Origin of the sequence: Nocardia aurantiaca, from assembly GCF_009708175.1 — a bacterium.
Classification (GTDB): Bacteria; Actinomycetota; Actinomycetes; order Mycobacteriales; family Mycobacteriaceae; genus Nocardia; species Nocardia aurantiaca.
In genome coordinates, this window is record NZ_WMBB01000010.1 from 229,643 (window position 1) to 287,313 (window position 57,671).

42 protein-coding genes and 1 tRNA gene (2 of these 43 running past the window's edge) are annotated in these 57,671 nt (G+C 67.5%); 20 read left to right on the forward strand and 23 right to left on the reverse strand.

Annotated features, from left to right (window positions below):
- From GLP40_RS22365 to GLP40_RS22385, 5 genes are all read right to left on the reverse strand, one after another.
- Positions 1-2,145, reverse strand: partial view of an Rv1355c family protein gene (locus GLP40_RS22365; protein ID WP_154789922.1) — the 5' portion only. The gene continues 18 nt to the left of window position 1, outside the view; 2,145 of the gene's 2,163 nt are visible here — the first part of the coding sequence; it begins with the start codon at positions 2,143-2,145; its stop codon lies beyond the left edge, outside the window.
- Between the two features lie 2 nt (positions 2,146-2,147).
- The gene (locus tag GLP40_RS22370) at positions 2,148-2,897 is read right to left on the reverse strand and encodes a hypothetical protein (RefSeq protein ID WP_196054747.1); all 750 of its coding nucleotides are present in this window, start codon (positions 2,895-2,897) and stop codon (positions 2,148-2,150) included.
- A gap of 253 nt (positions 2,898-3,150) precedes the next feature.
- Positions 3,151-3,585: a GyrI-like domain-containing protein gene (locus GLP40_RS22375; RefSeq protein ID WP_154789924.1), complete on the reverse strand. Its 435-nt coding sequence runs from the start codon at positions 3,583-3,585 to the stop codon at positions 3,151-3,153.
- Positions 3,582-4,025 (reverse strand): GyrI-like domain-containing protein, encoded by a 444-nt coding sequence (locus GLP40_RS22380; RefSeq protein WP_154789925.1) that lies wholly within the window; start codon positions 4,023-4,025, stop codon positions 3,582-3,584. The genes GLP40_RS22375 and GLP40_RS22380 overlap by 4 nt, the downstream gene beginning before the upstream one ends.
- A 108-nt stretch (positions 4,026-4,133) precedes the next feature.
- Positions 4,134-4,808 carry a trimeric intracellular cation channel family protein gene (locus tag GLP40_RS22385; RefSeq protein ID WP_154789926.1) on the reverse strand — a complete coding sequence of 225 codons (675 nt, stop codon included), beginning with the start codon at positions 4,806-4,808 and terminating at the stop codon, positions 4,134-4,136.
- A 118-nt stretch (positions 4,809-4,926) separates the two neighbouring features.
- On the opposite strand from GLP40_RS22385, the gene GLP40_RS22390 reads away from it, so the two are divergent.
- From GLP40_RS22390 to GLP40_RS22405, 4 genes are all read left to right on the forward strand, one after another.
- Positions 4,927-5,649 (forward strand): uracil-DNA glycosylase, encoded by a 723-nt coding sequence (locus GLP40_RS22390; RefSeq protein WP_328290522.1) that lies wholly within the window; start codon positions 4,927-4,929, stop codon positions 5,647-5,649.
- Between the two features lie 198 nt (positions 5,650-5,847).
- Complete coding sequence (locus GLP40_RS22395; protein ID WP_328290541.1) at positions 5,848-6,453, forward strand: TetR/AcrR family transcriptional regulator; 606 nt, start codon at positions 5,848-5,850, stop codon at positions 6,451-6,453.
- 546 nt (positions 6,454-6,999) lie between these two features.
- Positions 7,000-7,075: transfer RNA gene (locus GLP40_RS22400), tRNA-Ala, on the forward strand.
- Between the two features lie 361 nt (positions 7,076-7,436).
- Positions 7,437-8,318, forward strand: coding sequence for an SDR family oxidoreductase (locus tag GLP40_RS22405; protein WP_268867145.1), 882 nt, complete (start codon positions 7,437-7,439; stop codon positions 8,316-8,318).
- 297 nt (positions 8,319-8,615) lie between these two features.
- Here the strand turns inward: GLP40_RS22405 and GLP40_RS22410 are convergent, their stop codons facing one another.
- The 6 genes from GLP40_RS22410 to GLP40_RS22435 form a co-directional block, all read right to left on the reverse strand.
- Positions 8,616-9,380, reverse strand: a complete 765-nt coding sequence (locus tag GLP40_RS22410) for a hypothetical protein (protein WP_154789928.1) — start codon at positions 9,378-9,380, stop codon at positions 8,616-8,618.
- Between the two features lie 16 nt (positions 9,381-9,396).
- Positions 9,397-9,990 (reverse strand): RBBP9/YdeN family alpha/beta hydrolase, encoded by a 594-nt coding sequence (locus tag GLP40_RS22415; protein WP_328290523.1) that lies wholly within the window; start codon positions 9,988-9,990, stop codon positions 9,397-9,399.
- A 44-nt stretch (positions 9,991-10,034) separates the two neighbouring features.
- Positions 10,035-10,859 (reverse strand): SDR family NAD(P)-dependent oxidoreductase, encoded by an 825-nt coding sequence (locus GLP40_RS22420; protein WP_154789929.1) that lies wholly within the window; start codon positions 10,857-10,859, stop codon positions 10,035-10,037.
- A gap of 96 nt (positions 10,860-10,955) precedes the next feature.
- A complete protein-coding gene (locus GLP40_RS22425) occupies positions 10,956-12,293 on the reverse strand; it encodes an MFS transporter (RefSeq protein WP_154789930.1) in 1,338 nt (445 codons plus the stop codon).
- A 118-nt stretch (positions 12,294-12,411) separates the two neighbouring features.
- On the reverse strand, positions 12,412-13,461 hold the full coding sequence (locus GLP40_RS22430; RefSeq protein ID WP_154789931.1) for a BKACE family enzyme: 1,050 nt from the start codon (positions 13,459-13,461) through the stop codon (positions 12,412-12,414).
- Between the two features lie 47 nt (positions 13,462-13,508).
- Positions 13,509-13,859, reverse strand: coding sequence for a carboxymuconolactone decarboxylase family protein (locus GLP40_RS22435; RefSeq protein WP_154790055.1), 351 nt, complete (start codon positions 13,857-13,859; stop codon positions 13,509-13,511).
- Between the two features lie 172 nt (positions 13,860-14,031).
- Here GLP40_RS22435 and GLP40_RS22440 point away from each other — a divergent pair, with 172 nt between their 5' ends.
- On the forward strand, positions 14,032-15,009 hold the full coding sequence (locus tag GLP40_RS22440) for an AraC family transcriptional regulator (RefSeq protein WP_230329811.1): 978 nt from the start codon (positions 14,032-14,034) through the stop codon (positions 15,007-15,009).
- Positions 15,010-15,075: 66 nt separating this feature from the next.
- Here GLP40_RS22440 and GLP40_RS22445 read toward each other — a convergent pair whose 3' ends face one another.
- Positions 15,076-16,359 (reverse strand): cytochrome P450, encoded by a 1,284-nt coding sequence (locus GLP40_RS22445; RefSeq protein WP_154789933.1) that lies wholly within the window; start codon positions 16,357-16,359, stop codon positions 15,076-15,078.
- Between the two features lie 184 nt (positions 16,360-16,543).
- Between GLP40_RS22445 and GLP40_RS22450 the strand changes: the two genes are divergently transcribed.
- The 4 genes from GLP40_RS22450 to GLP40_RS22465 all read left to right on the forward strand — a co-directional run bounded on the left by GLP40_RS22450 (position 16,544) and on the right by GLP40_RS22465 (position 37,417).
- A complete protein-coding gene (locus tag GLP40_RS22450; RefSeq protein ID WP_154789934.1) occupies positions 16,544-18,175 on the forward strand; it encodes a GMC oxidoreductase in 1,632 nt (543 codons plus the stop codon).
- A gap of 30 nt (positions 18,176-18,205) precedes the next feature.
- Positions 18,206-19,075 (forward strand): SDR family NAD(P)-dependent oxidoreductase, encoded by an 870-nt coding sequence (locus GLP40_RS22455; RefSeq protein ID WP_328290524.1) that lies wholly within the window; start codon positions 18,206-18,208, stop codon positions 19,073-19,075.
- 427 nt (positions 19,076-19,502) lie between these two features.
- Positions 19,503-36,734: a non-ribosomal peptide synthetase gene (locus tag GLP40_RS22460; protein ID WP_268867146.1), complete on the forward strand. Its 17,232-nt coding sequence runs from the start codon at positions 19,503-19,505 to the stop codon at positions 36,732-36,734.
- Positions 36,731-37,417, forward strand: coding sequence for a DUF6875 domain-containing protein (locus GLP40_RS22465; RefSeq protein WP_154789936.1), 687 nt, complete (start codon positions 36,731-36,733; stop codon positions 37,415-37,417). The genes GLP40_RS22460 and GLP40_RS22465 overlap by 4 nt, the downstream gene beginning before the upstream one ends.
- Before the next feature lie 352 nt (positions 37,418-37,769).
- Here the strand turns inward: GLP40_RS22465 and GLP40_RS22470 are convergent, their stop codons facing one another.
- A complete protein-coding gene (locus tag GLP40_RS22470) occupies positions 37,770-38,588 on the reverse strand; it encodes an SDR family oxidoreductase (protein ID WP_154789937.1) in 819 nt (272 codons plus the stop codon).
- Positions 38,589-38,740: 152 nt separating this feature from the next.
- Between GLP40_RS22470 and GLP40_RS22475 the strand changes: the two genes are divergently transcribed.
- Positions 38,741-38,878 carry a hypothetical protein gene (locus GLP40_RS22475; protein ID WP_154789938.1) on the forward strand — a complete coding sequence of 46 codons (138 nt, stop codon included), beginning with the start codon at positions 38,741-38,743 and terminating at the stop codon, positions 38,876-38,878.
- Between the two features lie 114 nt (positions 38,879-38,992).
- Positions 38,993-40,642 carry a cutinase family protein gene (locus GLP40_RS22480; RefSeq protein ID WP_154789939.1) on the forward strand — a complete coding sequence of 550 codons (1,650 nt, stop codon included), beginning with the start codon at positions 38,993-38,995 and terminating at the stop codon, positions 40,640-40,642.
- A gap of 10 nt (positions 40,643-40,652) precedes the next feature.
- Here the strand turns inward: GLP40_RS22480 and GLP40_RS22485 are convergent, their stop codons facing one another.
- On the reverse strand, positions 40,653-41,609 hold the full coding sequence (locus GLP40_RS22485) for an undecaprenyl-diphosphate phosphatase (RefSeq protein ID WP_328290542.1): 957 nt from the start codon (positions 41,607-41,609) through the stop codon (positions 40,653-40,655).
- A 91-nt stretch (positions 41,610-41,700) separates the two neighbouring features.
- Positions 41,701-41,892 carry a hypothetical protein gene (locus GLP40_RS22490; protein WP_154789941.1) on the reverse strand — a complete coding sequence of 64 codons (192 nt, stop codon included), beginning with the start codon at positions 41,890-41,892 and terminating at the stop codon, positions 41,701-41,703.
- A gap of 83 nt (positions 41,893-41,975) precedes the next feature.
- Here GLP40_RS22490 and GLP40_RS22495 point away from each other — a divergent pair, with 83 nt between their 5' ends.
- Positions 41,976-42,236, forward strand: coding sequence for a hypothetical protein (locus GLP40_RS22495; RefSeq protein ID WP_154789942.1), 261 nt, complete (start codon positions 41,976-41,978; stop codon positions 42,234-42,236).
- Positions 42,237-42,243: 7 nt separating this feature from the next.
- On the opposite strand, the gene GLP40_RS35110 is transcribed toward GLP40_RS22495, so the two are convergent.
- Positions 42,244-42,954: a GbsR/MarR family transcriptional regulator gene (locus GLP40_RS35110; RefSeq protein WP_154789943.1), complete on the reverse strand. Its 711-nt coding sequence runs from the start codon at positions 42,952-42,954 to the stop codon at positions 42,244-42,246.
- A gap of 338 nt (positions 42,955-43,292) precedes the next feature.
- Positions 43,293-44,375 (reverse strand): substrate-binding domain-containing protein, encoded by a 1,083-nt coding sequence (locus GLP40_RS22505; protein ID WP_154789944.1) that lies wholly within the window; start codon positions 44,373-44,375, stop codon positions 43,293-43,295.
- A 131-nt stretch (positions 44,376-44,506) separates the two neighbouring features.
- On the opposite strand from GLP40_RS22505, the gene GLP40_RS22510 reads away from it, so the two are divergent.
- Complete coding sequence (locus GLP40_RS22510; RefSeq protein ID WP_154789945.1) at positions 44,507-45,157, forward strand: TetR family transcriptional regulator; 651 nt, start codon at positions 44,507-44,509, stop codon at positions 45,155-45,157.
- 191 nt (positions 45,158-45,348) lie between these two features.
- On the opposite strand, the gene GLP40_RS34005 is transcribed toward GLP40_RS22510, so the two are convergent.
- The gene (locus tag GLP40_RS34005) at positions 45,349-46,200 is read right to left on the reverse strand and encodes a C40 family peptidase (protein ID WP_230329812.1); all 852 of its coding nucleotides are present in this window, start codon (positions 46,198-46,200) and stop codon (positions 45,349-45,351) included.
- Positions 46,201-46,499: 299 nt separating this feature from the next.
- Here GLP40_RS34005 and GLP40_RS22520 point away from each other — a divergent pair, with 299 nt between their 5' ends.
- Both GLP40_RS22520 and GLP40_RS22525 read left to right on the forward strand, forming a co-directional pair.
- The gene (locus GLP40_RS22520) at positions 46,500-47,246 is read left to right on the forward strand and encodes a ParA family protein (protein ID WP_154789946.1); all 747 of its coding nucleotides are present in this window, start codon (positions 46,500-46,502) and stop codon (positions 47,244-47,246) included.
- On the forward strand, positions 47,246-48,232 hold the full coding sequence (locus GLP40_RS22525) for a hypothetical protein (protein WP_154789947.1): 987 nt from the start codon (positions 47,246-47,248) through the stop codon (positions 48,230-48,232). Before GLP40_RS22520 ends, GLP40_RS22525 begins: the two co-directional genes overlap by 1 nt.
- Before the next feature lie 329 nt (positions 48,233-48,561).
- Here the strand turns inward: GLP40_RS22525 and sepX are convergent, their stop codons facing one another.
- The 4 genes from sepX to GLP40_RS22545 all read right to left on the reverse strand — a co-directional run bounded on the left by sepX (position 48,562) and on the right by GLP40_RS22545 (position 52,862).
- The gene (gene sepX, locus GLP40_RS34540) at positions 48,562-49,635 is read right to left on the reverse strand and encodes a divisome protein SepX/GlpR (protein ID WP_154789948.1); all 1,074 of its coding nucleotides are present in this window, start codon (positions 49,633-49,635) and stop codon (positions 48,562-48,564) included.
- A 272-nt stretch (positions 49,636-49,907) separates the two neighbouring features.
- Complete coding sequence (locus GLP40_RS22535; RefSeq protein WP_154789949.1) at positions 49,908-50,558, reverse strand: GNAT family N-acetyltransferase; 651 nt, start codon at positions 50,556-50,558, stop codon at positions 49,908-49,910.
- A gap of 9 nt (positions 50,559-50,567) precedes the next feature.
- A complete protein-coding gene (glp, locus tag GLP40_RS22540) occupies positions 50,568-51,827 on the reverse strand; it encodes a molybdotransferase-like divisome protein Glp (protein ID WP_154789950.1) in 1,260 nt (419 codons plus the stop codon).
- A 96-nt stretch (positions 51,828-51,923) separates the two neighbouring features.
- Entirely contained in the window at positions 51,924-52,862 is a 939-nt protein-coding gene (locus GLP40_RS22545) for a UTP--glucose-1-phosphate uridylyltransferase (protein ID WP_154789951.1), read from the reverse strand.
- A 199-nt stretch (positions 52,863-53,061) separates the two neighbouring features.
- Between GLP40_RS22545 and GLP40_RS22550 the strand changes: the two genes are divergently transcribed.
- From GLP40_RS22550 to mscL, 5 genes are all read left to right on the forward strand, one after another.
- Positions 53,062-54,714, forward strand: coding sequence for a purple acid phosphatase family protein (locus GLP40_RS22550; RefSeq protein WP_154789952.1), 1,653 nt, complete (start codon positions 53,062-53,064; stop codon positions 54,712-54,714).
- 23 nt (positions 54,715-54,737) lie between these two features.
- On the forward strand, positions 54,738-55,322 hold the full coding sequence (locus GLP40_RS22555) for a 5-formyltetrahydrofolate cyclo-ligase (RefSeq protein WP_328290525.1): 585 nt from the start codon (positions 54,738-54,740) through the stop codon (positions 55,320-55,322).
- Between the two features lie 69 nt (positions 55,323-55,391).
- Complete coding sequence (locus GLP40_RS22560) at positions 55,392-55,688, forward strand: FmdB family zinc ribbon protein (protein WP_154789953.1); 297 nt, start codon at positions 55,392-55,394, stop codon at positions 55,686-55,688.
- 152 nt (positions 55,689-55,840) lie between these two features.
- Complete coding sequence (locus GLP40_RS34545; protein WP_154789954.1) at positions 55,841-56,488, forward strand: SAF domain-containing protein; 648 nt, start codon at positions 55,841-55,843, stop codon at positions 56,486-56,488.
- Positions 56,489-56,567: 79 nt separating this feature from the next.
- Complete coding sequence (gene mscL / locus GLP40_RS22570) at positions 56,568-56,966, forward strand: large conductance mechanosensitive channel protein MscL (RefSeq protein ID WP_154789955.1); 399 nt, start codon at positions 56,568-56,570, stop codon at positions 56,964-56,966.
- A 103-nt stretch (positions 56,967-57,069) separates the two neighbouring features.
- Here the strand turns inward: mscL and GLP40_RS22575 are convergent, their stop codons facing one another.
- Positions 57,070-57,671, reverse strand: the 3' portion of a protein-coding gene (locus GLP40_RS22575) for an MspA family porin (protein WP_154789956.1). The gene runs 79 nt beyond the window's last position; only the last 602 of its 681 coding nucleotides appear in the window; its start codon lies off the right edge, out of view — the gene reads right to left on this strand; the stop codon is at positions 57,070-57,072.

The window sequence follows — 57,671 nt, forward strand, 5'->3', positions numbered from 1 at the left end:
AACCGCGGGGTCCGCACCCGGTATCGGAAGCCGCCTGCTTCGGACGATGGTAGCCGCCGCGTAGCTGAGGCGAAGGACAACCGCCATTGTCTCGTTCCGAGGCACTCCTAACAGGCCCAGGAAGCGGCCTTGAACTGACGCTAGTGTATCGGCGAACTCCGGGGAAACCCTATCCACTTCGTCGGGGCGTCGCGCGTACAGGAAGGCCGGCGAGACCGGCTGCACCGCGAGACCATACCGTTCGGCCTCGATCCACACCCGCTGCACCGCCTCCCCCGCTCGCGCGTAGGCGACCAGTTCCGCCGCATCGTCCGGCGGCGGCGCGTCGAATGTCACAGCCACCACCGCCGAGCTGGTTCGTACCCTTTCCCGGGTCGACTCGCCCAGCGCGAAACCGCCCGCCCAGGCTCGTACCAGCGCCATCACGTCGGCACGGCGGCCTATCTCGAGCTTGGCCAGCTCATCGGGGGCGAGGTCCAGGCTACGCAGATCCATCCCGGTCCGGGCATCGTCGCCGGGCCACCGCAGTTCGGCGAGCATCTCCCGGTGCATGCGGGGAGTCAGATAACGAACCCGGTCCGACTCGCCGAGCAGGAGGGCGAGAGCGTCGATATCGGCACGATCGGTCACTGATCGCAGCACCGCACCGGCGGCCGTGGCCGCTTCGGACAGAGCTGCCAGCACCGCCGGGGGCACCTGTGCACCATTGCCGAAGTTCCGATTGGTGTGCCGGGCGAGCAATGCCGGATAGTCGCGGGCCAGCGCCGGATCGGTGTCCCCGTCCAGACGCAGCACCGCCTCGAGCCGCCCCGGCCCGTCGACGCGCAGCTCGCTCGCACCGAGCATGCCCTGTGCGGCGGCCGCGGCCTTGGCGTTGTACAGCGCCGCCCCTACCGCCATCGCGCTACCGCGGTACGCGATGTCCACGATCGACGAACGTTCGGGTGCAAGGGAGATCGTGACGGTTTCGCCGCCGACGCCAAGGGTCCACGGCTGCGCATTGCCGACCGAGGGCGCCCGCTGCGCGCAGAACAGCACGGCCGCGATCCCGGATTCCGGGGCGGGCTCCTCGACCAGTGGCTGGGCCCAGGTCAGGTCGTCAACTGGATCCGGCTCGGTGAGTTCGTCGAGGCTGCGCTCCAAGTCCAATCGGGTGCGCCCGGACGGCAGCTTCGCGTTCAGGCCGATACGCCGCACCGCCGTCGCGACGCTGGCGCCGCCGTGCAGTACTTCCGAGCCCAGCTGCGGCCAGCTGTTGAGGCTTTCGCCCAGCTCCACCATGCTGGCTGCGGCCCGGCCGGAGAGGTTGCGGCCGTCCAGGATGCGGATGAGGTACGGCGCCTTCTCCCTGGGGGTCAGCCCACGCAGTTCAGCGGTACCGATATCGCCGATCAAGCCATGGAACGGCGGCCGGTCCGGCTCGAGGTCGAAGCGTTCCACATCGAGCAGGCCACGGTCGCTGGTCTGCATGAGCAGGGGCAGCCGATGCCGACGGGCGCCCTCGCGCACCGCGAGCTTGATGTCGAACGAGTCGCATTCCTCGACGACGATCGACAGATCAGCGAGGAACTCGTCGAGATTCTCGTCGGTCACGCCGGCATGGAAGACTTCCACCGGCAGGTACGGATCGAGCTCCGCGATCCGCCGCGCGGTGACCACCGCCTTGTTTCCACCGATGTCGAACAGGGTGCCGGGAATGCGATTCAGATTGACCAGTTCTATCGCATCGAAGTCCGCGAGCCGCAGTCGGCCGCAAATACCTTCCAGCGCAAGGGTATACGCCACAGCATGGCCTACGCTCTGCCCGACCACGCCGATGGACAATCCACCGAGCTGTTCCTGTTCGGCGTAGGTGAGGTTGTTGCGATTGCGGTCCAGCCGGACGATTCGCAGCAGCTGCGGGCCCGGCAGGCCCAGCACCCGATGCCGCCACGGATAGTAAACCCAGCGATCGGCTTCCGGCCCTTCCGTCAAGTCGGGAGGGGCCACGAGGTTAGCGAATTCCGCTCGCAGCAAATCGCGCAAATCGGAAAATTCGACGTTCGAATCGGCGCGCAATGCTGCGAGCAGCATGGCATCCTCCGGATTCGATTCATCGAGCAGCAACGGACGGAATTCACCATCCGAAGGAATATCGGCGACCATTGTTACGCGAGTCCCTCACCCCGAGCCCACGCGGTCGGCAATTTCTGGCCTGATTTCGCAAATTCCAGCACTTCGGAATCGATCAACCGCACTTGGGATTCCGTGGCGACAGACCGATAGGTTTGCATGTCGTACCAGACCGGCACGGTGCGATAACGGTCATCGGGATACGACGACGCCGGAATCCACCACGCCACGTTCGCACCGCTGCTCCGATAGCACCTGAGGGCATGCTCGGGCGCGACGCCAACCTCGTACCGGACGTCGAGCAGCATCATGGAGTGGACATAGGCGCGAGCGATCCAGTCCACCAGCACGCCGCGATGCTCGACATCGCGCGCGGTCCAGCCCGCCTTGCCCTCGATCACGCCCGCCGGGATCTGATCGGCGACCATCCGGCGGAACGCGACCTCACCGGGCAGTCCCGCCCAACTCGCCACCGCGTGCACTTCGTCCACGTGCTTGTAGGGACCCGAGACGCGCATCCCAGCCACGGCCCTGCCATCCGAGTCCAGCGCTACGCCGAAAAGCGTGGTGGAACGGCCGTCGATCACTTTGTCGTATTCGAGCGCGTCCTCTGTGCCGAAGTTTCGGTAAACCTCTCGCGCTCCATCCATACACTTGCGCCATAACCCGAGATCCGCCTGCGGCGGCCCGATCAGGAATGTGTATCCAGACTGCGGATCCCGTGATTGGAACATGCCGTCACCAGGCCCTTCCGCCGGGACGAGCGCGATCGGTTCGACTGCCATGTAGTTCCGCTCCACTAATGCGCTGACTTCGCGCAATCCTCCTGCGTCCACGCCCGATACGGCCGTGCTTCGACCATGCCCGGCACGGGCACCTAGGGGAGTATCCGTCAGCCAACTGAAATTGTCCAGGCATCCGGCAAATGCTCCGAAACCCAAGAGCAGTTCTCGAAATCACCCCAGGTCAAACCATTGCTTCCAGTCATGAAATACAACGACAAGACCAGTTGGTTCTCATTCGGTTAACGTCCAGCAATCAGACCAGGATGGAGATGAAAAGCTCCACTTCGGCCGGTCCGTTCCAGATCTCGATCTCTTCACGGTAGGCGCGGGTGATCTCGGCCGACGCGGTCGCGTCATCGACCTGAGCCCAGACATCCTCGGCCAGATCGTGGTAGTCGCCGTTGGGGCGGAAGCGGGCGTAGACGCCCTTGGGAACGCGGATGAGAACGTCGCCGACGGGGACGTCGTCGGGGCCCGGGTACTCGTAGGAGACCAGGACGTTGTAGTTGCCGGCCGGGTCGGGGACGTAGACGGTGGCCAGCGGGCGCTGGGTGTCGTCGCGGTCGCGGAGGCGGTCGCGCAGGAATTCGATGAGCTCGCTGTTGGAGACCTTGAAGCTGGGACGTACCCGCGGCACCACCAGGCCGCCGTAGACCCCGCCGGGCCGGACCACGATCGAATACGTCATGAGGGTTCGACCGCCAGATAGAGATCGATCTTGTAGGCGTGCGGGTAGGTCTCGAAGTCGCCGGTGTGAATGCGCTTGATCTGCTTGTGTTCCTCGGCGTAGGCGATCTGGGTCCACAGGTCGGTCATGACCTGGGGAAAGTTGCCGACCGAGGAGAAGCGGGCGTAGGTGCCGCGAGGCAGACGGGCCACGATGTGGCCGCGGGTCACCTGGTCCAGCGAGCTGCACTGGTAGCCGACGATCTGGGTGTTGTAGGTGCCCAGTTCGGCTGCGTAGTCGGTGTAGGCCGAGGCCAGCGGGCCGCCGAGTTCCTGATGCAGGACAGCGGCCCAGGCCACCTCCAGATCGTGGTCACGCAGTTCACCGAGCGCACGTTTGGGACTGCGCACCGGCAACCCGGCGACCCATGTCTCGTCCCGCTCGACGATCTCGAACTGCATGTGGAAGGAACTCTCTCGAGGTGTGATTCACAGCCAGTCGGCCAGGCCTTCGCCATGCTATCAATCACCCAGGACCGTGCTCGGCGACACGACAGAGCCGCTCACCTCTCACCTCTCGGCGGAACTTCCATCGCGGCGGCGGTGCGGGCGGGCCATCGGAGCGTGCCAGTGCCGGTACAGCGCGAGCAGGCGCAGACCGACCGCGCCCGCCCCCGCGAAACCACCTGTCCAGTAGGTGTATTGGCCGTAGTGCAGCAGCAGTGCCGTCGCCACCGAACCGAGCAGGGCGGGCACGGCATAGAGCTCGCCGTCACTGAGCACGCTGGGCGTGACACCCGCGAGCACGTCGCGAGTCACACCGCCGCCCACCGCGGTCACCAGCCCCAGCGCCGCCGAGGAGGTGGCCGACATGCCGTGCTGAAAAGCGGTCACGGTGCCGGTCACACAGAAGATGCCGAGGCCGATGGCGTCGGCGACTTTCAGCGGCGTGCGGACCAGGCGCGCCGGTGGATGCCAGAAGAAGATGACAGCCGCGGCCAGCAGTGCGACGCCGGCATAGGAGACCTGGACGAAGGCCAGCGGCGGGATGCGGCCGATGACGAGGTCGCGAATCACGCCGCCGCCGGTGGCGGTGGCGACCGCGAGCACCGCGATGCCGACCACATCGAAGCGGCGGCGCACCGCGAGCAGCGCGCCCGACGCTCCGAATGCGAACACGCCCAGCAGGTTTCCCACACTCTGCGCCGCGTCGACAGGGGTGCCGAGTTCGACGAGATCACTCATTGCGGGACCCACTTTCCTTCCCTATCGCTAACTTTCGGCTACCGACGTATAGTATGCCCGTCCGCCACACCGGCACTCCGCCGCACGGTCGGAGCCGCTTTATGGTTGAGTCGCCCCTGTGTGCCGCACAATTGCCCAGCTAGACGCGGAACTTACCGCGTGTCGCTCCTGCCCCCGACTGGTGGCGTGGCGGGAGCAGGTCGCACACGAGAAGCGGGCCGCGTACAGTGACGAAAATTACTGGGGCAAGCCGGTTCCCGGGTTCGGTCCCGCCGACGCCCGGCTGCTCGTAGTGGGCCTGGCCCCGGCCGCGCACGGCGGCAATCGCACCGGACGGATGTTCACCGGCGACCGCAGCGGCGACGTCCTCATCGCCGCTATGCACGCCGCCGGGCTGACCAATCGGCCCACCAGTGTGTCCGCCGACGACAGCCTGCGCCTGCTGGGCACCCGCATGACCGCGCCGGTGCACTGTGCGCCACCCGACAACACACCCACACCTGTCGAACGCGATACCTGCCGCCACTGGCTGACGGCCGAATTGACGCTGCTCGCACCCACTCTCCGCGCGATCGTCGTGCTCGGCGGCTGGGGCTGGCAGGCGCTGCTGCCCGCCCTGTCCGAATCCGGCTGGGCGATACCCAAACCCAAGCCGCGCTTCGCCCACGGCGCGCATGTCGAGCTGGCTCCGGCCGCCCACGACCGAGCCCCGCTGCACCTGTTCGGCACCTATCACCCCTCACAACAGAACACCTTCACCGGCCGCCTCACTCCGGCCATGCTCGAGCAGGTCCTCACCGACGCGGCCCACGCCGCCGGGCTGCCCGGCCACCGCCCCTAGACCGACCGCGATGGGCGGCTCGATTCGACTGTCCGGGCATCGCATCCGACGAGGTCGCCGACGCCGGGACGGACGGTCGCAGCGGGTGCGCGGCACTCGCGATGGTGGGACCGTCGGACCGGATACGATGCGGTCGTGAGCAGGGCCGATAACGAATCCGAGCGGGAGGGGACGGCCGCCGACGGGGCGGCCGGGGGTGTGAAGGCGCGCCGCAGCCGGGCCGAGACGCGGCAGCGGCTGCTGGACGCGGCGTTCGAGGCGTTCGCGGAGGAGGGTTTCGGGCGGTGTTCGGTCGAGCAGGTGTGCGAGCGGGCCGGCTTCACCCGGGGCGCGTTCTATTCGAATTTCACCTCGCTGGAGGAGCTGTTCCTGGCCATGTGGGAGCAGCGGTCGGCCTCGATGCTGGCCGAGGCGGCGGCGGTGCTGGACGCGCCCGGCAGCGTGGCCGAGGATGCGCGGCGGGCGGTGGAACAGGTGCTGGCGGCGGTTCCGGTGGACGACAAGTGGTTTCGGATCACCTCCGAATTCACCGCACACGCGCTGCGCAATCCGGCCTTGCGGCAGGTGATGGTGGCGCGGGAGGAAGCGATCGCCGCGGCGCTCACGCCGGTGGTGGTGGCACTCATACGGCGCAATGGCCGGCGGGTGCCGGATCCGGCCGCGCTGGGACGGGCGCTGGTGGCGGTGCACGACGGCACGCTCGGCCAGTGCCTGCTGGAACCGGACAATGCGGCCGTGCGCGAGTATCGGCTCGACCTGTTCCTACGGGTACTCGATTCCTATAGCGAGCCGGTCGAGGATTGACTGCCCAGTCGCGCCGGGCCGGTGCGGCCCGAAACCCCGCACCCTTTCGTCTCGGAATTCCGGCGAGTCGTGCGCGATGGCATGCAGCACGTGATGGCGTAGCCGGCGCAGGATCAGAAGCGGGGTTTGACGATGAAAAGTCGTCGAGCGCTTTTCCGCGGTAATCCTGTACGCGCCGAACGAATTCCGCCGCGATAACGAGCAGATGGTCGAGGCTCGCATGCGCATGCATCAAAACCGGCTGTAATGAAAATTCCGCTCACCGGCCCGAAACTCACCCAGCGCCCCGCGCGCCCCGCTCCCCTTCGCCATCCGCACCACCTACCGCCCGCGCCCACTCACCGCACCGCCACTCGGTCCCCCATCCCCAGCACCGCCGCCCCGAATCACCCCACTCCCGCCGACACCCCCCGCACCCACACTCCACCACCCGCCAATGCCCCTCCACCCCCACCCCATCCCAAGAAACCACCTCCAACCAGCCGATTCGTCGACTCCCCGCCACACCTGCTAAAGTTCTCCAGCGCGGGCCGGAAACGTCCCCGCGGGGCTATAGCGCAGTTGGTAGCGCGTCTCGTTCGCATCGAGAAGGTCAGGGGTTCGATTCCCCTTAGCTCCACCAAATATCCCTTACTCGAACCCGGTACCGCATAGATCCCGGCGAGTAAGGGAATTTCTCGTTTCGGGGGGCCTGCTCGGGAGCCTGCGGCGGCCTTCAGGGTGGTCGGTGTGAGGTAGTGCAGCGGCCGGTTCCCCGCCGTGCGCGCAGTGTGGCCGCTTCCTGGAAGCCCCAGCGGTACCGATCTGTGGGCCTACCGAACCGCACCCGAACCCGCGCCGATCCCGGTTCGAATACCGTGATCTCGAGAGTCTTGTTACACGGATCTGCGAAGGACGCGACCGAGGCGTACCTGTTCACCGGCCCACCGGAGGTCGGATCGTCGTGGCATGTGTCAACCTGGGGAACTCCCCACTTCTGCTCGATGCCAGTGGCCACCCGTCAAACGAGGAGCACCCTTATGACCACCCCGAACACTGTCCTGATCACCGGCACGTCCTCCGGCATCGGCTTGGCCACCGCCATCGCCGCCGCCCGTGCCGGTTGGACGACCATCGCGACCATGCGTGATACGGGCAAGGCCGAGGTGCTGTCGAAGGCCGCCGCCGATAATGGTGTCGCGGACCGCATTCAGGTCAAGCGCTTGGACGTGGTCGACCCCGAAAGCATCGCCGCCTGCCTGGACGAGGTGATCGCCGAGCACGGCCGCCTCGACGCGCTGGTCAACAACGCCGGTGCCGCCCAGGTCGGCACCATCGAACTGAGCAGCCTCGACGAGGTCCGCGCCGCCATGGAGGTGAACTTCTTCGGCGTGGTCGCCACCACCCGCGCCGCCCTGCCCCATCTACGCGCCGCCCAGGGTCGGGTAATCACCGTCACCAGCGTCGGCGGCGCGGTAGGCCAGCCCTTCAACGAGGCGTACTGCGCGGCCAAGTTCGCCGTCGAGGGCTTCATGCAGTCTCTTGCCCCCGTCGCCGCCTCCGTCGGCGTTGATATCACCGTGGTCGAACCGGGCGCGGTCGCCAGCGAGTTCGTCGCCAACCTCGGCGTGGACAGGCCCGCCCTGGTCGCGGCGGCCGGGCCCTACGCCCCGGCCCTCGAGGCGTACTTTGCCCGCACCCAGCATGCTTTTGACAACGCTCAGACTCCGGCCGAGGCCGCCGCTCCGATCATCGGCGCTTTGACCGCGGACCGCCCGCCCTTCCGCGTCCAGACCTCGGACTGGGCTCGCGACTTCGTCGCCACCACGCTGGCCGACCTCGACGGCTCCGCCGTCCAGACCCTCACCCGCGCCTGGGTCCGCTGAATCACCCGGCGCCGCGCACTGAACCGGGGCTGCGCGTCACCTCCGCCGGTAGGCGCGAGCCGTACGGTGATCCCAGGAAGTGCGATCCACTCACTGCAGCATGGAGGAAATCCGGCGGCGGTGCCCTGGACCCGTGGCCGAGGCCATCATCTACGCCCACCTGTAGCCGCAGAACGTCACCATCCGGGAGATCGTCCTCGCCGCCACCGACAGCAAGTCCGGCCCCCGGAGGGCGTGCGCCGGTTATCGGATGCGCGGCTGCACCGCCACGATGCGCGGCGGTGCAGCCCGGATTCCCTATTTACTCGGCGCGGCCGCCTGCGCGGGGTCTTTGCAGTAGGCGGTATCGGGCGGGCAGGGCGCGAGGATCGTGGAGAAGTATTGGATCGCGGCGAACAATGTGATCGGCCCGCCGGCCAGCACGATCCCGGTCATCGTTCCGACGGCGCCGAGAGTGGCGGCACCGAGGACACAGCCCGCGATGGTGGCGCCGACGAAGGGGACCAGCAGCGCCAGAACGGGACTGGTGATCGCGGCGCCGGCGGCCGCACCGACCAGACACCCGACTCCCGCGCCGAGTACGGCGCCCAGGACCGCGCTGACGGCGGCTCCGATGGTTGCGCGCTGTGCGAACACGCCGAGGGCTTGGCTGTCGCGCGGAGTGAAGGATTCGGCGATCTGGGTGGCGGCCTGATCGGTGGTGATGACCTGGTCGCTCGTGACGGCCTGTGCGGACGGCACGGCCTGTCCGGCGGTCTTGTCGGGCGTGAGTGTTACTGTGCCGCCGTCGATTCGGGCGTTGATCGGGTAGGCGGTATTGTCGATGCGGTAGGTGAGCGGGATCGCGGCGATCGGCCGGTCGGCGGGGCCGGTGAGGACGAGTTGGTCTCCGGCGATCTTCAGGCCGCCGCCGCTGATGCTCAGCAGCGCGGCATCGCCCTGGCGCGTGACTTGGTAGTGGACCTCGGCGTTGTCGTCGCCGGGTTGCGGAGCGGCATTGGCGGTTGCGGCGGTCAGCGCGACGGCGGTCGCGGCGAGCACTGCGGTGGTGGTTTTCCTCATCGGTTGTTTCCTCGGTTCATCGGTGTACTTCGGTGGTGGAATGTGTTGTGGTCGAGATCAGTTCGGTCAGCAGCGAGGTGGCCCGCGGCCATGGCCCGTAGCCCGCGGCGGGGTCGAGATGCCCGACCGGACCGAGATGGACCGGCCTGCTGCCCCAGGCTTCGGCCATCCCGATGACTCGCCGGTCAGTGGCGAATGGGTCGCTGGTGCTGGCCGCGAGGGTGGTTGGGAACGGCAACCGACCGCGCGGGATGGGGCACCAACCGTGTGCCGCGCCGATTCGCCGGATCTCCGGAGCGTTCGTGGGCGGTTTTTCGAAGTCCGGTGGTGTGATGAGCAGCGCCGCCTGTATCTCGCGGCTCGGACGCTGCGCCCAGTGCACGACGGTCAGAACTCCGGCGCTGTGCGCGACCAGGACGATGTCGTCCGTGATGGCCGACACGGTGGATTCCAGGCTTGCCACCCAGGCATCCCGATCCAGGTGTGCGCCCTCGGGCGGACGCGGGACTACGCGGGCGTGGGAACAGGCGAGCTGGTGCAGCCAGTGGTCCGGAGTCGGGTCGTTGAGTCCCGGTACGATGATGACGGCGGGCTCGGTGGAGTAGTTCACAGTGGTGCTCCGATAAGGCTTTTCGGTGTCGGCAAGCGCGAAGGTCAGATCACGGCTCCGCCGTTGGGGCTGATGATCTGCCCGGTGAGGTAGTGGTTCTCGCTCGCGAGATAGACGGCCAGCGAGGCGTATTCCTCGGGTGTGCCCAGCCTTCCGACGGGGATCAACTGATAGAGGCTGTTCTTCTGCTCGGCGGTGGCGGTGGCGAGGTACGCCTGGAACGGCGGGGTGGCAACGCCGCCGCAGGCGATGGCGTTGACCAGGACATTGGCTCCGGCGACATCGAGTGCGACGGTCTTGGTGAGGCCGGCGACCGCGGCCTTGGCGGCGGAGTAGCCGGGGCTGTGCGCGCTCGCCGCCGAGATCCCGGCGATGGAGCTGATATTGATGATCCGGCCGTAGCGTTGCGGCTGCATGTGGCGCAGGGCGGCGCGGGTGCACCAGAACACGCCGTGCACGTTGACGTCCCACCATTTCAGCCAGTCCTCGTCGGCGAGACTCGTTGTGATACCCAGGGTTTGGCGCTCAACCGGCGTGGTCAAGTGGGCGTAGTGCCGGTTGCGGCGCGCCTCCTCGGCCGGTGAGCTCGGCACCACGGCGGCATTGTTGACCAGGATGTGGATGCCGCCGAAGCGGTCGGCGGCCTCGTCGATCATCCGGTCGACCGCGGCCCGGTCGGAGACGTCGACCTGCGCCGGTAAGCACCGACGGCCCAGCGCGCGGATCTCATAGGTGACGGTCGCGAGCGTGTCGTGCCGAATGTCGCACGCGACGATATCGGCGCCCGCGTGGGCCATCGCCACTGCGATGGCCCGGCCCAGCCCCTGGCCCGCGCCGGTGACGACGGCGGTTCTGCCGGATAGCGGCATGGTGTTCTCCCTCTCGGTCGCCGACCACTCATGGTCGGCAATAAGGCTGCGGCGCAGCCGTTTTCAGCGATGGGCGCGGAGTTTGCGCTTGCGGGATCAGGCGGCCGAGCTCGCCATATCCCATCGGGCGAGGCGGCGCAGTCCGGCCGGGTAGGTGTATCGGCCCACAGCCAGGGCGGCGATGGCGCCGAGGTAGGTCAGGGGCACCAGGCGCAGGGCGGTGGCGAGCCCGTAATGGTCGGCGAGGAAGCCCACGACCAGCGGACCCAGCGCGAGTCCGAAGACGTTGTTGGCCAGGGTGACCGTGGCGAAGGCGGTCGCCCGCAGGCTGGCATGGGTCAGGGTGGCCACCATCGAACTCGTCGCTCCCGCCGACCCGGCCGCAGTCAATGCGCCCAGCGCCAGGAGGGTGAGCTGGACGGGACCGGTGCGGAGGCTGAAAGCGACGGTGAGCAGGATCAGCGAGATGGTGCAGTAGACCAGCGCGCTGCTCCATTGACGTGCGGGGTGTCGTCGGCCGACGCGGTCGGTGAGAATGCCGCACCCGACCATCCCGGTCCCGATGAGCAGCACATATCCCGAGGCCACCAGACCGGCGCGGTCGGTGGGCAGGGAGTAGGAGCGGTTGAAGAAGCTGGGCAGCCAGGCCATCAGCACGGCCGCGACGAACAGTTGCAGGCCGCCGCCGATGTAGGCGCACCACACCGACACCGACGAGAACAGACTGGACAGCGGTGCCCGCACGGCGTTGCCGGTCGGTGCGGCGTCCGCTTCCCCGGTCACCGGTGATTCGGCGAAAGTGTGTCGGCGCAAGTCGGATTCGGTGATCAGGATGCGGAACGCGCCGACCAGAAGCAGCCCGAGACCGGCCATCAGCGCGAACGTCCAGCGCCAGCCGATGTGCGCGGCGACGACACCGCCCAGCGCGACACCCAGGACCGACCCGAACGACCCGCCGGCCAGAAACGCCCCGCTCAACGAGGCCCGCAGCCGCGGAGCGAACACCGACAGCATCACCGCGGCTCCGACGCTGCCATAGGCGGCCTCCCCGACCCCGACCAGGAAACGCGCGCCCAGCATCTGTCCGTATCCGGTGGCGAGCGCGCACAGCAGGGTGGCCAGACTCCAGACCGTCGCCATGATCAACATGCTGCGCACGCGCCCCCATCGATCCGCCACCAGGGAGAGGGGAAACGCCAGCAGCCCCACCATCAGGGCCACGATGCTGCTGAGTGATCCCAGCCGCGAATCCGACAATCCCCATTCGGATTTCAGCATCGGGAACACCGCCGCGAGAACCTGGCGAGACATGTAGTCCGACAGCATCAATCCGAAGGTCAGCCCGAATACGACCCACGGGAAGATCCGCGAGCGGCTTCGCGGAGGCGCGGCGGCCGTCGCCGACGAGTCGGTGGGGGTGGTGGAGATATCCATGGCGCTTCCTCGAGCCTGGTGGAACCGACGGACCCGCGTGGCAGGATCCCGTCGACGAAGGGATATTCGGGGTGCGTCGGCCGCACGGGGCGCGACCGACCCACTCACCTGCGAAAGATCAAGCGTGGTGCAGGAATCCGACCTGGCCGGGCTGCCGGTTGGGCGGGAACCCGATCTTGGCCAGCGCGTCGTCGGTACCGGAGTAGACCTCGTCCAGCTTGTAGATCTCGCGAGACTCCTTGCAGGACGCGATGTCTCGGCCGAGCTCGTTGGCGATGCGGACCATCTGCTCGACCTGTTCGACCGACGTGCGCCGTTCGCCCTTGCGGCCCCACAGGTTGTCCTCGATGCCGACCCGCACGTGCTGACCCAACGCGATCGCGACGGTGCACATCGGGGTGACATTGCGCATGATCGTTTCAATGGTCAGCACCGCGCCGTCCGGGGTACGGCGGATGAACTCGAACAGATCCGCCGGATGCAGGCCCGCCGAACCACCGCCGATCGCAACGTAATTCAGCACCAGCGGGCCGGTGTAGTGGCCCTTGCGGATCAGCCGCTCGACCGTCTCGAGCTGATGCACCGAGCCGAGCATGAAGTGCGGCTGGATGCCCGCGGCGGTCAGCCGGCGCAGATGCTCGAGGTAGAACTCCGGCCCGGCCTCGACCACCATGTCGCGATACGCCTTCTGCAGCACGGGATTCTGCAGTGATGTGCCCGCGATGTCGTCATCGGTCAGCAGCTCGATGATGTTCATCTGGCTGGTGTTGATGGCGATGGTGACCTGATCCGGCTTCGGATCCAGGTCGGCCAGCAGGTGGCGGGTGTCGTAGTCCAGCCACTTCGCCTGGTCGGCGCCTTCCGGAGGCGCGAACGAAATCGACCCGCCGACCTGGAGAATCATCTCCGGCACCGCCTCGCGCAGTCGGCCCAGCATCTCGTTGAACAGCTCGAGCCGTTTCGATCCGTGCCCGTCGGCCTCGCGCACGTGGACGTGCAGCACCTGCGCGCCCGCGTTGTAGCAGTCCACCGCCTTCTGGATCTGCTCGTCCATGGTCACCGGAATGTCGTCGGAGTCGCCGGGCAAGAACTCCGGGCCGTAGGGAGCCACCTGAATGACCAGTTTCTCCTGGTTCTCGGGCAGCAGCGAATCATCGAGGTAATGCATGATCGTCCTTCCTGATCTTGGTGGAAAATGCGGGTGCGGTGTGAGATTCAGCGCCGCTCCGCGCGGCGACGCTCGAAGGCGTCGAGTTCTTCGGCGAGGAGCGGGACCCCGACGTTGCAGGCGTGAATGCCCAGCACGCTGGTCAGCTCGAGAACGGCGAGGATCTCTTCGCGCGACACGCCCAGCTCGAGTGCCGCACGAATATGGCGCCGCACTCCCGGTGAGTACATGTGCGTGCACGCGGCGTCGACCGCGATGCTCAGCAGCTCCACGAACTGCGGGGACAGCACGCCGCGGCGGATCGGCAGCGAACCCATGGACACGAACTGCTCGGTCCACTCGGGGTCCCAGTCGAACAGCTTGTCCCACAAGGGATTCCATGCGCCCTGAGCGCGCATGGCGTCGACGACGGGGGTGGGCACGGACTCGGACTCGATGGCCACGGGCAGCTCCTGTGATGCGGGACGTGATAGCCGTCACGCTATGCGGGCCAGTAGCATCATGCTTGACGATATGGGACCAGACGTTTGACAATCTGGGACGCTGCGAAAGAGGACTCCGATGGCTCCGATGGTTCGAAGCGCCGTACTGTCCGGCTACGTCGATCTCACCCTGTCGCTGGGCGTCGACCCGATGCTGTTGCTGCGGTCGGTCGGCATCGGCGCCGCGGCCCTCACAGCCAGCGACACCTGGCTGCCCGCCGTCGCGGTGGGCCAGCTGCTGGAACGCACCGCGCACGAAACGAACTGCGAGGACTTCGGGCTACGCCTGGCCATGTATCGCGGCCTGGCCAATCTCGGGCCGGTCGCGCTCGTCGCCCGCGAGGAACCCGACATCCGCAGTGCGCTGCAGATCGTGCTCCGCCACATCTCCCTGCACAATGAGGCACTGCGCACCCGGCTCACACCGACCGGCAGCCTGACCACCATCCACATCCAGGCCGCACCGGGGACCACGCTCGATCGGCAAGCCACCGAGCTCACCGTCGGCGCCACCTGCCAGATCCTGCGGGAGTTCCTCGGCAAGGAGTGGAATCCACTGTCGGTCTGCTTCGGCCACAGCGAACCATCCCACCGTGGCCGCTCCTACCAAATCCTGGGCCCCTCAATCGAATTCGAGCAGAGCTTCGACGGAATCGTGTGCTACACCCACGACCTCGACGCCGCCAACCCCCTCGCCGACCCCCTGCTCCGCCCCTACGCTCGCGAATACCTGCGAACCCTGGCCCCCACCGGCGAATCCACCACCGAACAGGTTCGCGCCATCATCGAAACCCTGCTCCCACTCCAGCAGTGCACAGCATCCACAGTCGCCGACCACCTCGGCATGGACCGCCGCACCCTGCACCGGCACCTGACCCGCCACGGGGAGACCTTCACCACCGTCCTCAACGCCACCCGCCTGGACCTGGCCCACCGCTACCTCACCCATCGCGACCGCAGCCTCAGCGATATCGCCGCAGAACTCGGCTTCTCCGAACTCAGCGCCTTCTCGCGATGGTTCCGCCAGCGGACCGGCCACAACCCCGGTCACATCCGCTCCCGTTGACGCTCTGGAAAGTCGGGGAAGCGAAATCCCAGCGTGTTCGCCTCCTCCCGGGACGCCATCGCCCCGCTAGTCGGCAACCAGCGTGGCGGGCATGGAGCGGTAGGCGTGCAGGTTTCGCAGGGGATGAGGGATCGGCGGGCCGTCCAAGCGCAGCTTCGGGTATCGATCGAAGAGGGCTCGCAGCGCGATGGCGCCTTCCGCTCGAGCAAGCCTGGCTCCGAGACAGCCATGTATCCCGCTGCCGAACGAGAGATGTTCCGCGGAGTTGTCCCTGGTCACATCGAATTGTCGCGGGTCGGGGAAGACCGCGGGATCGTGGTTGGCTCCTGCCAATGACAGCAGCATGAGCGAACCTGATGCGATGTGCTGATCAGCGATCTCGACGTCACAATTCGCGACCCGGCCCGTCATTCGCACCGGACCGTCATAGCGCAGGATCTCCTCGACCGCGCCCGGCCACAGATCCGGCTGTGCGGCCAGTAGTTCCAGCTGGTCCGGGTGGCTCGTCAACAGGGCGATTCCATTGCCGAGCATGTTCACTGTCGTCAAGAATCCGGCATCCAGAAGCAGGGCCGCGTTGGCTATTTGCTCGCGGCGGGTCAGCTCGTCGTGCGCCACCAACATGCTGAGCACATCATCGCGCGGCTCGGCGACGAGCCCGTCGAGGTGCTGATCGAAGTATTGTTTGACTTCGGTCAGGTCCTTGAGGGCATCGCGATAGGTGGTCCAGTCCAGCCCTCGTTCGAGCAGCGGCGCTCCGGAGTCGCCCCATTTCAGCAAGGTCGAATGCATATCGGCCGGCAGGCCGAGCATTTCGGCGATGATCGTGACGGGCATCCGCGCGGAGAAGTCGCCGATCAGATCGGGTCGAGGATTCGATTTCAGGCGTTCGAGTAGCTCATCGGCGACTTCGGCAATTCGCTCCTCCAGCGCGGCGATCGCCTTAGGGCCGAATGCGTGCCCGACCAGGCGTCGGTACCGGGTGTGATCCGGCGGATCGGTGACCAACATCGAGGGCGGTTCCCCGAGATTGGGAAGTCCCGGATCCGTCTTGTTCAGCATCCAGCGGATCGGCTTCGGCAGGGCTGGATGGCGGGGCGTCACAACGCCGAAGCGCCGGTCTCGCAGAATGAGCCGGCACACTTCGTAATCCGCGGTGACGTACACCCCCGACATCTTGGGAATTCGGCCCCGTCGGCGGATCTCCTCGATATACGGTGATGAGCCGAGCAATCGATCCTGACCGAAGGCGATTTGCCCGAGAGGATCACCGCGGTGCGCCGACCACTGGAGATAGGTCCGCAGGAGGCCGTGCGTAAGAAGCCACCGAGTCCACGCGCGAGTCAACATTTTGTCACCTCTCACCCCAGACCTGCCCCCTATGATAGATAGTCACTATGACTGGCGCAGCTATGACGCGGCCGGTCGGTCGGGCAGAGGACATCGGTGGCCCGGATCCGGGCGCTACGCACGGCCGACATAATCGAGCGCCAGACAGTGATGGAGCGACGTTCTGATCGGGCGAGGGGCCACGATGAACAGGCGCGGTTTCGTCAAGGGCGCGGGCTTGGCAACGCTGCTGGGTCTTGCGGGTGTGGGCACGCCCACGTCCGTCGCGCGGGCCGACGACGTGCGCCCGAGCCCGAAAACGCCGCTCTATCGCGAACTGGTGCCGGAGATCTTCGCACCCCTGCCGGATCCAGCCGATCATGTGCCCGCGATAGTCATCGGATCAGGGTTCGGAGCGTCGGTCACCGCGCTGCGCCTCTCGCAGTCCGGGATCCAGGTCGCGGTGCTCGAGCGCGGGTCGCGCTGGCCGAGTGATCCGTGGCGCGACATCTTCGTCAGCGACACGATTCCGGATGGCCGCGGCTTCTGGCATCGCACCACCTTCACCGGGGTGAACAGGATCCCGGTGCCTGTCGATTCGTTCGGCGGGGTCCTCGATGTGTGCAGCTACCCGGGCATCGACGTGTGGCGAGGAGCGTGTGTAGGAGGCGGCTCGGTGGTCTTCACCGGGGTGATGATCGAGCCGGAGCAGCGGTTCTTCGACCATGTGTTCCGCGGCGTGGTCGACTATCGCGAGATGCACGACGTCTATTACCCCAAGGCCCGAAGTATCTTGCGGCCGAGCGTGATGCCGGCCGACATCTACAACTCCTTCGCGTTCGCGCACTCCCGCGCCTGGGACGAACAGGTCCGCGCGGCCGGCTATACGCCGCAGCCCATCGACGGCGCATGGAATTGGGACATCATCCGCGACGAGCTGGCCGGACGATCGCGGCCGTCGGCGACGGTCGGCTGTTCGAACCTCGGCAATTCCAACGGCGCGAAGTTCGATCTGAACCAGAACTACCTGCGCTATGCCGAGGAAACCGGCTATGCCCGGATCTATCCGGGCCATCGCGTGGACGCCATCGCCAAGGAACCGGGAGCGTCGGGTCGCTATACCGTCGCCGTGACCAAACTCGCCCCGACCGGCGAGGTGCTCCGCACCCGGACGCTGACCTGCGACATGCTGTTCCTGGCCGCGGGCTCCGTCGGCACGTCCGAACTGTTGGTGCGCGCGCGGGCCACCGACGCGCTGCCGAACCTCAACGAGCACATCGGCGAAGGCTGGGGCAGCAACGGCGACGTCGCCTTGGCTCGCCCGCTCACGACGCTCGAGGTGGGCACGCAGGGCACACCGTCCGCGAGCCGGATCCTGGACGAGGAGGGGGCACCCGTATCGCTGGAGAGCTGGTTCATCCCCGGCATGACGCCCTTCGACATCACCATTCTCGCGTCATTGGGCATCGTGCTCGACGACACCCGAGGCCGGTTCGTCTGCGACCCGACCGATCAGCACGTGGACCTGCAATGGCCGGACGACGGCACGGACGGCTACAGCGCGCGAGCGCTGGAAGTCAACGACAACGTGGCCTGTCACTGTCGGACCACGTCTCAACCAGCCCTGTACGCGGACGCGTCCTTCACCGCCCATCCGTTGGGCGGCGCGGTAATCGGACGCGCGACAGACGAGTACGGCCGGGTGTGTGGTTACGAAAACCTCTATGTGATGGACGGGGCGGCTGTGCCCGGTAGCACCGGAACGGTGAACCCTTCACTGACGATCAGCGCGCTGGCTGAGCGCAACATCGAACAGATCATTCGTTCCGGGGGGTAGCGGACGAGTCGAGCGATACAGTCGAGAGCTGTGAACGAGACTCCGGTCACACACCGTGGGCGGCCGCTCGCCGAACGGATGGCGATCCGGCTGCTGTATCCCACATTCCGGCCCACCGAGGAGTCATTACGGGCGGCCGTCGCCGGCAAGGTGGTGTTGGTGACCGGGGCCTCGCACGGTATCGGCAAGGCCAGTGCGCGGAAGCTCGCCGCGGCAGGCGCGGTGGTGCCGATGGTGGCGCGTTCCCGGCCCGAACTGGAAAGGCTTGCCGCCGACATCACGGCCGACGGCGGCACAGCCCACGCCTACGCGACCGACCTGACCGACATGGATGCCGTCGACCTGCTCGGCCGGACGCTGCTGGCCGAGTACGGGCACATCGATGTCGTGATCAGCAACGCGGGAAAGTCGATTCGGCGGCCCATCGCCGAGTCCTACGACCGCTTCCACGATTTCACCCGCACCATCGACATCAACTATCTCGGCCCGGTGCGGCTGCTGCTCACTCTGCTGCCGCATATGCGCGCACGCAGGCAGGGGCATATCGTGAACGTCTCCACCTGGGGCGTGCTCATGCCGCCGAGTCCGCGCTGGTCGGCCTATGGCGCCTCGAAAGCCGCCTTCGACGTCTGGCTGCGCAGCGTCGCCGCCGAAATCGCCGGCGACGATGTCACGACCACCTCGGTCTACATGCCACTGGTCCACACCAGAATGAGCGCCCCCACCGACTTCCGCCGCATCCCCGGTCTGACCGTCGACGAAGCCTCCGACCTCATCTCGCACGCGGTCACCGCCAAACCCCGCGACATCGCCCCCTGGTGGGCGGTCCGGGTCCAAGCCTGGTCTGCCGTCCACCGCGATCGGGTCCAGCGCATCCTGGAACGTAGGTTCCAGCGCTGAAGAGCGGACCGTGCGGGAGGGCGACGGTAACGCTCGGCGGCGCCACTCGGCGGCGCGCGTCGCCATCACTTTTCGGCGACATTCTCGTGGCAGAAATGTCGCGATCCCCTCGAACCAAGGCCGAAAAGTCGCTCGGCCAACTATTTGTAACGAATGCTCGATAAATGAAGTGAGTTTATCCCGAAGGCTGATCGGCGCGTATGCGCGACTATAAAGACGCAAAGATCATTTAGTATTCGAATCGAAATTCAAACGTCCCTGAATCGTTGACGTTCGGCCGCATCGGTGTCTTTGGTGGGCCCATGAGGAGAATCCAAGCGCACTGCGCATCCTCCTCGTGGATATGGAAACCATCCCGGTCGCCGGCGGTGTACAGCAACGTATCCTTCGTCATATACTGGCCGCGGTCGGGGTTGGAAGGAAACAAATGACCGCTCCGCGACCGCAGCTCGACCCCGATCGAGGGGGGAGCAGAAATGCCGAACCGGACGCGTCAGTCATACAGCCAATACCGCTGTCCGCTGGACAGCAGGGTTTGTGGTTGGCGCAGAAATTAAGTCCGGATGTACCGATATCTGAGGCGCAGTATGTCGAGTTCCATGGCGACCTTGACGTCGATCTGCTGCGTAAGGCGGCGATTCAAGCCGGCCATGAGTTCCAGTCGGGATATCTGCGACTGAGAGAGATCGATGGCGAGCCCTATCAGTTATACGACCCGTCGCTGAAGTCGACGGGACCGGTGATCGATATTCGCGGTGCCCCGGATCCCGTCGCGGCAGGCTTGGAATGGATGCGCCGGGAGTACACCGCGCCACTGGACATGACCCGGGACCGGTTGGTGGCGACGGCGATCGTGCAGGTCGGGGATCGGCATTATCTGCTGTACTGCAGAAGCCACCACGTCGCACTGGACGGCTACGGCGCGATGATGATCGTGAACCGGATCGCGGCGCTGTACACGGCGGCGGTGCGGAGCCACACAGCCGAGCCCAACCGGGCGGCCGACATACGCGCCCTGTACGAGGCCGACCGCAGCTACCGGGAATCGAAGCGGTTCACCGACGACCAGGCGTATTGGGTGAACAGACTCGCCGGCGTCGACGAGGAGTTCAGCCTGGCTTCCGGGCACGCGCCGGCGTGCGCGGACAGTGTCGTCGCAATCAGAGAACTGTCGGCGGCGACGGTCGAGCGGATCGATCACTCGGCGAAAACACTGGGCGCCAGCCCGGCCGCGCTGGTGATCGCCGCATTCGCCTGTTATCTGTCCCGGCGGACCGGCCGGGACGACGTCCTGGTCAACATTCCCGTGTCGGGTCGCACGACCGCCGTGCTGCGGCGGTCCGGGGGTGTATTCGTCAATGTGGCGCCGCTTCCGATCGTCCTCGATCCAGGGGACACCGTCGCAACGCTGGCGCTGCGCGTGCAGTCCGATCTGGTAGGTGTATTGCGGCACCAGCGGTGCGGCCTCACCGATATTCGCGCCGCCACCGGAACCCGTGGCGCACAACGGCGCTTCGCCGGCCCGGTGGTGAACGTCATGCTTTTCGCCCAACACATCCAGTTCGGTTCGGTGACCGGGGAATTCCATATCCTCAGCTCCGGCCCGGTCGAGGATTTGCTGGTCGACGTATATCAGACCGGCGATCCGCCGCGGACGATCCTGCACCTCTTGGCCAATCCCAACCTCTACACCGACCTCGAACTGTCGGCCCACTGCGCCGGTTTTATGGAGTTCATCGACGAGTTCGCCGCCGCCACACCGGACACCGAACTCGACCAGGTCCACCCTGGCAGCGCCGCCGACGGCGCGAAAACCCGGCGACGCCGCGAGAACCTGGCATTCTGGCGAGCCGCGCTTGCGGATCTTCCCGAGGAACTTGCTCTGCCAGTGGACAGGCCACGGCCGATAGCGATGTCGAATCGGGGCGCGACCGTCGTCCACTCCGTGGGTGCGGGATTGGTTCAGGCGTTGGAAGATTGTGCGCGGCAGCACAATTCTTCGCTGTTCATGGCGATTCACGGTGCGCTGGCGGTCTTGCTCGCCCGCATGAGCGGAACCACCGATATACCGATCGTCACCCCCATCGCGGGACGCGGCGCGGCCGCGCTCGACGATATGGTCGGCATGTTCGTCAACACCCTGGTGCTGCGGACCGAAATCGATCCCGGAGAACCGTTCGCCGACCTACTCGCCCGGATCCGGCAGATCGATCTGGACGCGTTCGACCACGCCGACATCGCGCTCGAACAAGTGGTGAACCGGCCATTCCGGTCACGGCACCCCTTGTGCCAAGTGATGCTGGCGTTCCGGAACCCGGAACCTGTCGAATCGGGATTACTCGACCTCGAACCGCCGGCGGTCGGCCATTCCAGCGAAATATCCTGCCTCGACCTGCAATTCGCCCTGTCAGCGGACGACGGCGGCGACATGAACGTGGCGGTCACCTTCGCCACGGACCTGTTCGATGCCGCGACGATCGACTCCCTCGCACGCCGATGGATCCGGATACTCGAATCGGTAGCCACCGATCCAGCGGTACCCGTCGGGGCGATCGAGGTACTCGAGCCCGCCGAGCGAGCCGATCTGCTGGCCCGTCGCGGCGCACCCGAGGTGGCGCCCCTCACCCTGCCGGAGCTGTTGGCCAACGCGGTCGCGTTCGATCCTGATGCGGCGGCGATCGTGTCCGACGGGCGGGAATTGAGTTACCGAGATGTGGACGAGCGCTCGAATCGGTGGGCTCGGCAGCTGATCGGGCGGGGCATCGGTCCGGAGGATGTTGTCGCGATCGGCATGCCGCGTTCCGCGGATTCGATTCTGGCGGTATGGGCGGTGGCCAAGGCAGGGGCGGCTTTCCTGCCGATCGATCCGACCCATCCGGTCGAACGCGTCACCCATATGGTGACCGATTCGAGGGCGACGGTCGGCCTGACCGTGGCATCCGCACGCACGCGGTTACCCGATGACATCGACTGGCTGACAGCGGACTGCCTCGACGAGGGCGATGACCGGCCGGTCACCGACGGTGATCGGGTGCATCCGCTGCGTGTCGACGATATCGCCTATGTCATCTACACCTCCGGATCGACCGGGCTGCCCAAGGGCGTCGCGGTCACCCATCGAGGACTGAACAACTGCAGCACCGAACACCGGGATGCCCTGAGCATCGGAGCCCATTCCCGCACAATGCATCTGGCTTCACCAAGCTTCGATGTCTCGGTCCTGGAACTGCTGTTGCCGTTGTGCTCGGGCGCGACGATGGTCGTCGCTCCCGGCGACAGCTTCGGCGGCGACCAACTCGCCGAACTCCTCGACCGCGAACACGTCAGCCACGCGTGTATCACACCCTCGACACTGTCCACCATCGACCACACCCGTTGGCCACTAACGGATTTGGGGCATCTGATCGTCGGTGGCGAAGACTACGGCACCGAATTGGTCCAACGGTGGAGTGGTGATCGTGAACTGTTCAACGAATACGGGCCCACCGAGACCACGATCGCGGCCACGCTGACCGTCTTGGCCACGGGAGAGTTGGTCACGATCGGCCGTCCGATCCGCGGCGTCTCGGTATGGATACTCGACCAGCGTCTGCAGCCCGTACCGGCCGGCGTGGCGGGCGAGCTGTATATCGCCGGCGGTCTCTTGGCTCGTGGGTATTACCGCCGGGCGGGTTTGACCGCTGAACGCTTCGCCGCATGCCCGTGGTTGTCGGGTGAGCGTATGTATCGGACCGGTGATGTGGTCCGCTGGTCGGCCGGCGGCGAGATCGAGCATCTGGGCCGGTCCGATTTTCAGGTCAAGATCCGGGGTCTTCGTATCGAGCTCGGTGAGATCGACTCCGTGCTCGCGGGGCACGAGAGTGTGGGTTATGCCGCCACGATCGGCCACCGCGCCGATTCAGGAGCGCAGTCGCTGGTCTCGTATGTTGTTGCCGCGCCAGGCTATTCGATCGATACCACACTTTTGACCGAGTATCTCGCCGATCATGTGCCGTCCTACATGGTTCCGTCTTCGATCGTGGTGCTGGACCGGATCCCGTTGACACCGACAGGCAAGCTCGATCGTAAGGCGTTGCCCGAACCGGTGTTCGCCGATCACAAGCCGTACCGCGCACCCCGAACGCCGATCGAGCATCTCATCGCCGAGACATTCACCGATGTGCTCGGCGTCGACGCCATCGGTATCGACGACTCCTTCTTCGCCCTCGGCGGAGACAGCTTGGTCGCGACCCGTGTCGCAGCGCGCCTCGGGGCAGCGCTGGATACCGAAATTCCGGTGCGGCTGTTGTTCGATGCGGCCACGATCGCGGAACTGGCCACCCGCATAGAGCAGGCTGCCGGGACAGGGCGGCGACCCCGCCCACCACTGATCGCCGGCCCGCGCCCCGAACTCGTGCCTTTGGCGCCGGCGCAACAACGAATGTGGTTCTTCAATCAGTACGACACCGGCTCCGGGGCATACAACATGCCGATCGTTATTCGGCTGCGTGGCGAATTGAACGTCGATGCCCTGCGGCTCGCCATGACCGACGTGCTGGCCAGACACGAATCCTTGCGCACCCGGTACCCGGACCACGACGGAATGCTGATCCAGGTGATCGAATCCGTCGAACACGTGGACCGAGAACCCACTCTCGCGACAGTCTCATCGCACCAATTGATCCCGGCGGTAACCGAATTCGTGACCGAAGGCTTCGATGTGAGCACCCAGGCGCCGGTGCGCGCCCGGCTGTTCCGCGTGACCGATGCGGAGCAATCCGAACACGTGTTGGCCGTCGTGGTGCACCACATCGCCGCGGACGGCTTCTCGATGACGCCGCTGGCGCGTGACGTGGCCACTGCATACACCGCCCGGATCCGCGGCGAAGTCCCCTCGTGGGCACCGCTGCCCGTCCAGTACGCGGACTACGCACTGTGGCAACGCGCCATCCTCGGCTCGCCCGACGATCCGGAATCGCTGTGCGCCCGGCAGATTCGATATTGGACAGAAGCATTGGACGGAGTCGCCGAGGAACTTCGCCTGCCATTCGACAGGCCACGGCCGGTGGTGATGTCGAATCGGGGTGCGACTGCGAGTTTCTCCGTGGGTGCGGGGTTGATTCAAGCGTTGGAAGATTGTGCGCGGCAGCATAATTCTTCGCTGTTCATGGCGATTCACGGTGCGCTGGCGGTCTTGCTCGCCCGCATGAGCGGAACCACCGATATACCGATCGGCACCCCCATCGCGGGACGCGGCGCGGCCGCGCTCGACGATATGGTCGGCATGTTCGTCAACACCCTGGTGCTGCGGACCGAAATCGATCCCGGAGAACCGTTCGCCGACCTACTCGCCCGGATCCGGCAGATCGATCTGGACGCGTTCGACCACGCCGACGTCCCGTTCGAACAAGTGGTGGACCAACTGGTCACGCGCCGATCCCAGGCTCGCCATCCGCTGTTCCAGGTGATGCTGGCATTCCAGAACCTGGAACCGGTGAAGCTCGAACTGCCCGACCTCGAACTGTCGGTGGTCGACCTCCCCAACAACGTGTCCCGCTTCGACCTGCAATTCATCCTGTCCGAAGACAGCGACAGCGGCGGTATGACAGTGGCGGTCACCTATGCCACGGATTTGTTCGATGCCGCGACGATCGAATCCTTCGCACATCGGTGGATCCGGATTCTGGAGTCGCTGGCCGCCGATCCGACGGTTCCGGTCGGGGCGATCGAGGTGCTCGAGCCCGCCGAGCGGGCCGACCTGCTGACCCGCCGCGGCGCTGCCGCGGCGGCACCGATGACGCTGCCGGATCTGTTGACCGCGGCAGCCGCGCGGAATCCCGACGCCTCAGCGATCGTGTTCGATGGACAGCAGGTGAGCTATCGGGAATTGGATGAACGTTCGAATCGGTTGGCGCGACTGCTCATTCGCCGAGGCATCGGCCCGGAGAACGTAGTCGCGATCGCGATGCCCCGTTCCCTGGACTCGGTGCTGACCGTATGGGCGATCGCGAAATCGGGGGCGGCTTTCCTGCCGATCGATCCGAGTCATCCGAGAGAACGCATCACGCACATGACGACCGAATCGGGGGCCGTCGTCGGCGTGACCCTGACGTCTGTGCGCGCACAGTTGCCCGACGATATCGACTGGTCGACACCGGACAATCTCGACCGCGCCGACAACGTCGACGCGGCCGACAACCGGCCCATCACCGACAGCGAACGGATACGTCCACTGCGTATCGACGACATCGCCTACGTCATCTACACCTCCGGATCGACCGGGCTGCCCAAGGGCGTCGCGGTCACCCATCGAGGACTGAACAACTGCGCCGTCGAGCACCGGGATGCCATCAGTATCGAATCCGATTCTCGTACTCTGCATATGGCTTCACCGAGCTTCGATGTGTCGGTATTGGAATTGCTGTTGCCGCTGTATGCCGGCGCCACCATGGTCATCGCACCCAGCGACGTCTACGGCGGTGACGAACTCGCCGGCCTGATCGCCCGCGAACGGGTCAGCCACGCCCTCATGACACCGTCCACGCTGTCGACCATCGACCACACCCGGTGGCCACTACCAGAATTGACGCACCTGATAGTCGGCGGCGAGGACTACGGCACCGAAGTGGTTCAGCGCTGGGGCGAGCGCCGCACCCTGTTCAACGAATACGGGCCCACCGAAACGACCATCGCCGCGACATTGAGCACCCCGTTGGCGGTGGGTGATGCGGTGACCATCGGTGGTCCGATTCGTGGTGTGTCGGAGTGGATTCTGGATCAGCGGCTGGAGCCTGTGCCGGTCGGTGTGGCCGGTGAGCTGTACGTGGCGGGTGGTTGTCTGGCTCGTGGGTATCACGGTCGGGCGGGTACGACGGCCGAGCGTTTCGTCGCGTGCCCCTGGGTTCCGGGTAAGCGGATGTACCGGACCGGGGATGTGGCTCGATGGACGGCCGACGGGGCGATCGAGCACGTGGGTCGTTCGGATTTCCAGGTGAAGATACGAGGTCTTCGCATCGAGCTGGGCGAGATCGATTCGACGCTGGCGGCTCACGAGACCGTGGGTCATGCGGTCACCATCGGTTGTCGCGGCGATTCGGGGGCTCAGTCCTTGGTCTCGTATGTCGTTGCCGCGCCGGGTCATTCGATCGATACAGCGGCGTTGGTCGATTATCTGGGTGATCGGTTGCCGTCGTACATGGTTCCCGCGTCGATCATGGTGTTGGATCGTGTTCCGTTGACGCCCATGGGCAAATTGGATCGGAAGGCGTTACCGAAGCCGGTGTTCGCCGGTGACAGGCCCTTCCGCGCGCCCCGGACGTCGACCGAGCAGATCATCGCCCGGTGTTTCACGGATATTCTGGGTGCCGAGACGGTCGGTGCGGACGATTCCTTCTTCGCCCTCGGCGGAGACAGCATCATGTCCATCCAGCTGGTGACGCGTGCCAGGGCGGCCGGCGTGGTCTTCTCCCCACGCGACGTCTTCGAGCGCAAAACGGTCGCCGGACTCGCCCAGATCGCCATCAACGAGGGTGCTGCGGGGACATCCCTTCCGGCGGAACTGCCTGGCGCAGGCGTGGGCCCGCTACCGCTGACACCGATCATGCGATGGTTGCTCGATCGGGCAGGGGCCGGGCACAGCCGCTTCTCACAGGCCATGACGCTGGGTCTGCCGACCGGGATCGACCGGCGACAGCTGGCCGATACCGTGCAGGTGGTACTCGATCGGCACGACATGCTGCGCGCGCGACTGACCCCGCCCACCGACGGACAGTGGACGTGGGAGGTGCTGCCGGTCGGAGCGGTTCGCGCCGACGACGTTCTCACGCGGGTGCCGGTGGAAGCGGGGCTGGGACGCGCCGAGTTCCGTGCATTGGCGACGGCCGAGTTGGATGCCGCCGCGAACCGGCTCGATCCGGAAGCCGGGATCCTGACGCAGGTGGTCTGGCTCGACCCCGTGAGCACGGTGGAACCCGGCACGGTGCTGGTGGTGGTCCACCGTTCGGCGATCGATCGCGCCTCCTGGCGGGTGCTGGCGCCGGACCTCACGGCCGCCCTGGCCCGGATCGCATCCGGCGAGCCACCCGATCCGGCCCCCACCGGGACCTCCATGCGGAGGTGGGCGCACGGATTGGTCGAGGCGGCCCAACGCCCGGAGCGCGCCGCCGAGCTCGAACTGTGGCAAGCGATGACCGCCGAGGACGATCCGATAATCGGTTCACGGCCCCTCGACCCCGCGATCGACCTGGTCACGACTGCCCGCACGATCCAAGTCGACGTGGACCCCGAGGTGACCGAGGCCCTGCTGACCGAGGTGCCCGCCGCTTTCCACGGCAGTGTCGACGACGGGCTGCTGGCCGCCTTCGCGATAACGATGGCGAGGTGGCGGCGCGAGCACGAATCGACCGCTTCCGCGGGCCCACCCGCGGACGTGACGATCCGTCTCGAAGGGAACTGTCGCGCGGATGATGTCGTCCCAGGCTCGGACCTGACGCGGACGGTCGGCTGGTTCGCCACCGGTTATCCGATGCGCCTGGATCTGTCGGGTATCGATCTCGACGACGCACGCGCGGGCGGGCCGGCGATGGGGGCAGCGGTCAAGTCCGTCAAGGAACAGCTCCTCGCGGTCCCGGACCACGGGATCGGCTACGGCCTGCTGCGGTATCTCAACGAGGACACCGGTCCGAACCTCGCGACGGCGCCGCCGCAGATCGCGTTCCACTACCTCGGCCGCGTCGCCACGGGGATCACCGAAGCGGTACCGGCGCTCGGATGGGTGCCGGCGGACGTCGGCGGCGCCCAGGGTGATGCCGAACTCGCCGGCACCCAGCATCCCGATGCTCCGGTGCCGGCGGTGCTCGACGTCGATGCCGTCGTCCTGGACGACACGAGCGAGCCGCGGCTGCGAACGATCTGGTCGTACCCCACCGGGGTCCTCACCGCCGATGCGGTACGCGAGGCGGCGGAGTCGTGGCGCGAGGTGTTGACCGCGTTGGCGACGCATGTCCGCCGTGCCGGGGGCGGGGGACGGACGCCGTCGGATCTGGCGCTCGTCGAGCTCGGACAATCCGAGATCGAGCGACTCGAGGACCGGTATCCGGCATTGAGCGACATCTGGCCATTGGCCCCACTGCAGGAGGGATTGCTGTTCCATGCGCTGGTGTCCGAGCAGTCGGTGGACGCCTACATCACGCAGCTGGTCCTCGAACTGCGCGGTCGAGTCGATCCACGGCGGCTACGCCGAGCCGCCCACGTACTGCTCGACCGGCATCCGAATCTGCGCACCGCGTTCGTCACCGACATCGACGCCGGACCGGTGCAGGTGGTCGACGACGACGCCGAGGCTCCATGGTCGGAACCGGACCTGTCCGGACTGGACGACAGCGCACGCGATCGCGAGTGGAAGCTACTCATGGACGCGGACCGCGCCACCCGGTTCGACCCCGCTCATGCCCCGCTGCTCCGCTGGATGCTGGTCACCACCGGGCCGGAGCAATACCGGCTGGTGCTGACCAATCATCACCTCCTGCTCGACGGCTGGTCGACGCCGCTGCTCATGAAGGAGCTGCTGGTGCTCTACGCCACCGATTGCGATGCCGCCATGCTGCCGCATGTGCGCCCCTACCGGGACTTCCTGGCCTGGCTCGGCCGACAGGACCCGGCCGCGTCGCTCGACGCCTGGGCGCGTGCGTTCGACGGCGCCGACGAGCCGACCCTGGTGGCCGCGGCCGATCCCGGCCATCGCTACACCGAATCGCGGAAGGTTCTCGGCGAACTCACCGAGGAGCAGACCGCGGCGCTGACCGACCGTGCGCGGTCGCGCGGAGTCACGCTCAACACCGTGATCCAGGCGGCATGGGCGATCGTGCTGGGCGCGTTGACGTCCCGGAAGGATGTGACGTTCGGCGCGGTGGTCTCCGGACGGACCCCGCGGATCGCGGATATCGAATCGATGATCGGGCTTTTCATCAACACGGTGCCGGTGCGTGTCCGTCTCGACACCACCGAGACGCTCGGACAATTGCTCGACCGAATCCAGACCGAGCAAGCCACGCTGCTCGATCACCAGTTCATAGGTCTGGCCGACATCGAGCGGGTGGCCGGGCCGGGAGCGGCATTCGACACGATGACGGTGTTCGAGTCCTTCCCGGTCGACCGCCACGGGTTGACCGCGGACACCGACATCGCCGGCATGCGGTTGGTCGACGTGACCGGCGCCGACGCGGCGCACTACCCGCTGGGCGTGGTCGGGCGTGTCGATTCGCGACTGCATCTCGAGATCAAATACCTGCCCGAGTTCTTCGACCACGACACCGTAGCCGCGACCCTGAGGCGGATCCAGCGAGTGCTGGGCGCCATCGCCGCCGACCCGGATCTGCCGCTGGCCCGGCTCGATCTGCTCTCGCCGGAGGAATACCGCGAGCTGGCGCCGGTGTCGGGTGATCCCGCGATGCCGGAGCGGGTGTTGCCCGAGCTGTTCGCGGCGACGGCGGCGCGGGATCCGGGGGCGGTGGCGGTCGTGTGCGGGGACCGGCAGTGGACCTACGGCGAACTCGATGCGGAGTCGAATCGGTTGGCGCGACTGCTGATCGGTCTAGGTGTCGGGCCGGAGATGGGTGTCGCGGTCGGGTTGCCGCGCTCGTTCGAATCGGTGCTAGCAGTGTGGGCGGTGGCGAAGTCGGGGGCGGCATTCGTCCCGATGGATCCGCGCAACCCGGGGGGCCGGGTCCAGCACATGCTCACCGATTCGGGCGTGGCGACGGGAATCACGCTGTCGCAGTGGCGGGATCGACTTCCGGGATCGGTGCGATGGCTGGTCCTCGACGAGCCGGCAGTCGAAGCGGAGCTGGCGGGATTGCCGGCGACCCCGGTGACCGACGCCGAGCGAATTCGGCCGGTCCGGACCGATCACGCCATGTACGTGATCTACACGTCCGGCTCGACGGGTGTGCCGAAAGGCGTGGTGGTCTCGCACCGCGGATTGGCGAATCTCGTGGCCGAGCAGTGCTCGCGGTTCGACATCGGGCCGGACGCGCGGGTGCTGCATGCCGCGTCTCCCAGTTTCGACGCCGCGGTCCTGGAACTCCTCTGGGCGTTCGCGTCGGGCGGGCGGCTGGTGATCGCGCCGCCGACCGTCTTCGGCGGAATCGAACTGGCGCAGATCATTTCGCGGAACTCGGTGACTCATGCCGCGCTCACCCCCACGGCCTTGGGCACGGTCGACCCGGCCGGGCTGCCGAACCTCGGGACGGTCGTGATCGGTGGCGAGGCGCCTTCGCCACGACTGGTGTCGCGGTGGGCACCGGGCCGCACACTGTTCAACACCTATGGTCCGGCGGAGGCCACGATCCAGACCAATGCCGGGGCGCCGATGGTGCCGGGTGAGACGGCGACGATCGGCGGACCGATCCGCGGCGTCGGTGAGGTCGTGCTCGACGCCTGGTTGCGCCCGGTGCCGCTCGGAGTCGTCGGCGAGCTGTACCTCACCGGTCCGGGACTGGCTCGCGGTTACCGCAACCGGACGGGTCTGACGGCATCGCGGTTCGTCGCCGATCCGTTCACGGACCGGGGGCAGCGCATGTATCGGACCGGAGACCTGGTGCGGTGGCTGCGGCTGCCGGATGGAGATCTGACGCTCGACTACGTCGGCCGGACGGACTTCCAGGTCAAGATTCGTGGTTTCCGCATCGAGCTCGGCGAGGTCGAATCGGTCCTGCTGGCCTGCGCAGGGGTGGCTCGCGCGGCGGCGGCCGTGCACCGCGGATCCGCCACCGGCGATCGATTGATCGGATACGTGGTGCCCGAACCCGGCGCCGACCTGGACCCGGCCGCGATCATCGCGTTCGCCGGGCAGCGATTGGCCCCGCACATGGTGCCGGCGACCGTGATGGTGCTCGACGCGCTGCCGCTGACGGAGACGGGCAAGCTCGACCGTCGCGCGTTGCCCGAGCCGGACTTCAGCACGGGCCGAGCCGAATTCCGGGCGCCGGTCACCAAAACGGAGAAGACTCTCGCGGGGCTGTTCGCCGAGATATTGGGTATCGACACGATCGGGCTCGATGATTCGTTCTTCGCCCTGGGCGGGGACAGCATCATGTCGATCCAGTTGGTGACGCGGGCCAGAGCGGCGGGTCTCGTGCTCTCCGTGCGTGAGGTGTTCGAGCGCAAAACGGTCGCCGGACTGGCCCGGATCGCCGTCCGCGACAGCGCCGCGGCGGCCTCCCTCCCGGCGGAACTGCCCGGCGGGGGTGTGGGGCCGATGCCGTTGACGCCGATCATGTGCTGGATGTTCGAACGCGGCGGATTCGACCGCTTCTGCCAGTGGGTGACCCTCACGCTGCCGACCGGCATCGACAGGACCACGATCGCGGCGACCATGCAAGCGGTGATCGATCATCACGACATGCTGCGGGCCCGGCTACGGCCCGAACCCGCACACCCATCGGGCTGGGCAATGCAGGTGCAGCCGACCGGGGTATCCGCCGCCGAATTGGTCCGGCACGTCTCGGTGGATATGCCACCGGACAGCAGCGCGTTCGCCGCGATTGCCGACGCGGAGGCGCACGCGGCCGCCGAGCGCCTCGACCCCGCCGCGGGAGTCATGCTGCAGTTGGTCTGGTTCGACTGCGCCGACGGGCCGGGCCGGCTCCTGGTCGTCGCGCACCACCTGGTAGTGGACGGAGTGTCGTGGCGGATCCTCGTTCCCGACCTGGCTATCGCAGGGGCCCAGGTGAGTGCCGGGCAACCGCCGCGGCTCGCGCCCGTCGGTACGTCGATGCGACGCTGGGCGCACGCTCTGGACACCGCTGCCGCGAAGCTCGACGAACTCGACTGGTGGCGTTCCACGCTCGCCGCCGCCGATCCACCGATCGGGACGCGCCCTCTCGACCCGGTCGTGGACGTGCAGTCCACCGTCGCCACCATCCGGGTGACGCTGCCTACCGCGGTGACCCGCGCGGTACTCACTACCCTGCCCCAGGCGTTCCGCGGCAATGTGGACGATGCCCTCATCGCCGGGCTCGCCCTGGCGCTGACCCGGTGGCGGCGCCGCCACGGCGACGACATCGCCGAGTCGCTGCTCACTCTCGAAAGCCACGGCCGCCACGACACGGTCCTTCCCGGCGCCGACCTCACCCGCACCGTCGGATGGTTCACCACCACCTACCCGGTGCGGCTCGACCTGTCCGATCTCGACATCGATGAGGCGTTCGCCGCCGGCGCTGCCGCGGGGGCGATCGTCAAATCGGTCAAGGAGCAACTCCGGCGGGTCCCCGGCCACGGGATCGGCTATGGGCTGCTGCGCTACCTCAACACCGATACCGCCCCCATCCTGGGCGCGCTGCCCGATCCCCAGGTGAGTTTCAACTATCTCGGTCGACTCGACACCATTCCCGACGCGTTGCGCGACATCGGGTGGATGCCCGCCGGCGGCGATGCCGGCGGCGGCGCCCAGCATCCCGACGCATCCGCGGCAGCCGTCCTGGGTATCAACGCGGTCACCGTGGACACGCTGGACGGACCTGTCGTGACCGCCGCCTGGGACTATCCGGCCGGCCTGATCACCTCCGCCGAGGTCACCGACCTCGCGGAACTGTGGCGCGACGCGATGGCGGCTCTCGCCGCGCACGCGTCCCGGCCGGGTGCCGGCGGGCTGACCCCCTCCGACGTCGGCCTCGTCGACCTCGACCAGGCCGCGATCGACCGGCTCGAGGCCCGGTACCCGGCACTGGAAGACATCTGGCCGCTCACGCCGCTCCAGTCGGGGTTGCTGTTCCACTCCCAGCTCGCCGACGGCGCCCGCGACGACTACATCGTGCAACTCCGTATGGAACTCGGTGGGCGCGTCGACGCGGACCGGTTACGCCGCGCCGCGCAGGCCCTCATCGGACGACACCCGAACCTACGGACCGCGTTCGTGCGCGACGCCGCCGACGAGCCGGTCCAGGTGGTGCACTCCCGTGTCGATGTGCCGCTCACCCAGATCGACCTCGCGGAATGCGCCGACACCGAGGCCGCGCTCGAGCAGCTCATGGACAGCGACCGGCACTTCGTTCCGAGCGCGGCGCCGCTGCTGCGACTGACACTGATCAGCACCTCCCCCCAGCGGTACCGACTGCTGCTGAGCATGCATCACATTCTGATCGACGGCTGGTCCACCCCACTACTGGTCCGGGAACTGCTGATCCTCTATGCCGGCGACGGCGACCCCGGCGCACTGGCCCCGGTGCATCCCTATCGCGACTATCTGGTGTGGCTGAAAAGCCAAGATCAGGGCGCGGCGGAAGCCGCGTGGGCGCGGACGCTCGAGGGCGTCACCGAGCCGACTTTGCTGGCGGGCGCGGGCCGCGGCCGCCGACATACCGCCGCCGCGCGTGAAGTGCGGGTGCGGCTGAGCGAACACCGCACCGCGGCCCTGGTCACCGTGGCCCACCAGCAGGAGACCACCCTCAACACCGTCGTCCAAGCCGCCTGGGCGATCGTGCTCGCGAGCGCGACCGCGCGTGAGGACGTCGTCTTCGGCACCACCGTCTCTGGTCGCCCCCCGCAGATTCCCGGCATCGAATCGATGATCGGACTGTTCATCAACACCGTGCCGGTCCGGGTCCGGCTCGACCATGGCGAAAGTCTCGGCCATTTGATCCGGCGAATCCAAACCGAACAAACCGCGCTGCTCGACCACAATCACCTCGGACTGGCACGGATCCAACAGGTGGCCGGGCCCGGGGCGATGTTCGACACCATGACCGTCTTCGAGTCTTACCCGGTCGACGCGACCGGGTTGTCCGAAGACACCGATATTGCCGGGATGCACGTCCTCGACGTGCACGGACGAGACGCCGCGCACTATCCGCTCGGCCTGATCGCCCACCTCGACACCCGGCTGGAGCTGACCTTCAAATACCTGCCCGAACTGTTCACACAAGCCCAGACCGATGCTCTCGCCGGCCGGGTGCTGCGTGTGCTCGACGCCATCATCGACGACACCGATCTCTCGCTCCGGCGAGTGCAGCTGCTGTCGCCGGACGAGCTGTCCACGCTGATACCCGTTCGTGGCGGGCCCGACGCGGCGCCGTCGCTCCTGCCGCAGGTGTTCGCTGCCGCAGCGAGATCCGATGCGGAAGCGGTCGTCTGTGACGGCGAAAGGTTGTCCTACCGCGAGCTCGACGAAATCTCGAACCGGTGGGCGCGGGTGCTGATCGACGCCGGAGCAGGACCGGAATCGTTAATCGCCGTGGCGTTACCGCGCTCGATCGATGCCGTGATCGCCGTGTGGGCGGTCGCCAAAACCGGCGGCGCGTTCGTTCAGATCGACCCGGATCAGCCCGAAGACCGGATCAGCGGCATCCTCACCGATGCCGGTGCCATCGCCGGGCTGACAGTCGAGACCTATCTGGAACGACTGCCCGACGCCACCACGTGGCTCAGCCTCGACAGCTCTGGATTCGCCATGAAGGCAGCGTGGGCGCGCGCCACCGCGATCGAGGACCGCGAGCGCACGGCCGCGCTGCGGCCGGAGCATCCCGCCTACCTGGTCTACACCTCGGGCTCCACCGGGACCCCGAAAGGGGTCGTGGTCACCCACACCGGGATTGCGAATCTGGCCGCCGAAGCGCGGGAACGGTTCGGCCTCAGCCCGTCCTGCCGAATGCTGGCCGCGGCCTCTCCGAGCTTCGACGTGTCGATCCTCGAATGGCTCAGCGCCGCTGCCGCCGGAGCCACACTGGTCCTCGCTCCAGCGGGAGTGGTCGCGGGCGCCGAACTGGCCGAGCGGATCAACGCCGAACATGTCACCCATGCGGCCTTCACCCCCACCGTGCTGGCGTCGCTGCGCCCCGGCCAAGTCGACACCCTCCGCACCGTGATCGTCGGCGGCGAGGTGTGCCCACCGGATCTGGTGAACCAATGGGCGCCGGGCCGCACGTTGATGACCAGTTATGGGGCCACCGAGACCACCGTCGCGAGCTGCGGCGATACCCCCCTGACGGCAACCATGGACAGCCCGCCACTGATCGGCGGCCCGACCCGCGGGTTCTCCGCCGTCGTGCTCGACCGCAGACTGCGCCCGGTCCCGCGCGAAGTGACCGGGGAACTGTACTTGTCCGGGCCCGGGATCGCCCGCGGCTACCACGGGCAACCCGTACTCACGGCATCCCGATTCATCCCCGACCCGTATGGGCCGGCCGGGACGCGCATGTACCGCACCGGCGATCTGGTCACCTGGACCGGCGACCGGCGACTGCGATACATCGGCCGCAGCGACCTGCAGATCAAAGTCAACGGCCATCGCATCGAACCCGGCGATATCGAAACGGCGTTGTGCAGCCACCCCGGCGTCTCCCGCGCCGCCGTCGCGGTCCACACCCGGCCCAACGGCACCGACCAGCTCACGGGCTACGTGGCGCCCGCCCCGCACGCCACGCCCGACACCGCGGAGCTGACCACACATCTCGCGACCCTCTTGCCCACCCATATGATCCCCACCGCCATCGTCATGCTCGACCGGATGCCGCTCACGGCCACCGGCAAACTCGATCGCAACGCCCTGCCCGTACCCGACCTGCGTCGGCAGTCTCGGTTCCGAGCGCCGTCGACGCCGCTCGAGGCCACCGTCTGCGAGGCCTTCGCCCACACCCTCGACATCGAACGAATCGGAGTCGACGACGGTTTCTTCGACCTCGGCGGCAACTCGCTGACCGCCGCCCAATTGGTGTCGCGGCTCGCGGAGTCCACCGGTGTCACCATGCCGCTGCAGTGGCTGTTCACCGATCCGACACCGGAATTGCTGGCCCGCCGCATCGAGAGTCGCCGTGACGGCCTCGCGGGGCAGGACTTCGGTGAACAGGATCTCGCCGAGGCGCTCTCCGTCATGCTGCCGCTGCGGGCTTCGGGAACCGAACCGCCACTGTTCTGTATCCACCCGGCGATCGGATTGGCTTGGGGTTTCACCGGACTCGTGCGGTACCTCGATCCCGACCGTCCTGTCCGAGGGCTACAGTCGCCCGCGCTGACCGACCCCACCGTGCGGTTCGACACACTCGAACAACTCGCCGCGCGCTATGTGCGGGAGATCCGGTCCGTCCAACCGCACGGTCCCTACCACCTGCTCGGCTACTCGCTCGGCGGCACTATCGCCCATGCGATCGCGGTCCGACTCCGCCGCGAAGGCGATTCCGTGGCCACCTTGGCCATGATGGACACCCGCGTCGTGACGGCCGACAGCTTCCGTGCTCCCACCCCCTCGGTGGCGACGATGCTCGCCGAGTTCGGCGGTTTCGCCGTTCCGGACGGCCCCGCCGAGCTGACCGTCGAGGCCGCGACCGAGTTGCTGCACGGGCAGGGCGGGCTGTTCACCGCTGTGACCCCCGCGCATCTCGTGAGCCTGCAACGCGACTACACCCGGCTCGTGGACCTCACCTGGAACCATCGGCCGGCACTCTTCGACGGTGATCTGATCTACTTCAGCGCCGCCGACGACCGCGTCGACGACGGGTCCTCTCCCGCCGATGCTTGGAGCGACCACGTCACCGGGCGCATTACCGAGCATCGGATTCCCGTTCGACACGAACGGATGACCGAACAGGATTCGCTTCGCACCATCGGTTTCGTCCTCACCGAGCATTTGCGGTCAACCCGGACCGCCCCCACGGAGTCACCCACCCCAGCAAGGACAAGCGGATCATGAACACCGACCGAATCGTCGGAACGCGTTCCGGCGTAGAGCCAGTCAACCTGTTCGACCCCGACGTAGCAGCCGGTATCGACCTTTATCCGCATGCCGCCGAATTGCGCCGATGGACGATCGAATACCTGTGCCAGTCCCACCCCGACCTCGGTCGACCCGGCCCGGTCTGCCCGTACACCAGCCGCGCCATCACACAGCGATCTCTGTGGGCCGCATTCGTTCCGGGCCGTGATATCCATCGCGGCCGCATCACCGCGATAGTCGCCGACCTGTACGACCTGTTTCCGGCCCTGCCGCCCCAGGACGAACCCGATTCCAAACTCAAAGCCGTCCTTGCGGTCTTCCCCGACCTCACCGAATACGCCGACCTCGACACCGTTCAGCACGATGAGAAATCCAGGTTCGTCGAACAGGGTCTGATGCTCGGGCAGTTCTATCCGGGCTGCACGGTCCCGGGGCTGCACAACCCGGCTTTCCCCGCACTCGACGCGCCCTTACCCATGCTCGCCGTCCGCTACATGGCCCCCACCGATTTCCCATTTCTCAACGCTCGCCACGAATGGATGGACTTCTATCTCAAGATCTTCGCCCCTGCCATTCCCAGGTTCATCGCCACCGCCATGTCCGACAGGCTTGTCCGGACACCCGACGCCCCGAACGAACTCGGTCCTGATGACCGGTGACGATGCCTTTGCACCGGGAACCCTCGCCGCGGATCGACACCGAGCCCACACTCGCGAGTCGCGCATCGCCCGTTCGAGTGGCTCGCGGGATCACCTGCCGTAGAGTATGGCCTCCGGTATTGATCAGGTCGCGTGCCCGGGCGAGTGATCCCGTGCCGTGCAGAAGGATTCGCGCACCCTGCGCGCCCCCGGTCCGCACTCCCACGGGCGAATGTGGCTTCACGGGGCCGATTCTGGTCCGTCGATGCCGCGCTCGAGGAGGTCGTAGTCGAGCGCGGCACCGAAGCGTTCCCAGCGGGGGCGGGCCATCGGACGACCAAATGATCGATCCGCCCTGGTTGCGATCCGGTGGTCAGTTACCTTGGGCGGCAATGGAAATCGGCTGCCAGGTGCGCCAGGTCTGCAGCCGCGACTCGTAGTCCGCGGTGGCGATAGCCAGCGGGAGCTCGCCGAGGAAGATGCGCAGCGGCGGCTCTTCGGCGTCGACGACGGCGAGGATGGCGGCCCGGGTGGCGGCGGGCTCGCCGCGGCGGACCGACGAGCGCTGGGCGGCGCGGGCCGCGCGGGCGTCGTCGTAGGCGGGATTCGGGGTGGCGTGCCGTGAGGACGGCCCGGCCCAGTCGGTGTCGAAGCCGCCCGGCTCGATGAGGGTCACATGGATGCCGAAGGGCGCGACCTCCTGGGCCAGGGACTGGGAGAAGCCCTCGAGGGCCCACTTCGAGGCGTGGTAGGCGCCCAGGTTCTGGAAGGCCGAGATGCCGCCGATGCTGGAGACCTGCAGGATGTGACCGCTGCGCTGCTCACGCAGGATGGGCAGCGCGGCCTGGGTCACCCACATCGCGCCGAACACATTGGTTTCCAGCTGGTCCCGGAACTCCTGCTCAGTGAGCTCCTCGATCATGCCGAACTGGCCGTAGCCGGCATTGTTCACCACGACGTCGAGCCGCCCGAAGTGGTCGGCCGCCTGCCGCACGGCGGCGAAGTCGGCATCGCGGTCGGTGACGTCGAGCCGAACCGCGAGGAAGGTCTCCGGATACTTGGCGACCAGATCGTCCAGGGTTCGCAACTCGCGCGCGGCGCCGGCGACACGGTCCCCGCGCTCGAGTGCCGCGAGTGCCCATTCCCGCCCGAAACCCCTCGATACGCCGGTGATGAACCACACTTTGCTCATGTGATCCGACCCTAGCCAGCTGGAGTGCACTCCAAGCAAGAGCTTGACGACCATGCCGCTGTCCATCTGGCATCTCACGCTGAGACCAGATCCTGCCGCCGCCCTCGGCGAACCAGCTCGTCGAAACCTATAGCCAGCATCCCGACGCCCACGTGACCTACGCCGGGGACCGCGCCGGCGAGCACGTCGTCGCCCAGGTCATCGGCGGTCCCGCAGCCCTCATCGGGTGGGCGCGTTCGAGCTGGTGGCGGCCCTGGGGCCAGGCCCTGTTCCAGGTCATGGCGCTGTGATGAACCATTCGCGTAAGTAACGCTCGGATCTCCCCCGACGACGTCTCCGGTGGTAGACGGCCCGACGCGCAGGGCCTGACAGTTCACTTGTCGGGGTGAGATGGGGATTCGGGCATGGATATTCGTGATTTCGTGAAGCGGCATCGGATCGCGTCGGCGGTCGCGGCGCCGGCGGCGCTCGGCGTCGCGGTCGCGGTGGCGGCCACTTTCGCGCTCACTTCATCACCCGGCGAGAAGCGCGCCGATCCGGCGCTCACCTCGTCGGTCACGGAGTGCCATGACATGGTGACCATCTCGGTGGCCGGGCGCAATGACTCCCCGCAGTCGGGCACCACGAAGATGCTGGTCGACGCCAATGGCAACGAGCTGCCCGCGGCCTTGTCGGACGACTACCAGAGCCACTGGGTGGATCCGGTGGTGAACGCGCCCAACGGCTCGGTCGACTCCAACTCGTACTCGGCCGTGTACATCTCCTACCCGGCGAACCTGGACAGCTACGAGAACGCCGTCGATACCGGTGTCGCCAATACCGAACAGGTGATGCGCGACATCTCCGCGGCCTGCCCCAACACCAAGTTCGCCATCGTCGGCTACAGCGAGGGCGCGGATGTGGCACGCCGGGTGGCCATGCAGATCGGCCATCAGACGGCGGGCGCGGACGGCAAGTACGGGATCGTGGATCCCGGCAATGTCGCCGGCGTGGTCATCCTCGCCGACTCCGGCCGCACCGCCGGGGACGGTCCGTTCCCGGGCGCGAAGGATCCCTACAGCCACCCCGACAACTTCGGTCAGAGCTACCAGAGCGGCAAGGAGATCGCGGGCGGACAGGGTGCGCTGCAGGGCAATGCCGGTGACTTCGGCTCGCTGAACGGCCGGATCGCCTCCTTCTGCTCCGACGGCGACCTCACCTGCGCCGCGCCGAAGAACATCTCGCTGCTGCAGCTGGCCATCAATGTCGGCCGCCAGATCAATGCCGACCAGATGCAGAGCGACGGCCTCACCCCTACCACGGGCATGGACGTCGCGGTGGTGCTGGGCAAGATCGCCGGTGACGCCTTCGCCGATATCGCGCACAACCCGGGCTGGTGGACGAGCAAGGAGACCTTCCTCGACGTCCTGCTCAAGGTGTCGGACCCCAATTACAAGCCGAACCAGGACAACCCGACCCCGGTGGCCGCGGATTCCATTCAGGCCGAGAACATGGCGCCGCTGGCCTACCTGCCGCAGAAGGTCTTCAACGAGGTCATCGGCCTGATCACCACCAACCAGAACACCATCCCGGTGCTGCTGAACGACCCGTACAACCTCACCCTCGGCCCGAACGGCACCGGCCACCACTTCGACTACTGGCGTGACTCGAACCCCGACAACGGCAAGCCCCTGACCTCCGCGGAGTATGCCGCCGCGTGGCTCACCGAGCTCGCCAAGGAGGCCCAGGCGGGCCAGCTGAACCCGAAGACCCTCACCGCGACCAGCACCACCACTTCGGCTCCGGCCGTGCTGGCCGCCGCCCCGAAGACCGCCACCTCCGGATCCACCACGCCCGCAACGGGTTCCACCACCCCGACGGTCACCACCACCCCGGCCGCCCCGGTCACGACGACGCCGGCCGCGACGACGCCGCCGACCACCACGGTGACCCCCGACACCACGACCGCGCCGGTCACCACGACCACCTCGCCGACGACCACCACGACGGTCCCGACCACCACCCCGCTGGTCACCACCACGACCCCGACCGTCACCACCACCCCTTCGCACTGAGGGGCGCGGGTCAGCGGATGGTGAACCAGACGAGGCTGCCGAGGCCCGCCACCAGGCAGTAGATGGCGAACGGGGTCAGGGTCTTGGTCTCGAAGTAGGCCGTGAGGAACTTGACCGAGATATAGGACAGGACCCCCGCGACCACGCTGCCCGCGAAGGCCGGACCGAGGATGGCGTGGTTCTCGTGCTTGAAGAGTTCCGGCATCTTCAGCACGCCGGCCGCCAGGATGACCGGGGTGGCCAGCAGGAACGCGAAACGGGCGGCGTCCTCATGGCGCATGCCCTTGAACAGGCCCGCGACTATGGTGCTGCCGGAGCGGCTGATGCCGGGGAAGAGCGCGGCGATCTGGGCGGCGCCGATCAGGGTGGCGTCGCGCACACTCAGGCGGGACAGGCGGACATCGGAGGCGCGGGCCGGGTCGGTCATGGGCAGCACGATGGTGTCCTCCATGGAGAGGTCACCGGTGCGACCGGTGGGGCTGGACAGCACGAAATCGGGTTCGTGATCGCGTTTGCGCATGATCTCCGCGGACAACAGCACGAACCCGTTGATCGCCAGGAAGATGGAGGTCGGGACGGGCGTGCCCAGGTAGTTGCGGACGGCTTTCTCCAGGAGCAGACCGGCCAGGCCCACCGGAATCGTCGCGATCACCAGCAGCACGCCCAATCGTGCTTCGGGCGTGCGTATCTGGCGTGTCAGCGCCACGTCCCACAGGCCCTGGAGAATGCGCACCCAGTCTCGCCAGAAGAAGATGACCAGGGCCAGCGCGGTGGCGACGTGCATGGCCACCAGCAGCGCCAGGTACGGCGAGTCCTTGGCGGACATGCTCAGGTCGTCGGCCCACTTGCCGCCGACCCAGGCGGGCAACAGGATGCTGTGGCCCAGGCTGGAGACCGGGAAGAGTTCACTCACCCCTTGCAGTGCGCCGACGATGATCGATTCCAGGTAACTGATGGCCATTCGAATTCCTGACGAGGGGGCGGTGCGGGGATCCGAACACCCCGGTCGCGCCGGGGCAGCTCGCTTGGCGAGGCTACTCGATGCCGTGTCGGGGTGTTCACACGCGGTGGACCACAGGGGGACGGCCGGGCAGGATCGGGGCGATCGGATTTTCGGCGATCTCGGGGTGGGCGCGGCGCAGGAGCTGCCGGTCCATCGCCTCGACGGGGCTGCGGGAGCGGATATCCCGGCCGTGGTGTTCCTCGACGGCGTGTTCGAACACCCCGCCGGGGTATTCGATGCGGCGCACGCATTCCCGCGTGCGGCGAATTTCGCCTGGACGCAATCCATTTGCGCCGCGCTGAGCCCGGCTGCGTGGAATACTTCCGCGATATGCAGTACAGGGGATTCGACAATCCCGACGCCGGCGAGGATCCCGAGGCAGCTCAGGCCCGCATCTTCCTCGAGGAATTGGAAAGACATGTAGTCAAACTGACCCGGCGATTGCAGACCGCACCCACCCCCGAAGCCCGGCAGGCGATCAATGCCGAACTCTCCACGGTGCGCCGGTATCTGGATCGCATTCACCGCAGATTCCCGGGAATCGCCGTCGCGCAACCGTTTCCCGGCTCACCGGGCGCACCCGCCCTCTAGATCGGGCTCATCGAGCGAGTTGCGCGCGCCAGCGTTCCGCGGAGCGGACCATATCGAGGCCGACCCGCTCCAGGTACTGGCTCATGCCCAGTAGCCGTACCCCGGCGGGCGTGGCCGAACCCAGGGTGTCAGCGCCGTCGCGCGCCGTCGCCGCCAGCCGCTCATGAGCGCGTGCGTCCGCGAGAGTGGCTCGGTACCAAGCGGATTCGTCAATGACATAGCGATCTCGGCGGCTGCCCGGATCCCGGTCCCGCCGGATCAACGCCCGCTCCTCGAGGTAGCCGACGGCCGCGGACACCGTTGCCGGACTCACCCTCAGATCCCCCACCAACTCGGCGGCGGTGAGGCTGCCAGAGTCAGCGACATAGAGGCGGGCCAGCACCGCCGAGGCCATGCGCGGCATCCCGGCCTGCGCGAACAGCATCGCGAACCGGGCGCTGAACTCGGACAGCAGTGCCGGGCTGCGGCCGTATTCGTCTACGCTGGAAGGCTTTTCGACCCGCTTGGGCCGGGACGCGCCGCGGCGCGAGCGCACCGCGGTGGCGGCCTGCGCCAGATCGGCGCGATAGCGGCCGGGTCCGCCATTGCGAGTCACCTCCCGGCTCACGGTCGAGGTCGGCCGATGGAGCTGCCGGGCGATCTCGGCAAAGCCGAGGCCCCGGGCCAGCCCCGCGGCGATGAGACGGCGATCCTCCTGGCTGAGTCTTCCTCCGGGCATCGGAGCGGCTCCTTCATCAGATGCCGCCGAAGCGGCGCGGCTCCACCCTATTGCAACATACGACCTGCGATATTGCATTGAACTCTCTGCCGGAGGTGCACGAATCCCCTTGTCGCACTGACATTCTAAAAATCTCGACGGTATTCGCTTATTGCCCGTTGCGTGAACGCAACGTAGCGTTCACTCTCGTTCGAACGGCTCCCCTGCGCCACGGCCACCTGACACGCAATCGCCTGCCTCGCAGTGGAATTCAGATGGAAAGCACGCATTCGAATAGCGTTCGGTGGCAATGGAATTTGCGTCATCACGCGCGAAAGTGGACGGCGGGCGACCCGAATTCAGAGCCCCGCCAGATCGGCGAGCACGGTGAAATCCATGATGTCGGCCTCGGCGAGGAACACCGGTTGGGTGGTGTGCGTCCCTCGCACTCGCACCTCACCGCGCGGGCCGCCGTAACTCACCCGCGCCGCACCGCGCTCGATGACGCGCACATCCAGGCTGCGCGCGGCCTCCGCCAGCGAGGCGAAGAGCAGCATGCCCTCGTAACAGGATTCGCCGATATTGTTCAGCGCCGGGGCCAGCTGCCCGAATCGGGCGGTATAGCGACCGCCGAAGGCCATCCCCTCGCGCGAGACCAGGCTCTCGAAATAGCCGCAGGCCGTGAACAATCCGCGCGCGCTGTCCGGCCCGCCCGCGTACAGCACGTCCTCGCCGATCATCATGCTCAATCGCAGCCGCCCGTCGTCCAACCCGGCCGCCACGAACGCGCGATTGAACGCGGCGCAGTCCGCTCCGACCATGAACACCAGCACGCCCTGGGCCGCCGAGGCGCGGATCAGGTCGAGGACGGCGCTGAAATCTCGGCCGCCCAGCGGGGTGAACACCTCACCGACCACGGCCATATCCGTGCCCCGCACGAATTCCGCGGTGGCCCTGGCGGTTTCCCGCGGCCACACGTAGTCGTTGCCGACGACGCACCAGCGGCGGATACCCAGTTCGGCACGGAACCAGCGCAGGGCGGGGAACAATTGCTGGTCCGGGGTCTCCCCCACCATGTAGACGCCGTCGGAGTCCTCGCCGCCCTCGTAGAAGGTGGTGTAGACGTAGGGCACGCGACCCGCGGTGTGCGGGGTGATCGCCTTGCGGGCATTGGACAGATGCCACCCGACCACGCCGTCGATCATGCCCTGGCTCACCATCCGGTCGATCTGCGCGGCCAGCATCGGCGGCGGCGCGCCGGCGTCCACGGTGCGCAGCCGCACCGGGCGGCCCAGAATGCCGCCGAGGCCGTTGATGTCCTCGACCGCGAGCGTCGCGCAGGCCTCACAGGACGGCCCGAAGATGCCGGCGGGCCCGCTCAGCGGCACCACCAGGGCCAGGTCCACCGTGGCCCGGCGGGACCGGAAGTCTCGTGGCGTCATCGATCATCACCGCCGTCATCTCTGCCTGCGTCCGCGTGTACTGCGCGGTACATGCCGCAGGGGCACGATAGTACCGTTTCGCCGGGAACCGGGAAATCGCTACGGCCCGGCGCGGCCCTATAGTGGCCCCGGTGAACAGTCCTGACGCGCGTGAGCTGATCTTGCTCGCCGGTGAGCGCACCATCGCCGAACGCGGGCCGGATGTGGCACTGCGGGATATCGCGGTGGCGGCGGGACAGCGCAACAACTCCGCGGTGCACTACCACTTCGGTTCCCGTGACGGACTGATCGCGGCCATCATCGAACGGCACCAGCCGGCACTGGAATCGCGGCGCACCGAACTGCTGGCGGACCACGAGGCCGCGGGCGCGCCGGACAGCGTGGCCGCGCTGGTCGCGATTCTGGTGCGGCCCATGTTCGACGTGCCCTACGCCGGGGGGTCGACGCACTACGCGCGCTTCCTGGAGCAGGCGCGGGCGCATCCCGCCGTGACCGGCCCGAACCTGCATGAAAAGCGCTGGGCCGCAACGCGTGTGCTGGTGGCGCGGCTCTACCGGGCCATGCCCGATCTCACTCCGGCGCAGCGGCGGTACCGGCTCCAGGGCATGACCACCGTCATGTTCGCGCTGCTCGCCGACTACGAACGCCAGGACCTGCCCACCGCGGCGGAACGCGACGACGCGCGGGACAGCATCATCGCCATGATCGTCGGGCTGCTGACCGAGCCCGTCGATCATGGCACGGTGCGGGCGTCCGGATCGAAGCCGCCGGGGATCTCGTAGACCACACCGCCGCTGCGCGGATACGTGGTCTTCCTCCGGTGCGATGATCCTGCCGCCGTGACTCCCGAGCGGTTCGTCATTCCGCGGCGGGCGCCCGGCTGCCGGTCATGGCCCAGCAGTTGTCGGCCGGTGCCGGCGGATCGGGTGTCCGGGCTTCCTTCGACCGCGCGCGTGCGGTCGACCGGCCCTGCTCAGAAGCGGCGAGCTCCGGCCACCGGCATGGTGGTCAAGGGCGAGATCTTCACGCCGGAACCGTAGTCGCTGGCGTGAATGACCTCTCCGTCGCCGAGGTACAGCGCCGAATGGCTGCCACCGTAATAGGACACCAGATCGCCCGGCTCCAATTCGTCCAGCGATACCGGAGTTCCGGCGGCCAATTGCGAATAACTGGTGCGCGGCACATCGACTCCGGCCTCGCGATAGGACCACTGCACCAAACCCGAGCAGTCGAAGGAGTCCGGGCCGTCGCCGCCCGCGCTGTAGCTCGCGCCGAGCTTGGTGCGGGCCGCCTCGATGGCGCGCTCACCGGCCTTCTTCGGCATGGCCGCGGGCACCGGCGCGGGCCCTGGCGCGGGATCGGTCACACCGGGGACTCCGGTCAGCCGAGGCAGGTCGGCCGGCACCGTGACGGTGCCGAGACCGGCGACCATTACCGAGCGGGATTCCGGTGCGGGCATCGCGGGGCGCAGCGGCTCCGGCGACAGCGATTGGACCGGAACGGGATCCGGCGATGGGTCGGCCGGGGTAATGGCGACCCGTTCGGGAATCGCGACCATCCGCGAGGCATCCGCCTCCCCGACCGCGGAGGACTCTCCGACGGCGGGCTGTGGGACGGGAGCGGCGATGCCGAATTGGGCGGCGATCTCGTTCGGGATCTCGATTTCCCCGATGCCGGGAACCGAGACGGGCGCCGCGTGCGCCTGGCCCGCTGGGAACAGCAGGGCCGCTCCGGCGGCCGCCGCACCGAGGACTCCTGTCAGCAGGGTCCGCCGGCTCAGCCGCGGAAGAACTCGAACCTTCTGTCTATCACCGATCGTTTCCATGAGCGCTCGTCCTCCGATCAAGCCGTGAAAGCTGTCCGGTATCCGTCGATCACGCGAATTTTTCGGTACTGCCAGCAGATCCGAAAGTGCATATTTCGCCGGAAGATCAGGAGGCGCAATAAAAGACATGCGTTTTATCCATAACGAAACAGTAACCATTGACCGTTGTGTCCAATTGGACACAGCCGATCTGCCGCGAATTCGACGACATCGCGCGAGCCTTCGCGGGCGCGGGCCCGCGCCCATGTGAGACTGATCGACGGAAAAACTTCCCTCCCCATCATCAAGGAGGATGATCGATGACCAAATCCGGTGCGCTACCGAATCTTCCCCGGCCCCTGGTGGTCACACTGGGGAATCTCAAAGGCGGCGTCGGCAAGACGACCTCCGCCTTCTTCCTCGCCTCGTATTTCGCTACGGTGCACGAACTTCGGGTACTCGTGATCGATGCCGACCCGCTCAGCCAGACCGGGTACTCCTGGTACCGGCGGCTGCAGAAGGCCGAGGTCGGCATTCCCTTCGAATTGCTCGCCTTCCCGTCCCGGCACGTGAACGACTGCATCACCGACAATTCCGCGAACTACGACGTGATCATCGTCGACGCCGGCGGTGAATCGGCCGATATCTTCAAGGCCGCCGTACCGGTGAGCGATGAACTCGTTCTCGTCACCAGTGTCAGCCCCTCGGAGGTCAAGCGCGTGCCCAGCACCTATCGCGCCGCCGAAGAGGCGGCCGCGGAGCACGAGAAGGCCATCCGGGTGCGAGTGCTCATGACCAAGGTTCCGGTCACCATGAAGAACGGCGTCAATGTCTCCACCGAATACCGCACGCAGCGCCGCAATCTGGAGGACGCGGGATACGACGTCTTCGAATCCTATGTCAGTGCGTGGAAGTGGTACCGGGAGGCGGCCGACGGTGAAGTCGGCGACGGGGCCGAGAATCCGATCGAGGATCTCGGCGAATACCGCGCCGTCGGTGAGGAATTGACGCGGCCGTATCTGGAAGCGGCGCGGTCCACGCGCATTCCGGCGGAGGTGTCGGCCTGATGCCACCGCAGCGCCGCAAGGGTTCCATCGGCGGAGGCCTGGGCCGCAATCCGCTCTCCGACGACGCCGAGCACACTCCCCCGGTCTCCCCGCTGCGCGACGCCAAATGGCCGCGCACCCCGAAGTTGTCTCAGGCCGCCACCACCGTGCTCATGGCGCCCGTCAAACCCACACGGCCGCCGGCCGATCCGGTCGCGATCGCACCGGCGGCGACCCCACCGGCGGCTCCCGCTCCGGTCGCTTCCATGCCGACCGGCCCTTCCCCGGTCGAGGTCGTCATGCCGCAGCCGGTCGCGCCCGCGCCGAGCGTGCTGGATCTGCCGCTGCCCACCGCGGGCGGTGAGGGCCCGCTCAGCCGGGCCGAATCCGATCAACTCGAACTCTGCGAATCCTCCATCGACGCACTGCGGGTGGCCTTCTGGACGGCCGGGCGCGCCCTGCAGATCGTGCGCGACGGCCGGCTCTACCGCGCCGACCACGCCAGCTTCGACGAGTACGTGGAGAAGCGATGGGACATGCAGCGGTCCTACGCGCACAAGCTGATCCGGGCCTGGCCGCTGGCCGCGCGACTGCACCCGGTCGCGCCCGCCATCAACGAGGGACAGATCCGCGAGCTGCTGCCGGTGGCCGCGGCGTATGGCGAGGACGCGGCGGTCACGGTGTACACCACGCTGGCCGCCGACGTGAAGGTCACCGCGGGCAAGCTCCGGGAGGCCGTCGCGATACTGCCCGACGATTACGACGAGGGCGAGGTGGTGCAGCGCCTGCGGGCATGGCTGCGCGGAGATCTCATCGAGGAGCAGCCGAACACCTCCGACGTGTTCAGCTCGGTCGAATCGCGGCTCGCGGCACTCACCCAGAAGGTGGTCAAGGGCTCGACCGACCATCCGGTCGCGGCCCGTGAATTCGCGGCCAAACTGCGAAGCCTGGCCGAGCTCATCGAGCGCCAGATTCCGGGAGCGGAGCGAAAGATCGGCACCGAATAGCGGTACTCCGCATACTCGAGAAGGCTCGGCCGAGTGCCGGGCCTTTTCTATGCGTGATTCACCATTGCCGAGAGTCGGCCTTCCAGAAATAGCGAAAAGCTATTGATTTCTCTGCTGGGAGAACACTCCCTCGGGGCTCTCGCTCCCGAACCCCGCCGCGCCCGAGGCTTCGCAACCCTCCGCGGCTTCGCGACCGAATGCCTGACAGTGCTCGCGGACTTGCGCGAGGCCGGGGACCTCTGGCAGTGCTCGCGGGCTTCGCCGTCGAGCCCAGAGACAGTGAGAGGGCTCCCCGACCTTCGGGGAGCCCTCTCAGTCATTCGGTGCGGTTACTCGCCGACCGCGCGGCGTTCGCGAGCTCCGGCGGCGCGCTGACGGGTGGCGCGGGCGGCCGCGGCGTCGAACAGTTCCAGGTGCTCGAAGAACGGGTCCTCGTCATCGGATTCGACCAGGACCGCGCGGCGCAACTGGGTGCGGGTCTGCTCGCGGTCCGGGCGCGGACGTTCGCGTCGGCGCGGCTCCTCGGCGTCCTCGGCGCGACGGCGGGCGAGCCGGGCGGCACGGCGGCGGCGGATGTCCTCCTCGATGCGGACCTGCCTGCGTAGGTAGGCCAGGTAGGCGACCAGGACGATGCCGGACAGCGCGCACAGCCACCACAGCAGCGCGGAGATGGCCACACCGGCGCCGGCCAGGATCAGGGTGGACAGTGCCCCGCCCAGGACGGCGCGCTGGCGGAAGGTATAGCGGGCCGCGCGGGCGGCGGCGTCGGCCTCCGGGTCGAACCCGCCGCGACCGCGCCGGGAGGGCACGAAATCCTCGTCGTCGGAGTCGGATTCGGGCTCCGGTTCCGGGTCGGACGCGCGGAGAGCGGGGGGACGGGCGCGCCGCGGAGGCTCGGGTTCGGCCTCCGTCCGGGCCGCCGCGTCGCTGTCGGTCTCGAATTCACCGTCGTCCGTGGCGGTTTCGGGGTCCGTCTCGGATTCTGCTGTCTCGGAATCGGATTCGGCGACGGCGTCCACCTGCGCCTCGGCGTCGGCCGAATCCGCTTCGGGCTCGGGTGCTTCGGCGGTGACCACGGGCGCTTCGGAAATGGGCTCAGCCTCGGTGTCGACTTCCTTCTCGTCCGATGCAGCGGTGCTGCCGTCCGATCTGGTCATCCGATCCTCCGGATCCTCGCTCGGGTGCTGAAGCTTTCTGCGAACCGGCACGTAGTCCGGGTCGGTGTCATGCCCGGTCGCCGGACCTTTCCTGGTGCGTCGCTTCGCTCCCCCGCGATGCAACACCCGCGTGGAGAGCGCGGCGTCGGTGTGCTGACGGATACGGGGATGACGATTGGCCAGCATCGGAAACAGGACGAAGACCCAGAGCACCACCAAACCGATCCACAAGATCGAATTCGGCATTGCCGTCACACCTCCGTCCCGCCCAGCTCATAGTCCCTTCGACGTGCACCGCAGCGCCTACCGGTTGGTAAACGGCCGCACCACCGGCGTCCGTAGGTTAATTCCACCCCGAGGGAATTCCCCACAGGCGCGCCGACCACACAAGTAACACTAGTAACAGCCAACTCTCGGTCGCGCTTCGGGGCAAGCCCCCAAAACCCCATTTCGAGGGGCAATTCTGGTGAGGCACCGGCAGCGGCGGCAATCCGGCCGCGGAAATACACAGCGAGTTATCAGGCTCGCGCGGCGCGTCCCGCGCGAATCAGCCTCTCCACCACGGTCCCCGACACCTCTTCGACGGTCATGCCCACCAGCAGGTGATCGCGCCACGCCCCATCGACATCGAGGTAGCGCTGCAGCAGCCCCTCCTCGCGGAAGCCGACATTGCGCAGAACCGCCTGACTGGCAAGGTTTTCCGGACGCACCGTGGCCTCCACCCGATGCAGGCCCACCGCACCGAAGCAATGGTCCAGCCCCAGCGCCAGCGCCGCGGTGGCCACGCCCTGCCCGCTCAGCTCGCTCGACACCCAGTAGCCGATCCACGCCGAGCGCAGTGCGCCGCGCACGATATTGCCCACCGTGAGCTGCCCGCCGAACGCGCCGTCGACCTCGATGACGAACGGAATCATCGCGCCGCGCCGGGCTTCCGCCTTCAGCGCCGACCACAGCGCGGGCCAGTTGCTCGAATGGTTGCGGGCCTCCCACGGGCCGCGGCCGGTCGGCTCCCACTTCTCCAGGTAGTCCTTGTCGCGGATGCGAATCCGGCTCCAGGCGGAGGCATCCCGCAAACGGATCGGGCGCAGCGTGACGACGCCCGCGGCGACGCGCACCGGCCCCAGGTGCGCCGGCCAGCCCGGATGCTGGGCGGTCCGGAAGACAATCATCTCCACGCCTCACCCTCGCTGCGCAAGAAACGCGACGTGCACCTCGTCACCGGTGCGCACCTCGGTGACCTCGGGATCGATCACGATGAGGCTGTTGGCCTCCGCCATGGTCGCCAGCAGATGCGAGGACGCCCCATTCGGGCCGCCCAGCGGCTGCACCAGGTAGTCGCCGGTCTGCTCGTCGCGCATGAGCTGTGCGCGCAGATACCCGCGGCGGCCCGGGATGGAGGCGATGGGCAGGATCGTGCGCGCCCGCACCATGCGCCGCATGGGATGGCGGCGGCCCAGCGCGATCCGGATGAGCGGCCGCACCATGACCTCGAAAACCACAAGCGCGCCAACTGGATTCGAGGGCAGCAGGAAGGTCGGCACTTCGTCGCGGCCGAGCAGGCCGAAACCCTGCACCGAACCCGGATGCATGGCCACCCGGGTGATCTCCAGCTCGCCCAGGCCCTCGAGGGCCTCGCGCACCTGCTCCGACGCCCAGCCGCCGACAGCGCCCGCGATCACGACCACCTCGGAGCGAACCAGCTGGCCCTCCACCACGTCTCGCAGCCGCTTGGGGTCGGCGTTCACGATTCCGACCCGGTTCACGTCCGCGCCCGCGTCGCGCGCGGCGGCGGCCAGCGAATAGGAGTTCACGTCGTAGACCTGGCCCGGTCCCGGGGTGCGGTCGATGTCGACCAGTTCGCCGCCCACCGACAGCACCGACAGTCGCGGCCGCGGATGCACCAGCACCTTGTCCTTGCCCACCGCGGCCAGCAGGCCCACCTGAGCCGGGCCGATGATGGTGCCGGCCCGCACGGCCAGGTCACCGGGCTGCACATCGTCGCCGATGCGGCGCACGTAGTCGCCGGAACGCACCGACTCGTAGACCTTCACGCGGGCGCGGCCGCCGTCGGTGTTCTCCAGCGGCAGCACGGCGTCGGCGAGGGTGGGCAGCGGCGCGCCGGTGTCCACCCGCACGGTCTGGCGGGGTTGCAGGCGGATCGGCTGACGCGAGCCGGCGGCCACCTCGCCCACCACCGGCAGGCTCAGGTGCACCGAATTGCCGTCCTCGTCGCGGATATTCGCGCCGGCGCCGGCCACATCCACACTGCGCACGGCGTATCCGTCGATGGCGGCCTGGTCGAAGCCCGGCAGCGGACGCTCGGTGACGACGTCCTCGGCGCACAGCAGTCCCTGGGCCTCGCTGATCGCGACCCGAACCGGGCGCGGGGCCACAGCCGCGGCGGTCACCTTGATCTGCTGATCCTCAACCGAGCGCATGCCGCCCTTCCGTTGTCTCGCCCGCCGCCGGTGACATTCCGCCCGCTGTGTCTCCCATGCGATCCCGGCGCCTGTCCTTCACTGTGCTCGCTGCGTCTATTCGTACGAGGTCAGCTGTGGATTCCAGCCGGGCCCGAGCCGCTGCTCGAGCCACTCCCGCAGGGCGGGGCCGTATTCCTCGCGTTCCAAGGCGAAATCGACCGCTGCTCGAAGATAGCCGCCCGGGTTCCCCAGATCGTGTCGCGACCCACGATGTACCACGACGTGTACCGGGTGACCCTCGGCGATCAGCAGCGCGATGGCGTCGGTCAGCTGCAGCTCGCCGCCCGCGCCCGGGGTGATGCGGCGCAGCGCGTCGAAGATAGCGCGGTCCAACAGGTATCGGCCCGCCGCGGTGAACGTGGACGGCGCTTCCTCCATGGCCGGTTTCTCCACCATGCCATTGACCTTGAGCACGTCCTTCGGACCGCCCGGCAGCTCCTCGACGTCGAAAACGCCGTAGGCACTGACCTGTTCCTTCGGCACGTCGATGGCGCAGAGCACCGAACCGCCATAGTCGCTGCGCACCTTGGCCATCAGCTCGAGCACGCCGCTGGGCAGCACCAGGTCGTCGGGCAGCAGCACCGCGATGGCGGACTCGTCCGCGTCGAGCACCGGCTCCGCCTGCGCCACCGCGTGCCCCAGGCCCAGCGGCTCCTCCTGCACGACCGAGGTCACGTCCAGGAGCGCGGGCGCCTTGCGCACCTTCTCCAGCAGATGGAATTTCCCGCGCTCGGCCAGGGTGCTCTCCAGCACCAGGTCCTCGACGAAATGCGCGACCACGCCGTCTTTTCCGGGCGAGGTCACGATCACCAGCCGATTGGCGCCGGACTCCGCGGCCTCGGCGGCGACCAATTCGATGCCCGGGGTGTCGACCACCGGCAGCAGTTCCTTGGGCACCGTCTTGGTCGCGGGCAGGAACCTCGTGCCGAGCCCCGCCGCGGGGACCACCGCGGTGCGGAAGCACGACTCGGTTCCGCCGCCAGTAGCTGTCATGAATTCACCCTATCCATCCGTCATATGCCCGAGAGCGACTCACGGCCGCCTCGATATCCCCGAGAGCCTAAGGGTCCGGGGCCGGACAAGCGCATCGAACGCCGGACCGGAACAGAACTGTGAGACCGACCCGTTCATTTCATTTCGTGTTCGCCGCACTGTGACCTCCCTCGTACCCAGCGATAGTTAGCTGACACCTATGACCGACCGTGAGGATTCCCACAACCCCGATTCCGCCCCGAACAGCCCAGCCCCCGCTACGAGCTCCCCCGACGCCGCACGCGGGCTGAGCCGACGCCGGTTGTTCGGCGCGTCGGCCGTGGCCGGCCTGGCCGGGCTCGCGGTCGGCGCGGGCGGCGCGGTGGCGTTGCGCGGCAACGACTCGAACGCCGAGGCCTGGCCGCGCTCGGCCGAACTGGTCACCACCCCCGATCGCGCTGCCGCGCCCCGCGTTTCGGGGCTGCACCTGCAGTTCGGGTCCGACCCCGCGCGCGAGGTCGTGGTCACCTGGCACACCACCGGATCGGTCACCAAACCCACTGTGCGCTACGGCACCGCCGACGCGGGCTTCGGCAGGAGCGCGCAGGCCGAGACCCGCACCTACCGGGACGCCAAGTCCGGCATCGAGATTCAAGCCCACCATGCCCGACTGACCGGCCTGTCCCCCGACACCGACTACGTGTACGCCGCCGGGCACGACGGCGCGCCGCCCGAACTCGGCACCATCCGCACCGCGCCCGCGGGCCGCGCCAAATTCCGGTTCACCAGCTTCGGCGACCAGGGCACACCCACCGTCGGCAAGATCGTCGACGGCAAGGCCCTCAACGACAACCTCGGCTCGCAGTACGCCGGCGACGTCACCTCGGCCGTGGAATCGCTGGCCCCGCTGTTCAACCTGGTCAACGGCGACCTCTGCTACGCCAATATCGCCACCGACCGCATTCGCACCTGGAACGACTGGTGGGCCAACAACTCTCGCTCGGCCCGCTACCGGCCCTGGATGCCCGCGCCCGGCAACCACGAGAACGAACTCGGCAACGGGCCCATCGGATACCAGGCGTTCCAGACCTATTTCACCGTCCCGGACTCCGGCAGCGAAGACCACGCCAAGGGCCTCTGGTATGCCTTCACCGTCGGCGGCGTGCGCGTCATCGCGCTCGCCAATGACGACATCTGCCTGCAGGACGGCGGCAACAGCTACGTCAAGGGCTACTCCGGCGGCGCCCAGAAGCGCTGGCTGGAGAGCGAACTGGCCAAGGCGCGCGCCGACCGGGGCATCGACTGGGTGGTGGTGTTCATGCACCAGGTCGCCATCTCCTCGGCCGACAAGTTCAACGGCGCGGACCTGGGCATCCGGCAGGACTGGCTGCCGCTGTTCGACAAATACCAGGTCGACCTGGTGCTGTGCGGGCACGAACACCATTACGAGCGTTCGCATCCCGTGCGCGGGGTGACCGGGTCCGAGACCCTCACCCCCAAGCCCGCCGATACTCGCAAGGACGTCGTCGACACCAGCAAGGGCACCGTGCATCTGGTGATCGGGGGCGGCGGCACCTCCTCGCCGTCGAATCAGCTGTTCTTCCCGGGCGACAAATGCCGGGTCATCACCGCCGTGGGCGCGGTGGATCCGGCCACCGGCAAGAAGGCTCCCGTGTACGTCCTGGAGGACGCGCCCTGGTCGGCCTTCAAGGACGCCGAACACGCCTATGGCTTCTGCGCCTTCGACGTGGACCCGGGTCAGCCGGGCGGGACCACCACCATCACCGGCACCTATTACGCCCTCACCGGGCCGACCAGCGAACTGAAGGCCGTCGACACCTTCACCCTCACCCGGCCGCGCTCGGACCGCTGAACCTTCCGCCCTAGGGTGGGAGCGTGACGGACGAGCGGGACAAGCGGTCGTGGCGCGAGGAGATCCTCGCGCGGCGCAGGGCCCTGCCCGCCGCCGATCGGGAGCGGGAAGCGGCGGCGCTGGCCGCGGCGGCCGGGGAGCTCGGCGACGCGGCGTGGGTGTGCGCCTACGTGCCCGTCGGCGGCGAGCCCGGCTCGCTCGCCATGCTCGACGCGCTGCGGGCCGCCGGAGCGCGGGTGCTGCTCCCGGTCACCGGGGAGCCAGGTCCGCTGCAATGGGCCGAATACACCGGGCCGGAGGGTTTGCGGCGCGGCCGGTTCGGGCTCCGGGAGCCGGGCAACGCGCCGGTCGCGAACGGGATCGCGCAGGCTTCGGCGATTCTGGTTCCGGCCCTGGCGGTGGATCGGCGCGGGGTCCGGTTGGGGCGCGGGGCCGGCTATTACGACCGGAGTTTGAGCGCCTGCCGCGCCGATGCGCGATTGATCGCGGTGGTGCGCGACGACGAACTCGTGGAGCGTTTGCCGGAGGAGTCGCACGACCATCGAATGGGGTGGGTGCTGACCCCGTTCGGGGGCCTGCGACGGCTGGGCGAACGGGCCGGGAATTGACACCCGATTGGCAGCGTTGGCACTGCCAGCTGTAGAGTGCTAATTCGACGAAGAGCGTGGAGGTTTTCGATGCCTACTTACTCGTATGCATGCACCGAGTGCGACAACAAGTTCGACATCGTGCAGTCCTTCTCCGATGACGCACTGACCACCTGCGACCAGTGCAACGGCAAACTGCGCAAGCTGTTCAACTCGGTCGGCATCGTCTTCAAGGGCAGCGGGTTCTACCGCACCGACAGCCGCAACGGCTCGACCTCCTCCGAGCCGGCCAAGGCGTCGACCTCCGCCTCGGACAGCGGCTCCACCTCGTCGAGTTCCTCGACGTCGACCACGTCGAGCACCCCCAGCACCACTTCGGCCGCCTGATACGCGCGCCGACGGCACGTCGAGAATGATTCCCGGGGGCCACGGGCCCCCGGATGGGTCGGAGGGGCATTTCTCCACACCCTCCTTCGTTTATCCACAGCCTGCCCGTTTCCCGGGCATGTCGGTGTCGGGGCGACCGTACGCTGCCCCGCATGACGCGACCGTATCGAGCACTTCTGCACGAGTTCCGTAGCCGACTGAACTGGGCGGACGCGGTGCTGCCGCGCAGGGTCGGGGCGGTCGCCCTGCTCGTTCTGGCAGGATTCCTGGCCGTGCGCGGCGACCCCGCGGCAGGGCACACCCAGGTCATGGTCGCCGCGCGGGATCTGCCGCCCGGGCAGGTCCTGAGCGACAACGATGTGCGGCCCGCGGCCCGGGAGACGGCCACGCTCCCCGCCGGGGCCGTGCGCGAGGCCGCGCGGCTGCGCGGGGCCACGCTGACGGCGGCCCTGACCGCCGGTGAGATCGTCACCGACGTACGGGTGGTGGGGCCGCGGCTGGCGGCGGTGGCGGCACGCTCCCCCGACGCCCGCATCGTTCCGATTCGCCTGGCGGACAACGCCGTTGCCGAGATCCTGCGGTCGGGGGACCGGGTGGACGTGGTGGCGGGCGAGGATTCCGGAGGGGGTGGCCGCCCGGCCCGGCTGCTGGCCGCCGACGCGGCCGTGGTGCTGGTCTCGGGAGCGGAGAACCAGCGTGGGCGCGGTGACCGGGTGGTGTTGGTGGCCCTGGATTCCCCCCGGGCCGCGGTGGTGGCGGCGGCCTCGCTGCGCACGGCGCTCACCGTCGTGTTCCACTGAACCGGTCCGCGAGTGAACTAGCATCGCCGTATACCCCCATAACTCTGCGATCGATCCCTCAGGTAGAGGAGTTTCGGCAATGCTCAAGGGTTTCAAGGATTTTCTGATGCGCGGCAATGTCGTCGACCTGGCCGTGGCCGTGGTCATGGGCACCGCCTTCGTCGCCATCGTCACCGCGTTCAGCGACGGCATCATCACCCCGCTGCTGGCCGTGTTCGGCAGCACCAACCAGCTCGGCCTGGGCTTCCAGCTGGTGTCCGGCAAGCCGGCCACCTTCGTGGCCGTCGGGCCGATCATCACCGCCGCCCTCAACTTCGTGATCATCGCGGTGCTGCTCTACTTCGTCGTGGTGATCCCGGCCAACAAGGCCAAGAAAATGTGGGGCGCCAAGACAGACGCGCTCACCGACACCGAACTGCTGACCCAGATCCGGGACCTGCTCGCCGAGCGCAGCGCCGGCGGTAGGCACGAACTCTGAAGAGGGACAACGTAAATGAGCCCGGCGCTGGTGCGCCGAGCTCATTCATTGCCGCCCGAGGAGTTTCAGGAGCCTAGACCCCTGAAACCCGCGAGAGCCGGTTTCAGCCGAGGCTGAAGGGCTGGCCCCACAGCGTGAGCCAACTGATGACGTTGTCGGTCTCGACCTCGACGCTCACGAAGGAGCGCGCCTGGGCGTAACCGGCGCAGCCGTTCAGGCCGATGGTCTCGTCCGACCAGGTCACCGAGCCATCGGTGCCCTTGAAGACGTTGCGGGTCTTGTGGGCTTCGTGGCCGTAGTCGTCGGGCTGCTCCAGGTCGAGGACGTAGAACGACTTGGCCTGGCCCGGGCCGAGGGTCAGGTTGGCGCCGGAGTTGACGCCCCCCTGCGGGGTGACATTGCCCTGACTGTCCCAGCTGGCGCCGCCGGTCGCGCCACCGTTGACATTGCCGCCGTCGATGGTGACCTGGCAACCCACCACGTAGCCCGGGAAGATCTTGCCGCCGGTGGCGGTGGTGTCACCGGAGATGTGGACCTGCGCCGACGCCGAGACCCAGGCGTTGCGGTGCACCGGGGTGGCGCCCATCGACGGGCTGATGTTGGCGGACTCGCCGACCAGCTTCACCGTGACCACGGTGCCGTCGGAGAGGGTCTGGGTGATCTCGCCGCCCGGCAGCGGCACGAAGGTGTCGGCGTTGGCAGCGC

Coding starts and splice junctions, on each gene's coding strand:
- GLP40_RS22370 (WP_196054747.1), bottom strand. CDS start 2,897: ATGGCAGTCGAACCGATCGCGCTCGTCCCGGCGGAAGGGCCTGGTGAC.
- GLP40_RS22375 (WP_154789924.1), bottom strand. CDS start 3,585: ATGACGTATTCGATCGTGGTCCGGCCCGGCGGGGTCTACGGCGGCCTG.
- GLP40_RS22380 (WP_154789925.1), bottom strand. CDS start 4,025: ATGCAGTTCGAGATCGTCGAGCGGGACGAGACATGGGTCGCCGGGTTG.
- GLP40_RS22385 (WP_154789926.1), bottom strand. CDS start 4,808: ATGAGTGATCTCGTCGAACTCGGCACCCCTGTCGACGCGGCGCAGAGT.
- GLP40_RS22405 (WP_268867145.1), top strand. CDS start 7,437: ATGCCAGTGGCCACCCGTCAAACGAGGAGCACCCTTATGACCACCCCG.
- GLP40_RS22410 (WP_154789928.1), bottom strand. CDS start 9,380: ATGAGGAAAACCACCACCGCAGTGCTCGCCGCGACCGCCGTCGCGCTG.
- GLP40_RS22420 (WP_154789929.1), bottom strand. CDS start 10,859: ATGCCGCTATCCGGCAGAACCGCCGTCGTCACCGGCGCGGGCCAGGGG.
- GLP40_RS22425 (WP_154789930.1), bottom strand. CDS start 12,293: ATGGATATCTCCACCACCCCCACCGACTCGTCGGCGACGGCCGCCGCG.
- GLP40_RS22430 (WP_154789931.1), bottom strand. CDS start 13,461: ATGCATTACCTCGATGATTCGCTGCTGCCCGAGAACCAGGAGAAACTG.
- GLP40_RS22435 (WP_154790055.1), bottom strand. CDS start 13,859: ATGCGCGCTCAGGGCGCATGGAATCCCTTGTGGGACAAGCTGTTCGAC.
- GLP40_RS22440 (WP_230329811.1), top strand. CDS start 14,032: ATGGTTCGAAGCGCCGTACTGTCCGGCTACGTCGATCTCACCCTGTCG.
- GLP40_RS22445 (WP_154789933.1), bottom strand. CDS start 16,359: ATGTTGACTCGCGCGTGGACTCGGTGGCTTCTTACGCACGGCCTCCTG.
- GLP40_RS22450 (WP_154789934.1), top strand. CDS start 16,544: ATGAACAGGCGCGGTTTCGTCAAGGGCGCGGGCTTGGCAACGCTGCTG.
- GLP40_RS22460 (WP_268867146.1), top strand. CDS start 19,503: ATGACCGCTCCGCGACCGCAGCTCGACCCCGATCGAGGGGGGAGCAGA.
- GLP40_RS22465 (WP_154789936.1), top strand. CDS start 36,731: ATGAACACCGACCGAATCGTCGGAACGCGTTCCGGCGTAGAGCCAGTC.
- GLP40_RS22470 (WP_154789937.1), bottom strand. CDS start 38,588: ATGAGCAAAGTGTGGTTCATCACCGGCGTATCGAGGGGTTTCGGGCGG.
- GLP40_RS22480 (WP_154789939.1), top strand. CDS start 38,993: ATGGATATTCGTGATTTCGTGAAGCGGCATCGGATCGCGTCGGCGGTC.
- GLP40_RS22495 (WP_154789942.1), top strand. CDS start 41,976: ATGCAGTACAGGGGATTCGACAATCCCGACGCCGGCGAGGATCCCGAG.
- GLP40_RS35110 (WP_154789943.1), bottom strand. CDS start 42,954: ATGCCCGGAGGAAGACTCAGCCAGGAGGATCGCCGTCTCATCGCCGCG.
- GLP40_RS22505 (WP_154789944.1), bottom strand. CDS start 44,375: ATGACGCCACGAGACTTCCGGTCCCGCCGGGCCACGGTGGACCTGGCC.
- GLP40_RS34005 (WP_230329812.1), bottom strand. CDS start 46,200: ATGGAAACGATCGGTGATAGACAGAAGGTTCGAGTTCTTCCGCGGCTG.
- GLP40_RS22520 (WP_154789946.1), top strand. CDS start 46,500: ATGACCAAATCCGGTGCGCTACCGAATCTTCCCCGGCCCCTGGTGGTC.
- GLP40_RS22525 (WP_154789947.1), top strand. CDS start 47,246: ATGCCACCGCAGCGCCGCAAGGGTTCCATCGGCGGAGGCCTGGGCCGC.
- sepX (WP_154789948.1), bottom strand. CDS start 49,635: ATGCCGAATTCGATCTTGTGGATCGGTTTGGTGGTGCTCTGGGTCTTC.
- GLP40_RS22535 (WP_154789949.1), bottom strand. CDS start 50,558: ATGATTGTCTTCCGGACCGCCCAGCATCCGGGCTGGCCGGCGCACCTG.
- glp (WP_154789950.1), bottom strand. CDS start 51,827: ATGCGCTCGGTTGAGGATCAGCAGATCAAGGTGACCGCCGCGGCTGTG.
- GLP40_RS22545 (WP_154789951.1), bottom strand. CDS start 52,862: ATGACAGCTACTGGCGGCGGAACCGAGTCGTGCTTCCGCACCGCGGTG.
- GLP40_RS22550 (WP_154789952.1), top strand. CDS start 53,062: ATGACCGACCGTGAGGATTCCCACAACCCCGATTCCGCCCCGAACAGC.
- GLP40_RS22560 (WP_154789953.1), top strand. CDS start 55,392: ATGCCTACTTACTCGTATGCATGCACCGAGTGCGACAACAAGTTCGAC.
- GLP40_RS34545 (WP_154789954.1), top strand. CDS start 55,841: ATGACGCGACCGTATCGAGCACTTCTGCACGAGTTCCGTAGCCGACTG.
- mscL (WP_154789955.1), top strand. CDS start 56,568: ATGCTCAAGGGTTTCAAGGATTTTCTGATGCGCGGCAATGTCGTCGAC.